This window comes from Floridaenema fluviatile BLCC-F154 (assembly GCF_041929135.1).
Classification (GTDB): Bacteria; Cyanobacteriota; Cyanobacteriia; order Cyanobacteriales; family Aerosakkonemataceae; genus Floridanema; species Floridanema fluviatile.
The window spans coordinates 115,343-173,013 of sequence record NZ_JBHFNS010000084.1 but is presented as its reverse complement, the minus strand read 5'-3'; the positions used below and the strand labels follow the sequence as shown (position 1 = coordinate 173,013).

The window sequence follows — 57,671 nt, the reverse complement described above, 5'->3', positions numbered from 1 at the left end:
TGCTGGACCACTAGGACAATTAGTAGAAACAACAGGAGTACCAACCGCCATTGCTTCCGCTACCACATTACCAAAACCTTCCCAAGCAGAAGAAAGTACAAACAGCTTTGCTTGTGCCATATAAGTATAGGGATTTTCTTTAAAACCAGGCATATTCACATCATTTTCCAACCCTAATTCTCGCACCAAAGCTTCTAATTGAGGGCGCTTTTCTCCCTCACCCAAAATCATTAACTTAGCAGGAATTTGCTCTCTAACAATAGCAAAAGCTTTAATTAAAGTAGGAAAATCTTTTTGTGGTACTAAGCGACCTACGCCTAAAATTACTGGCAGTTCTCCTGATGCAAACCAAGGATGATCGATCGGTTCTTTTGCCTTATCAAATAATTCTGGCATCACCACAGGATTGTAAATTACATCGATGTTTTTTACAGGTATTCCTGAAATTTGCGAAACATCTTCAGCGACTCCTTGTGAAGCGGCGATCGTACCATCAGCTAAAGGATACCATTGTTTGACTAACAATGGTCTAACTTTGCTCATAATTCCAGAGTCATTTTTGAATTGTTGAGAAAGATTCGTTTGCACGCACATAATTATTTTTGTCGGTGTGCCAGAAAGACGTTTTGCCCAAGTAGCGGCGCTGAGAATATCTAAAGCTGAAAGTAAAAATGTAGGTTGTTCTTGTTGTAAGTAATGCCGCAAATTTACGGTTTTCCACAAGATTACGGGACTGCGGGAATTCAAGTTAATTAATCGCACTTCAGGAGGAACTTTTTCTAAATATTCACCCTCTGCTTTAGCAAGGATTAAATCAGTTTTAATTCCCCGTTTAGCCATACCTGCGGCTAAGTGTAACATGGCTCTTTCTGCACCGCCACCATCGAGGTTGGGAAGGAAAAAACTAATAGAAACATTTTGGTTAGTCATAGGTTTAGAATGGGTAATTTTTACTGAGGAGTGAGAGCAATGAATAGTGCTTTATCTGGGACATTCAAATTGATAGTTGAAGTTGAGGATATTGGTTTAGAGGACATATTGCCATTGTTGTCTAAAGAGTAAAGAATTACATCTTTAATTGCTGTTTTCAAAGTAATAGTAACAGGGATGTCTGGGGGTGTAATCTCTCTTACGGGGGTGTTGCTAATGTCGCCGTTAGAAATTTCATGCCACAGTGCTAAGTAAAAGGTGCGGTTTTGTTTTTGGAGTAAGAGGTGATGGATGTACTGGGTGCGATCGTACTCTGGAGGCGGATTAACAGAAATGCTGTAATCTAAAGAACCAGGAGTAAAATTAGCACCTGGATCTTTGAGCAAATTAATTACATTTTTTAAGGCAATATAAGCAGGTTTTGGGCTTAAATCATTCCGCAATAAACCAAAATTTGCTTCTGTATTATCAGGGTCATTCCATTCATCAACAAACTCATAAGATAGAGTACGAATAATACCTTTACGGAAATATTCTAAAAACAATCGTGGCATATATTTGCCGTGCATTTGTTCAGAAATGCCTTTTTTAGAAGTGTTGTAACCTGTTTCCGTCGCTGCCATTGGTTTATTCCCAAATGGTGGTGATAAAACATCAAAAGCATAAGGCCATTCATCAATATTAACTGCGGGAAAATTCCCCTGCCAAAAGTACTTTTCTATAGTGTTATACCTAAAAGGTACGCTATAACCATTTCCGCCACCTGGGTAAGGATGAAAGCTTCCCCAATCAACATAATTAGTTAAGGTATCTTTTCCTAAAGGTGACTTGTTTTCATAACCGTAACTTCGTCCCAAAGCTGGCCCAATTATGATGATATTTCGGGTATCAGAATCGTTTTTGAAAGTAGTATAAAGGTCTTTTTGAAAAGCAATTACACCTTCGGGAAAACCTTGATTTTGATAAGTAATTTTGTTAATAGACCAAAAAATATCCGGTTCATTTGGCCCTTCTACAGCATCAATGGCAGCAATAGGTTTATTAGCAGCTTTGATGGCATCTTTAAGTTGTGTAGGAGTGCCTTCATTTGGCTGAACTCCCACTTGAGTTTTAATTCCAACTGCCGCTAAATCTTGAATTCGAGAAGTGAGAGTATCGCGCACATGACTGATACCCAATTCTACTAATTTTTGCTTGACTTCTTCATATTTAAAACCGTAGGGAGTATCGGGATAACCCCAATGAGTAACGACACCAATACTATCAACAAAGGCATCGGCACTTTTAGCAGTTTCAATATTGGTGTTTTGTGCAGCTTGAAGATTATTCGATTTCATTTCGTGAAACATCGAAACTACTAAAATTGACAGTAGTACAACAGTAATTATGGTTATTAATCTGCGTTTATTCATCTGTATTTATCTGCGTTTAAAAAGCGATCGCAAAAAGACCAAATCTACATCTACATTTGCGTTCATTTGCGTTCATCTGCGGTAAAAATTTCCTTCCTTAGTTTTCTCATTTCCTCACCAGAATACATTAACTGATTCAATAGTTGGGCAATTTGTTGATTAATTGTTGTTAATTCAAAGTGTTGTCTAGCAAAAATTTGGGCTTGTTGAGCAATAGTCTCAGATAACTCTGGATGCTGACGACAATAATTAATAAACTCTGCCAATGTCAGAGAATTTCCCGGTGTTATTAACCAACCAGTTTTTTGATGTTCAATTAATTCGATCGCACCTCCAGCTTTAGCAGCAATTACAGGTTTTTTACATAACATTGCTTCGGCAATTACTCGCCCAAAAGGTTCAGGTGAAATTGAGGTATGAGTAATTAAATCACAAGCTTTCATTAAGGGGGCAATATCTGCTTGAAATCCTAAAAATTTCACCCGTTTTTCTAACCCTAATTCTGCTACTTGTTTGTGTAATTGCTGGGTATAATCTTCTTCACCAAACAGGGCATCACCAACTAAAATTGCGGTTACATTCTCTGGGCAATGGGTAAGTGCTTCAATTAAAATATGTTGTCCTTTCCAAGGTGACAAACGGCTAAAGTGTCCAACCACAAATTGTTGTTTAATTCCTAAATTTTGTCTAATTTGATTAATTTTTGATTCATCTATCTCATAGTTTTCTGATTGGAAACCATTATAAACAACTTCGACAATTTCCGGTTTTCCTCCTGCTTCGATAAATGCTGTTTTGGTGGCTTGAGAAGTAGCTATTACTAATGAGGCGCAACGATTGGCTAATGTAACAGCAATTTGACGATTAGTTTTACTAAAATGGTCTAAAGAGAGGATGTCATGTAAGTGATAAATTAGAGGGCGATGGGTGAAAAAGTGAGCGATCGCACCCACAACTAAAGCCTTTTGCGTGTTAGCATAAATTAAATCATAATCTTGGCTAATTTTAATTACTTTGTTAATCAAAGGTGCAAGTTTATTCAAACTACTTAAACCTTCCATTAAACTGCTTTCTTTACTAACCTTTATTACCTGATTTGTTAAAACTTGGACGGGAATTTCTTGTTGTTCTAGCAGTTTTTTAAAACCACCATCCGCAAACAACCCAACTAAACAGTTATTTCGATAGGGTTTCGCAATATCTAACAAGAACAATTCTGCGCCCCCAGGTTTTCCGCTTTGGTCAAGAAATAGGATTTTCATCATTAATTTACCACTAGGTTAACTATAAACTTTCCAGGGTGAGTTATTAGCAAATAGCAAATTTGTTAAATGCTGGTAACTCAAATCTTCCGAACAATATTTCTCGGCAAACTGTTTGCCATTTTCACCGAGTTTCTGAAACTTATCTGGGTTATTCCACAGTTTATTAATGGCTTCTGCTAAAGCATCTGGCGCAAATGGTTGGCAAGTAATGGCATTATAATCTTCTATTACATAGTCACTAACTCCACGAGAATTAGTAATAATAAATCCTTTGCCAAGGTGCATTGCTGAAACTAAAGTGTAATGACCACAGGGTACTTCTGCACCCTTGAGTGGTAACACCATAAATCGAGAATGTTTCAGGATATTCATAGCATGAGGTTCGGAAATATTCACAAAGGCTTTGACGTTTGCTGGAATCTTCAAATTTTTTCGATTACTAGGTCTAATCACAATAATCATCTTTAAATCAGGCAATTTTTTCATAGCTGCCATTAAGGTTTGATAGTCTCGCGCATTACCACCAATAGCACAAATATAATCGCCCTTTTCCAGTGGTTCTTCCGGTGCAAACTTCGGTGGTTTCATAGTCCAAAGTTTTGTTTCAATAAGTTCTTGGGGAATTCCGAAATAGTCGCTGTAAAGCTGCTTTTCTAACTTAGAATAAACGACAAATTGATCGATCGTTTTAAAAGCCATTTTCATTAATTGCCATTTTAAACCATGAGGCAATTCATGAAAGTTAAAAGAATAGGCAATCTGCTTAGTTTTTACCCCGAAGCAGAAGGCAAAAAAAGCACACCAAAATGATAGTCTAGGATTATGTGCAATCAGTAAATCAGCTTGATGTTTCTTTGCAGAAAGAACTGCTTCTAAACAGGTACGAATTCCTGACAATCGAGTGTATCTTTCTAAGATTCCTTGGGGTTTATCATAATGGAAATGCCAGTGAAGTTCATATTCGCTTAGTTCAGGGGCAAACCATTGCCAATTTTCGCCCCAAGCAGGTGTACAGCAAACAATACAGGAAGGATTTTTCATGATTAATAATGTGGTTTACAAACGAGTAAGTTGATCAGTTCTACTGTTGTTTTCTTGAGTTCTAAATTTACGTAAACCACCCTGATGAAACCAAAAGATAAAGAATATAACTATCAGTGCAGAAATAGCACTAATAATTTGTCCTATTCGTTCTTCTAATCCAGCTTTTAGTGTTAAGCTGACCTGATGTTTTCCTTGCGGTATCCAAACAGTTAATAAACCCTCTGGTGTTGAAGGTTGTACTGGCAAAATACGCGATTCACCGTTAATTTTTGCAGTCCATCCGGGATAGTAAAACTGATGGATATTTACCCAAAGATTGGTTGTAGCATTACTATGCAAAATTATATTTCTTGGTTGCCATTTTTCGACTGATAAGTTGCCTTTTCCGGCAGCTATTTTTGCGCGATCGAAGCTATTAGCCAATTCTCTGATTTGAGGCTTTTCAAAAGTTTCTGGCGATACCCATCTAGGTCGGTATTCCGGTGCATCTAAACTAATACTTAGCTCTTGATTAACGTCTATTTGCTGTTCTATGTTAGTGTATTTAACCAAAAGTTCAGGATTAGTATAAATATGCACAACTATAGCACCAGATAATAAAAGAATAGCAACTAGTGAACCTGAAATTATTAAAATTCGCTTAGTAGCCAAATTAATTGGTTTTTGTATTGCCGAAATTCCTAATGCTATAAGCGCCGTAGTAGCCACTAACACAATAGTATTAAATCGCCAAGGATGCTGAATTCTTTGAATTATAAAAAATATTTCCCATATCGGTTTACTCAAAGGTAGTGTCATTAAAAAAGCACTCATAGCAATGACGATCCAATATGTACTTTCTCTTCTAATTATTGCTAGAGGGTGCTTTCTGGCAAGGGAATAAGCTGCATAAGCTAAGCCTGCTAAAAGTACAGTTTGGAAACCTGTATATTGGGCAAATTTAGAATTAAAAAACTGATTTCCCCAAAACAGAAAGTTATTCTGATAAAAGTATCTTCCCGTGATTATTGTTTTCATGGAAATGTATTCTTGGGTAGTCATAGCAGGTAATAAGTAAATTGCAGATAACCCTATACCAAGTAACATTGCAATTATGAGAAATACTAAAGCTGACTTTCTTTTTTTCCTTGAGGCTAATATTAGTAAGTAAAAAATAGGAATAACAGAGAAAATTAATACGGTTATTAAGTGAGTCATAATCAACAAAGCATAGCTAATAGTAAATCCTACTAAAGCAAATTTCGAGCCTTGGCTAATTTTGCGAGTGAAATACAAAAGCAAGGGAAGCCAAACAAAACTCCAGTGTTCTGCGTAAGCAAAACGAGTATAAAAATCAATTGTCAAGTGATATGGTAAAGCCATATAAAGAATTGCTGCCATAAAAGCTGGAGTTTTTTTAGTAATATCTTTTAACCAAATATAGGCAGTAATTCCAGAGGCTATAAGAGCTAAAGCAGCAGATAAACTCAACTGATGCCAACCATATTGATCGTTGGGAAAAAAAGGATGAAATAAGCTACTAAAATAATAGGGAATTGGCGCATAAAAGAAAAAAGCTGGACTTCCTAAACCTGAGTTCATATTTTGTAGCCATCTAGGGTAAATTTCCCCTGTCCAAAACTGTTCAGTAAAATTTTTCGACCATTTTAAATGAAAGGCAACCAAGTCATGTGCTTCGTAAACTTCGCCAAAAATTGCTGGAACAGAAAGAATAAATCCAATGAGGACTATTCCCAAAATATGTATTCCGATAATTTGTTTTTTCTGATTCAATAACATGGCGACAATTTGTGGTAATTTAATAAAAAATACTTAATTTTTTAGGGCAGTATTCTTTTGTTGACTGTAGTATTTATGGGCAGCTACAGCTATGCCTAAAAATCCCCAAAAAACAATACCAAATACTCCAGCAGTTGCACCATTAAAACCTATTTGAGCAAATACACCAATGCTAATAGCACGAGCAGCACTCATAAAGGAATCAAAACGAACTTCTCCATATTGTAATAAGCTGAAAATTAATAAAATTATTCCACCTAAATAGGGGAGAGTACCCAACCAACCAAATGAGTAAAAGATGTCTAAAACACCACTGTCAATATCAGGGCCTAAAGCTGTATTTCCTCCAAGTCCACCGCCAACAATTTGGGTTAAAGCCAGACCTAAATAAGTCTCGTATCGCTCAGATCTTGCGTTGTAGCTTACATCATCATCTGCATTAGAAAGAGATTCTATTCTGGGGGCAATTACTGAAGAGAAAGGCTCAATATTAGCTAAGGGAACTACGACAATTAGTATTACCAAAAGTGTCATAATTAAACGCATTTGCAACTTAGCTTTTAGTGATGAAGTTAAAATAAAAACTGCCACTAACCAACCTAACCAAACTGCCCTTGCTGATGATAAAAGTAAGGATAAATATCCAACTGCGGCAGCTATAAAACGTAAGGTTCCTTTGCCATTAAATAATAGTAATAAACCTGCCATCATTACCACTGCAAACGGTTGAGGTGAATTCATGGTACTAAATACCCGAATTCCTAAAGGTTCAGGTGTTCCAAATGCAACTGCTCCGGTGTTGACAATCCAAAATTTATCCCATTCAGGTGCTACTAAATATTGCCATACTCCATAGCTTCCGGTGACTAATGCTCCCCAAAGAAAAGTTCGTTGAATAGTTTGCTTAAGTTGGGGATAAGTTCGCCAATTTATAAATAAATGAAACCCGAAAACGATCGGAGTTAACCAATTAAGGCAGGCAACTATAGCAGCTGTAGGTGAGGCTTTAATTAAACCGATTAAAAAAGCGTAACTAACTCCTAAAAAAGATAGGATAAAAGGTAAGCCGCCTTGGTAATAAGTTTGGGGAAGATAGCGTAAAAAAGATGCTAATGTAACTAGTGTAACTAAGGGTGGTGCTAACAAAATGGGACTGGGATCTACCCAGCCACTTTGAATGTCTACTAAGCGACGAATCCAAGGTGTAATAAACCAGATCCACCAAGTAAAACTTATGTAAATAATCGGATATTTTTGATATAAAAATGCTCCAACTATAAAAGATGCTGCGGGAAATGCAAAACGTAAAATCGCGCCTGCGTGACCCAGTATACATACTGCTGTGAACAATGCTAAGCCTAAAATTGCTGTCCAAGCTTGGGCAGGTTGTAAACTAATATGAAAGCTTTTTTTTGAAAGTTGATTAGCCATTAGCGATCGCCCTTTCCTAAACAAGCTTGTTCGTACAATGAAAGATTTCTCTGAGCAATTTTTGCCCAACTATAAGATTGTGCAGTTGTATAAGCATTGCGCCGCAATTGTACTAAGAAAGAACGATTTGTAATCAATAATTCTAATGCTTCTTCAATAGCTTGACTGTTTCTTGGCGGAATAACGATCGCATCATAGCCATCTCGAACTATTTCTAAAGGCCCAGGTGTAGCTGTAGTTATTGGTGCTAAACCGCAAGCCATTGCTTCAATTAATGCTACGCCAAACCCTTCAGAAATTGTGGAAAAAAGTTTAATGTGATGACCTTTTAAAAGTTCTGGAAGAGTTTCGTTATTGTAATAGGGAATTACTTTAACGCGATCGCGCACTCTTGGATCGAAATCTGCATAAACTTGCGCTGGATCGGGACATTCAAAACATTTTGTTCCGAAAAAACTTACCTCAACTTGGGGATAACGAGCAAGAATTTTATTTAATGCTGGAACACTATAATAAATACCTTTGCGGGGAATGTAAGTGCCAATTTGAGCAATCCGAATTACCGAGTTATCTGTTGTTGCTATCGACTCAAAAGGCAAGTTTAAAAATCTATCTGCAATTCCATTAGGAACGATCGCTACTCGTTCGCGTTTTACTTTTAATTTTTCGATTACATACTTAGCATCGCAGCTATTAAGCAACAAAACTAAGTCAGAATTACGCATAGAAGTTGTCACTTCCCAAAGCCTGATGCTACCCCGATAAAGACCATATTTCCAACTTAATTTTAAATTTCCTTGTTCTGCTTCTTGTAAATATTCTTCATGTTCAATATGTTCTAAACCGTGACAACGAGCGACTAAAAGCGGGCGATTTTTTTTCTTGTTTTGTGAGAATCCCCATAGCCAAGCATCACCAGTGGAAGCATCTACTATATCGATTCCTTGCTCTTTAGAAAGATTTTCAATTTTGTAAGTTACAAATTCAGGAAAAGCGGCAAATTTTGCTAGGCGATGTAACTTATTTGGCAGGTCATCAATGGAATAAAAATAAACTTGATGCCCTAGTTTTTCATATTCTTGACCCAGCCGCCAAGTTACTCCGGCAGCACCTGCATTGGTGTCAAAATTGTAGTGACAAGTGAGGAGAATTTTCATGGGTTTGTTTGGCAATAGATATCTCTCGGAAAATTGATTCTAGGGTTTGAAAGTTAGTGTGAGCGTTAAATTTTTGTTCGACAATTTGGCGACCTTTTGCACCCATTTCTCTGCCTAAGTTACGATTTTCTATTAGTTGTTGAATCCGGTTCGCTAGGTCTGCGCGATCGCCTGGTTGAATTAAGAAACCTGTTTCTCCATGACTAACAATTTCTGGAATTGCATTAACTCGACTGGCAATAATTGGTAAACCTACCGCCATTGCTTCAATAAAAACCCAGCCAAAAGGTTCAGAATAAGTCGGCAAAACAAACAGATCTGCTTGATGGTAAAGCTCTAACCATTTAGGTGTATAAGCTTTAATATCATGGTAAATATGAACTTGAGGGCGATCGCATTTAATCGGTGTTTGGGTGACTAAATGTAACTCAGCTTTATCTGCAAATTTTTCTAAGAAAACTTCTAAAAGGTCTTGTCCTCCTTTGCGTTCAAAATGACCGCCAATAAATAAAATTTTGTAAGGTTTTTGAGCAATTTTTTGGGGATTACTTGGTAAAGTAATTTTCCGCAAATCTACACCAGGGTAGACAACTTTTACTTTTTTTTGGTCAATCTTGTAATCTTCAATTATTGATTTACGGGTAGCTTCTGAAAAAGTAATTAGCTTTTTAGCTGCCTGAAAAACCGTTTTTTCTAAGAAATAATTGGGAGCATAAGTCCATCTGAAATTAGGGTCGGTTTTTTCTGTAGATGCTTGAACCGCGGTAAAGTCAACAGTAATTGCAGTCGGCAATTTTTGCATCAAATCTAAGGCTAGAAAAGCCAAAGGTTGAGTATGAAAATGTAGAACTGAGTACTTTGCTTGACGAAATTTTCGATAGGTTAGCCGTTTACTCATGTAAGCAAAACCTAATTGCACCCGCAAGCGAGTAAAGTCTAGATTTTGTTTTTGAATCCAGCGATTTGGAAAGTTGTAACTTAGCAATCTGTTAATGATTCTTGTAGTTAACTCTTTCTCATCGTTGTACCAATGAAAATCTACCTTACAATCACTATTCTCGCTAAAATAGTCTCGCATTAATTCTCCATAAGTGCGATGTCCTAAGTAGCTCTCAATAATGGAAAGAACTTGAAAATGATTGTTCATAAACCTCCCATTATTTCACAACATTTAAAAGTACTTTTTCTACACCATCAATCATGCTCTTTAAACTAAATTTGTTTAAAGTGTATTCCCTAAGTTTTGCACCCAATTGAGGATTTATCTCTCTCCAATCAATCATTTTATTGAGAGTATCTGCTAAATCTTGTTTATTTCCTGGTTCAAATAATCCGGCTTCAAATTCACCAGTGAGAATTTCTGGAATTCCGCCAATTCTGCTACCAATAACAGGTGTTCCGCAAGCCATTGATTCAATCACTACTCTGCCAAAAGGTTCTGACCATAAACTAGGTACAACTGTAAGATCGCTAACTTGATAAACTGAGGTAGGGTTACTTAAATGACCGAGAAATTCTACTGAGTTTTCTATGCCTGAGTCGATCGCAATTTGCCTTAAAGATTGCTTATACTCTTCGCCAGCTAAAGCACATTCTTTACCATCTGCTGAGAAGTGAAGTAGAGGTTTTCCAGCAATAAATAGTTTAGCTTTCTTGCCAGTTTTGAGGAATAAGGCGAAAGCTTCTATTAACAGTTCTAAACCCTTATCTTTGTCTAATCTTCCCACATAAGAAACGACTTTAGTATCTTCGGAAATGTTCCATGAATTTCTTAATTGAGCGAGATTTTCGGCGGGTTTAAATTTCTCTAAATTAGTCCCGTTATATACCAAATCGATTCGATCTTCTGTTAAACCTAATTCTTGCAACCATTCATTTTTGGTTTTCTGAGAAACAGCTATAAACTTGTTGACTCCCTTCATGCCAATTCGTCTCTGAAGATTGAATTCTTCCCGGTTCACAGGTGGTGGAATTTGTAGATAACAAACAAAGGGAATTTTCTTCAATAAGGATACAAGATAACCGTAAAAAGCATCAGGGTATTGATTAATAAAGACTATGCTATTCTCATTATCTGCAACTTTCCATATATCTGTAAAACTTGGTAAAAAATTAATAATGTCGCTCAGTTTTCGGCGATCGAACCCATAACTATTTACCTTAATTACCTGTTCGCAGAATTCTTGGTATTTCTCAACTAAATCCCCAGGTTTTACATAAAACAAGCTGATTTTGTGACCTTTTTCTGCTAAAGTACGGCAAATTTCAAAGAGGTTTAATTCTTGTCCTCCACGTAAAGTTGATGGTTGCTGCTCTAAGACAATAACGTGCATTAGTTTGCGCTTATTGGTGATTTCGTCTGAAAGTTCCGATGATTTTAATTTAGTTTCTGTCATTTTAATTAACCTCCTTGATTGATTTGATTACAGTAAATCTGAAATTAACTCTTTTGCTTGATTTCCCACAACTGACCAATTAAACCGATTTTCATATTCGTTAAATGATGAATGAACTAAGTTTTTGTACTCACTATAATTGTTCATCAAATTTTCTATGTAATCACAATATTCAAAAATACTAGCTGTAACTGAAAAAGTTTTGCCATTTAAACCATCAGAAATCATGCTAGGAATCCCACCAACATTAGTTGTTAAACAAGGTAAACCGAAGGAATTTGCTTCACATAAAACCATAGGAGAACAATCGGCTTTTGAAGGCATAATGAAAAAATGAGACTCACTAAATAAATTATTTACCTGTTTTTTGCCTTCCTTTGTTGACTTATCAATAAATCCTAAACTTTTCACAAAACTAGGTAAAGGTTCATCAGTAATAGGTTGACATCCTAATAAAAATAATTCTGTTTTTAATCCTCGGTGATTTAATTGTTTAGCTACTTCAAGAGCTATATCTCCGCCTTTCCTGAACCAATCAACGCCGATAAATAATAATTTGCAGGGAGCTCTATTTTTTGATTCGACTAGGTTATTAATAGTTTCGGTGTTGCGATCGCACTCTATATTAGCCCCCCAAGGAATTACTCTGACTTTCCCCGGATCAATTCCATATATTTTAATAGCAGATTCAGCAGCCCAATCAGATAAGAATATAACTAATTTACTCCGATCGAATGCCGCTTTTTCCATTTCATAAATATGTCTTTTAGTTTCACCGCAGAGATTACTAAAAGCTGGATACCAATCAATTAAAGCTGTTTGTGGTGCATCTGTCCAAACTACAATTGGTTGTTTACATTCTAGATAAGCAACTGGTTGAGCATTTTCGGGACATATTAATACTTGCGCCTGAGAATTAGACAATTTTTGGGAAACTTGTAAGGCGTAATCTTTAGTAATAGATGGCACTGCCCAACAATGATAAAACTTGTTAAAAATCTTCTTATATAACTTTCTTTTGGCTCTATTTACTAAGTTATGATTTTGCTGCAAAGGGCTAATATAATCAATAGGAATTGATTGATTTTCTAGGTACCTTGCTAAGAAAGCTCCGGCTCCTCGAATGCCAAATAAATCCTTTTGCCAACTGGAAGTATCGAAAACTTCATAGCTAGTGACATAACCCAAGCGCATAATTTTATTCCCTCCTTTTGCCCACTTTAAACTTATCCAACTTGACCTAATTCATGTTGCATTTGGTGATATTTCCAAAGTTTGCCACGTTGCTCTAATAAATCTTTATATGCTCCTTGTTCGACAATTCTTCCTGCTTCTAAAACCACTACTTTGTCGGCTCTAACAATTGTGGAAAGTCGGTGAGCGATCGCAATTACTGTTCTGCCTTGGGAAAGCTTTTCTATAGATTCTTGAATCAACCTTTCCGAAACAGAATCTAAGGCACTTGTTGCTTCATCTAAAATTAAAATTTCTGGGTCACGAAGCAAGGCACGAGCGATCGCAATTCGTTGACGTTGACCACCTGATAACCTCACTCCTCTATCTCCCAATTGTGTATCAAAACCTTCTGGTAATTCCCGAATAAATTCCCAAGCATTAGCTAATTTAGCCGCCTGTAAAATTGCCTTTTCATCAGCATTTTCTGTACCGTAAGCAATATTATTTCGCACCGAAGTATTGAAAATAAATGTATCTTGACTCACCACGGCTAACTGGCGACGCAGAGAATTAATCTTCAAATCTCGCAGATCAATTCCATCAACCAAAATTTGTCCTGCTGTCGGATCGTAAAATCGGGGAATCAAATCAGCTAAAGTAGACTTTCCTGCACCTGATGCTCCTACTAATGCCGTTGTCGTTCCCTTTTTGATTGTCAAAGTAATGTTTTGCAACACCAAATTATTTGCATCGTAACCAAAATCTACTGACACAAATTCGATCGCTCTTTTTAATCCCATAAACTGTAATTGACCATCTATTAAATATGGCTTATTATCAGTTCTCAACAGTTCCTTAATACTGCTTAAAGGCCCCTGAAAGCTGCTAATTTGTGCCCGCGACCCATTCATTTGTCGGACAATGGGCATTAAGCGAAATAAGACAAACAAAAATGTTAGTAATACAGCCGGGTTAAGTTGTCCTTGGGGAATTAAAGTAGCAAATGCTAAGAGCAAAATTCCTACCAAAATTGCCGTTGCTCCCCCTTCCGCTAAAGGCTCAACAGATGAACTAGCAGCTAAACCTTTAATTGCTGCTTTTTTAAAGCGTGAACTAGCAGCATAAAATCTCTCACGCTCAAAATCTTGAGTAGCAAAAGCCTGAACTGTGCGAATACCATTAATAAATTCCAGGGCTATTGAAGCATAAGAACCAGCTGCTTTAGTCCACTCAAAACTAGCTTCTCTTACTCTTCCTAATAAGGTGGTTATTGCTGCTGATAATAAAGCAAACAACATTACTGAAATTAAGGTCAGTTGCCAAGAAAGCAACAGCATTGAAATCAGGTATGCAATTAAAGTAGAGCCTCTGATAATTAAAAAAGCAGTAATTCCGAAGGCGAGGGAAACTTGGTTGATTTCCGAAGTTAAGCTATTAACTAACTCACCGGAACGAGTTTTAGCAAAGTATTGCAAACTTACTGCTTGGAATTGTTCAAAAAGCCTTTTACGTAAGCGATCTGCCAAGCTATGATTAGTAATTTCGCTGTAAACTTGACCTAAATAAGTAAAGCCAGTTCGCAACAAAGTTACTAATAAAATTAATCCCGAAACTCGGTAAAGTCGATCGGTAGTTGAAGCATTTATTCCCAAAAACCAAACATCAACCCAGCGAATTCCTGTTTGGATTGGCTCAGCTTGGGGATCGGTCAAACTTTGCAAAAAAGCTAAGAGAAACCCAACTCCGAATCCTTCAAAAGCTGCTGCTGTGAAAGTGAATAACAGAGCTAAAATTGCGATGCGACGAAAGTGTTTAAATTCTCGCAATATTATGTAGTTTTCCTGCCAAAATTTTGTAGCTTTCAATAGATTACTGATGGGTTTTAGCTGTTGAAGAGTCATGCAATATTCCCAAGTTAATTGTGAACTAATAAGCGCCAAAACCTGAGATCACTTTCAGCATTGTTAGTGGTAATATTTTTAAGTCTCGCCATAAAGACCAACTACGCAAGTACTCTAAATCGCAGTGGTTTACAGCATCTAGATCTAGCAAATGCGATCGCGCTTTTACCTGCCAATCTCCAGTTATTCCTGGTAGTGCATTTAACCTTCTTTGCCCTTCTTTACTAATCCTAACAGCATCGTACAAAGCCCAAGGACGAGGCCCAACCAAACTCATTTCACCCCGCAATACATTAAATAATTGTGGCAATTCATCCAAGCTATATTTCCGCATCCAACGTCCTAAAGGTGTCACCCGAAAATCATCTTTACATTTGTGTAAACCTTTCTGATTTGCCATTACTTGATAATGATACTTTTCTGCATCGACAATCATGGTGCGGAATTTTAAGATCCGAAATAATTTGCCTCGTTCTCCTACCCGCCATTGAGTAAAGAAAATTGGCCCCGGAGAGTAAGTGCGAATTAGTATCGCGAGTGCAACCATCAGTGGAGTTAGTAATACCAAAAGTAACGCTGCCACACTCCAGTCAAATAAACGTTTGAAGCCCCAGCTAATCGGATTCCGCATCCGGGGCAGTCCGTGGGCAGAAGGCAACCGTAAAAACGCTGGTTTATTAGCTTGCTCGCAGGCATCTGCCCAAAGCCTTAATTTAGCTTCGCTGAGATCTGGATCGAGTCGAACAAGGCGTACAGGCGAGTTTTGTAAGCATTTAACGAGTAGCTCTCGGTTCTCCAAGGCAGGTAAGTCGGGTTGATTTGTGCCTGGGCGGGAACTTACTAGTAACTTTCCTAGTCTCCACCTAAGTATATACTTAGGTTCGGAGTAATCGAGGTTTTGTCGATCGCCTGGTGCTAACTCTTTTAAGGTATAAATTGGAAAGCTGGTCATTTTCTTTTCCCTTCCCCTAAATTCCCTTTTGGGGAATTTTTAGCTAACTTTGCTATTAATAAACAGTCCAGTGCTTGAAGGTAGATCCACTAGTCTGATTTTTTTAACGCAATGACGTTTGCTTTCCCAGCATAGTTATGAAGTTTTATTAAAACCTCTATCTAAAGGATGAAGGATCTCAGAGTTTCCTTATTTAGAATCGTCACCAATTGAGTTGAATTAAAGCTCATTATCCTTCGGTAGTACTTGAGTTTGTATCTACTGAGGGATAGAGATATAACTCACCAGTTATTGCTAATTTGTTTGTAACTTGTCCTTGTAGATATAACAATTTTTAGATTCAGTATGAAAGTTGCTTTAGTACATGACTATTTAACCCAGAAAGGTGGAGCAGAGCGAGTTTTTGAACTCCTTTGTAAACGCTACCCAAATGCAGATATTTTTACATCGTTGTACGATCGCGAAAGAACCATCGACTTAGGCGATCGCACTGTTCATACTACTTTCTTGCAAAAAATTCCCCAAGCATCAAAGTACTTTCGGCTCCTAGCCCCCTTCTACTTTCCGGCATTTAGAGCCTTAGATTTACAAGGCTACGACTTAATTATTAGTAGTTGTAGTAGCTTTGCCAAAGCAGTAAGAAAATCTCCCCAAGCTAAACATATATGCTTCTGTCACAATGTGACTCGATTTCTATGGGATACTCAAACCTATCTCCGAGAGTATGCAGATTATAAATTATTTGCTCCGGTAATTGAACCAATATTTGATGCCTTACGGCAGGTAGACTTAAACTATGCCCAAGAACCCGATATTTATATTGCTAATTCACACACTGTAGCCAAGCGGATTGAAAAACATTATGGTAAACCAGCGATCGTAATTAACTATCCTATTGATACCAATCAATTTATCTTTTCCGAAACCAAAGAAAAATTTTACCTCGCTTCAGCCCGTCTACTTAGTTACAAAAGAATGGATATAATAGTCGAAGCTTTTAATTGGCTAGGATGGCCTATCTATATATTAGGTGATGGTCCAGAACGGGAAAATTTAGCATCAAAAGCTCTAGAAAACGTCAGATTTTTAGGTCATGTTAGCGATGCCGAACGCAGTCATTTAATGGCAAAAGCTTCCTCCGTAATTGTTGCGGCTCTAGAAGATTATGGTTTAGTTCCTGTAGAAGCAAATGCCAGCGGTACGCCTGTAATTGCTTACGGTGCAGGGGGAGTATTAGATACTCAAGTTCCGGGAAAAACCGGAGTCTTTTTTCATAAACAAACACCCGACTCACTGCAAGCAGCATTACTCGAAGCTCAGAATATTTCCTGGGATTACGCGAAAATACGTAATCATGCTGTCAGCCAATTTTCGGAAACAGCCTTCTTTAGTAAAGTCGATCGAGCGATCGCCCAATTTGTTTAATTAATTGTTTCGAGGTTAAATATGGTAGACGTAAACGCAAATAACTGGAATACTACTGCTGAAACCGAGCCAGGTTACGGACAACTTTTAGCAATTTTAATTCGTCGCCGTTACTGGTTGTTAAGTGTTTTCTCCGTAGTTTTAGCAATTACTACTGTCATAACTTTAACCACTAAACCCACATATAAAAGTTCCATGCAGCTATTAGTGGAACCCAACTACCAAGGAAAACAAGAAGGTACTAAAAATGCTGAAAATGAATTTGCTGATTCCAACGTAGAAATAGATTATGCCACTCAACTTAACTTAATGCGAAGTTCGCAATTAATCCAAAAAGCAGTAAATTTACTCCGTCCCCAGTACCCAAAAATTAAAGTTAAAGACCTTAAAGACTCATTAGTAGTTAATCAGTTAGAAGAAGATAAAGTTAACACCAAAATATTTGAAGTAACTTATATCGATAATGACCCAATTAAAACTCAAAATGTCCTCGAAACTATTAAGCGTGTTTATCAAGATTATAACCGCGAACAACAGCAACTTCGTTTAACTAGAGGTCTAGCTTTTATTGACACTCAACTACCATCAATGCGGGAAAACACAGCCCGAACAGAAGCTGCTTTAGACAAATTTCGCAAGAATCAAAACTTTATTGAACCAGAATTACAAGCAAGAGCATTAATCGAATCATTAAAAGATGTTCAATACGAACTTCGCACTGCTCGCGCCCAGTACCAAGAAGCGCAAGCACGGTTTCAAATATTACAACAACAAGTTAAGCGATCGCCACAAGATGCCGTAGTTTCCTCCCGCCTTAGTGAATCCAATCGCTATCAAACATTACTCAACGAAATTCAAAAAATCGACCTAGAATTAGCCAAAGAACGTCAACGTTTTACAGACGATAATCCTTACATTCAAAACTTACTAGAACAACGCCGGAGACAATTAGCTTTACTCCAAAAAGAACAGCAAACAGTTCAAGGAAACAACATACTTAACTCAAATGTTCCCAACACAAACCTAATGCAACAAGGACAACTAGGCAAACTTGATGTTAACCTTTCTCAGAAACTTTTAGAAGAACAAACTAATGTTCAGGGATGGCAAGCAAAAGTTCAAACATTAACCCAAAAAGCCCAGGAAATTCAAGCACAATTGCAGCGATTTCCGGGAATGTTATCCGAATACAATCGCCTAGAACCAGAAGTAAAACTGAATCGAGAAACTCTAGAACAACTATTAAAAGCCCGACAAGAATTAAGCTTAGAAATTGCCAGAGGTGGCTTTGATTGGCAACTAGTAGAAGAACCACAATTAGGATTAAAAATTGGCCCCAGCATCAAGCGTAACTTGTTGTTAGGTGCAGTAGTGGGACTAATGCTAGGTGGTATTGTCGCCTTTATCCGGGAAATGATTGATGATGCAGTTCACACCTCTGATGAATTGAAAAAACAAGTTGATTTACCATTATTAGGAATCATTCCGCAATTAACACCTCAGATTAGAACTGAACCAATTATTCACTTACCTTTCCGCCAACAACCAATATTAGCTTCTTCAACTATTGAGTTAATCAATTGGCAACCTTTTCGCGAATCTTTAGATTTAATTTATCAAAACATTCAATTAGTAAATTCTGCTGGTTCTTTAAAATCTCTAGTGATTACATCCGCCTTAGCTGGAGAAGGTAAATCTGCCATAGCTTTAGGTTTAGCAATTAGCGCCGCCCGTTTGCATCAAAGAGTATTATTAATTGATGCCGACTTACGCCGTCCTAGCCTACATAAAGAACTAAATCTTCCTAACGATCGCGGACTGTCCACATTATTAACTAGTGATGTTTCCTTGAGAGATGAAACTAACATTCAAATATCGCGACAATATAATAATATTTCCATTTTAACTGCTGGACCAACTCCACTCGATCCAGCACAGCTTTTAAGTTCCCAAAGAATGCGAGAATTAATGGCAAATTTTGAGCAAACTTACGATTTAGTCTTGTTAGATGCGCCCCCAGTTTTAGGAATCGTAGACTCAATTTTAACAGCATCTTTTTGCAATGGTGTTGTCTTAGTTGGACGTATTGGCAGAGTTACTCGCAGCGAATTAAACCAAGCTACAAATATGTTGAATAAGTTAAATGTAATTGGTGTTGTCGCTAATGGTGCTGAGGTATTTAGTAACGGTTACGGATCGTATCCGCAGCAAAATCAGGAATTATTACAACCAAGATCCAGAGGATAAAATCAATAATCATCATCAAATTCACCAAACTCGATCGTGTCAATAAATTCATAAATTTGGTCTTTTAATTCCTCAGCCTCATCCTCAATTTTTCCGGGTTTTTCCTCATAAAGAAAACTCCGCTGACAACTGACGACATACATATAATCGTCCACATCAAAACTAACTATTCCCCGATAAGCATTTAACCTTGCCGGAGGCTGGTTATTTAGGGAAACAGTCATAGTTGAACCTTGTGGCAAATCCACAATTGCAAAATAAGCACCAAAAATTAGGTCTGCTAAATATTCTTCATAAACTACTTTAGCATTAGGGCTAATAGCAAAAATTGCCTGAGAAAGATACTCATTTAATATAGCTTGCAGATACCTTTCTTTTCCCAAATTAGCGATTTTTTCTGCCTCCGCTTCTACATCATTTGCTTGCCAGTAATCAATCCTTAAGAAAGTACCAAAATCATCGGTAAAGGTAACATTATCAGATTGAGAAGCTATTTGCCCACCTTTTTCTAATTCTATGGGAACTGGAACCGCAAAATTACCTTTTGGTGCATCATAATACTCAAATGTAACTGCTTCTAAATCATCAATTTCCGATAAATTTTCTAATACATCATCGATGATTTCCTGGGCTTGCTCGTCTGGAATTTCCAGGGCAATTTGTAGTTCAGTTAAAAACTCTACTCCCTCGTCGCTTACCTCTCCCTTTTCTACTAGCATAATTACCGAAGCTTCAAACGCATCTAGTACTAAATCATCCGGGAGAAATGTATACGCAGTGTTAAATAATACCCCTAAATTTTCCTCATCAGCAATATCCACCACTCGATCGACCAGTACTGATATTTCCTCTTTGGAATATTCAGCATAAAGATCTGATTCCCAAAGAATGTTTTCTAACTTAGTTAATTCCGCATCATCGTAATCAGAGTTTACTGCTGCAATAGCAACTACTGCGATCGCTGCTACTGCTTCCTCCGAACTCAGTGTTTCTGTCAATAAATCTGAGTTGAAAATATAGTCATATTTGCCCATGAATTTAAATCTCAATCTGCACAGTTGAGCTATTTATACCAAATTCTCGATTCAAATCAAGAGTACATCATTACATCAGGTTAAATATTTTACCGATTGCCAGAAAATCACAGCTTTACCGTTAATTCCACTCATTTAGTTACAAAAACTACCAAAAAAGTTTTGCTTATAGTTCACAAAAACTTTAACCAATGATTGATTCTTTTTATCTATTTCTTCATTCAAAAACTACTTTTCTCGTTATATTAGTAATAGACATAGGTAAGCAGTTAAACTAAAAGGAAAACTTATGAATGGCTTATTGATTGACAATCGCAGCACCGCAGCACAACCAAAAACAACCAAAATTAGCCAATTCCGCCAACGCCAATTTGATTTACTTCAACCCTTGCGCCAATGGCTCGATCGACTAGAAATTGCCAACCCCAAATTAGCTAAATTCCTCTACAAAGCGATTCCTGCTCAATGTCCCTTTGAGCGTGATATTGTAATTTTCGATCGCAAAATCGCCCACATTCCCCCAATGTGCAAACTCAATCCCCTTTACGATCAACTAGTAGGCTTGCGTTTTCGCGCCCTTTGTTATTTAGTTGATCAATGTGGAATGGACATCAGCTAAATTTATGCAAAGCACAACAGAAATCAAAATCATTCATCAACCAAGTCAAGAACAACTCAACCAATTAGGCATAGCTAAATGGCCTATTTGGACAAAAGAAATCTCCGAGTTTCCTTGGACCTACGAAGAATCAGAAACTTGTTACTTGTTAGAAGGCGATGTAATTGTTACCCCTGTAAACGGTCAACCAGTGCAAATAAGGAAAGGCGATTTAGTTACCTTTCCTGCTGGTATGTCCTGCACTTGGAACATCAAAAGCGATGTCAGAAAGCATTACAAATTTGGTTAAAATATACTAACTCATCATAATAAAAATAACTGTGCCTCATCACTTTTGAGGACACAGTTTTTAATTTTTGAGAACTACCAACTACAAAACCTGCGTCATTGATGCCGCAAACTTGACTGCGATCGCCACCAAGAGTGCCTAAGATTGATTTTAATATGTTATCTCACTTAAGCTTTATCAAAACTAATCAAAGCGGAGAATTAAGTTTCTTAGAGATTAAGAAAGTTTTGCAACAGAAATCCTAAGATTTGCAATGTTAGGAAGTGATGTTAGGTATACTAACTATTAGGAGTTCTTTTAGTAACCTAATCTCAATAATTTTTAAGTTTTCGTTCTGTGGGCTCATCTTTTTCTGAATAACATTCTATTTTTACCCGAAGCGATCGGACTCTCCTTGATAAATTGGAGGAGTTTAATTATGAAACGCTTAATTTTAGGAAGCTTGTCATTTTTATTCTGGTTTCAAATCACCACACCTGTAGCCCAAGCCGAAATTCAAGCAACAGGAGCGACAATCCCAGACTACACTTCAAACCTGTTACAACAGCTGACTCCTTTCGAGTTAGTAACTATGGCTTACCAAGGGTATTTTCAAGAACAAGGTATTCCCAGTTATATGCTGTTGGTCTCGGCTCGTTGCACAGGACAATTGCGTGCAGAAACATTAGTTGAAGCTGCCATTAAAGCTAAGAAATTGCCACCACAAGCATTAACAAACCAAGGGTACTTAAACGCAGTAGAACTGCAACTTCGGGAACTCATTGTTCGTTAATAAATTTGCCTTAAAAGCTTACAATCCTGGGGACTTGACGATCGCTAGGTTAACCACCATCAAGCCTCCAGGATTGTGAGAAAAAATGTAATATTTCCTAACAAACCCGAAAATTAACGCCAAACTGCTCTCATTTATTCAGCAGTTGCCAATTCAGTTTCGGTGCTGCCACGAGTGCGTTTGCGGGTTAAGCTGTTGAACAGCATCATTCCGATCGCCTTAATCAAATTACCTTCTAATTCCTTGAACATATTCATGTTCATGCCAAAAGCAGCATTAGCTTCGTCAACAATGCGATCGGCAGTAGCTTCATCGATCGGCAAATCATTCAAAACTTGACGATATTGATTTTTAAAAGCCTTCTCATCAGGGATATCGTTGAATTCGTAGAAAGCAGTACCACCATCAGTTAAATTCATTGCTCGAACAGCAATATTTTTCAGAATTTGACCACCGGAAAGGTCGCCCAAATATCGGGTATAAGACTGAGCAATTAGCAATTCTGGCTCATTTTCCGAAACTTCGCGAATCCTTTGTACATAGGCTTGAGCAGCAGAAGAAGGAGCCACTTGATCGCGCCAGTTTGGGCCAAAATAATAGCTGAGGTCTTGTTCTAAGCTTTTTTTGCGATTCAGTTCCTTAAAGTAGATTTGAGACAGGATCGGGTGATCCTTGTGCTTTTCCATCTCTTCTTCGATTTGAGAATACACGAAGTAGAGATTAGCCACCAATTTCCGATAGGATTCCTTTTCTACTACACCTTTTAAAAAGCACTTGACAAAACCAACATTTTCTGCCATTGAGTGAGATTTTTTGGTGCCTTCACGCAATTTGGTTGCTAAGTTACTGCTCATACTAAATTACTGTCCCTTAAGTCTTTTGAGGAGCGTGTGATTTTTGCCAAAGGTTAAAAAACCCGCCTAAAAGTTAACATTAGACTGATTTGATGAGAAATTTCATTAAGTTTTTTTACAAAAGCGGGGACTGGAGAAAAGACATAATTTTGGAGATTGTATAAATTTTTCTAAGTAATGTAATGACGAATACCCTCTTTCGTTTTTTCGTACCAACAAAAGAGGGTTATCCAGGGAATTCAAATAGTGAGATTCGGTTTTCCAAGATTACAAAATGCTGTAAACTAAATTGCTAACTAAAGAGAGTGCCAAGGCTCCAATAACTGCACTCCAAATACCTGCTCGTAAGCGAAAACCTTGGACTAACGAGGCGGCGATCGCAAAAGTCACAGCCGCCATAATAAAGGTGAAAATTCCCGAAAACAAGTTAAATGTCAGCAAATTAGGCACAAAGAAAAATAGCCCTAAAATTGGTCTGACGATCGCCGCTACTACACCAATAACTGCTGCCGAAATGTAAGCTTTCGCTGGACTATCAATTTCTACACCAACTGGCAATCGAGTAATAACTAGCAAACTAGAAGCACTAACTATCCAAGCAATTAACAGATCGATAAAATCCATATTTAGTTTCCCTCCCATCTCATCTGTGGCTAATAAAAATTCACCACAACAATCACGTTAAATGTCTAAGTTCTAAAATTCCTCTATAAAAAGGCAGAAGCCAGTAAATCTGGCACTGAAGTGCCACAACGTACCTAATAAAATTCCCCCTAAACCAAGATTGTAAAAACACTTTAGGCAAAGGGGGTGAGGGAAAAAGTCTTTAGTTTTGCTTGCCAACATCAAACCTTCAAACCTTCAGCTGCTTGGGGACGGGCAAAAATCATCCTTCCGGCAGTAGTTTGCAAAGCAGAAGTTACTATCACTCGCAACTCACTACCTACGTATTTACTACCCTCCTCAACTACAACCAATGTCCCATCATCTAAATAACCAATACCTTGACTAGGTTCCTTGCCTTCCTTAAGAATTTTCAAATCCAAACTGTCACCTGGTAAGTAACTCGGACGAATGGCATGGGCTAAATCGTTAATATTCAACACAGGTACTTTTTGCAAAGTGGCAACTTTACTTAAGTTGTAATCATTTGTTAATAAAGTGCCATTAATTTCTTGTGCTAAACGCACTAACTTAGCATCTACCGTGGCAATATCTTCATAGTCAGCCGAGTGAATTACAATTCTTTCCTGATAATCTTCCTTCATGCGGTTTAGAATTTCTAAACCCCGCCGACCTCTAACTCTTTTTTGATCGTTAGAAGCATCCGCTACTTGTTGTAATTCTCGCAGCACAAATTGTGGAATTAAAATTTGCCCTTCTATAAAACCAGTAGCCAGTAATTCTTCAATCCGACCGTCGATAATGCAACTAGTATCTAACACTTTGGTTGCCACAGGTCTCAGCGTACCTTCCGCGACTAACAAAGTTTCGGCTGTATGGGGATTGATTAGTCGCAAGAAGTTGCGCCCATGAGTGTCTGCTAAACTAATCCCAGTCACAGCAAACATCACACTGCCCAAAACCGCAACTACTGGCTTGATAAAACCAAAGTCTGCGGGAATAGGTAGCAGAAAAATTGGTGCTAGCATCAAGTTGGCTACCAGTAGCCCCAAGACTAAGCCAATGGCGCGAGTTAAAAGAACGTCCACAGGCATTTCCCGGACTTTTTTTTCCACGCGACGATAGGTAGTCTGGAAACTCAAACCAATGGCAGCGCCGATAATTGCACCAAATCCGGCTAGTACTATTCGTAAACCGTCGATGTTGGTCACAGGTTTGAGCATAGTGCTGGGTAAGAGGTCAATGCTGTCGTACCCTATACCAGCTGCCGCGAGGATAAATAAAATAATAATGATTGCGTCAAGCATTGTTTTCAGCTGATTGTGTTTTTGTTTTCATTCTGGAAGAATGAAGAAATCATTAAAAAATCTCAGGGCTTGAGATTTATATCGTTCCATTATACTCCTTGCTATGTTTTTGGTTTGTTAGGACATTCTAGGGGAATACCGTACACCTATCTATAGTTCAGCGTTATTTTTAGCAAGTTAATTTATTTATTTTACAAGTGTTTACATCATCATTTTAGGTTTTTCTGCAAATTGGCGATTACTATTTTCTGAATAGCTATTATCAGGAATTGCCGGAATGACATCAGTCTCAAGTTTCAGATTTATCTGTTAATTCAATCTAAAAATTTTAATCGAATGATGACAAATTTAACCATCAAAAGTAGCAATTCTAACCTAAATTTAGATATTCCAACTGCGGCTTATATTCATATTCCTTTTTGTCGGCGACGGTGTTTCTATTGTGATTTTCCAATTTCGGTGGTAGGCGATCGCACTAAAGCCGAAAACTCTGGCACGATTGTCCAATATATCGATATCCTCTGCCAAGAAATTGCCGCAACTCCCTCACAGGGAAAACCTTTAACAACCGTCTTCTTCGGTGGCGGAACTCCTTCCCTATTATCTCCCCAACAAATCGCTAGGATTTTAACAACTTTAGTCGATAAATATGGGATTGTCAGCGATGCAGAAATTTCTTTAGAAATCGATCCGGGAACTTTTGATTTACCACAAATTCAAGGATATAAAGATGCGGGAATTACCCGGTTTAGTTTAGGCGTGCAAGCTTTTCAAGATGAGTTGTTACAAGTTTGTGGTCGATCGCATACTACCGCTGATATTTTAGCCGCAATTGATTTAATTCGCCAAATTAATCCTCCCGAATTTAGTATTGATTTAATTTCCGGTTTACCAAAGCAAACGATCGAACAATGGCAAGAAACTTTAGAAAAGGCAGTAGCGATCGCCCCAACTCACATTTCCGTTTATGATTTAATCATCGAAGATGGTACAGCTTTCGGACGCTATTATCAACCAGGTTCTCAACCTTTACCCACCGATGAAACTACCGCCCAAATGTACCGTCTTACCCAAAAAATCTTAACTAATTCCGGTTACGAACATTACGAAATTTCCAACTACGCCCAACCCGGACATCAATGCCGTCATAATCGAGTCTACTGGGAAAATCGCCCTTATTATGCCTTTGGCATGGGTGCAGCAAGTTATCTCAACCGTCAGCGTTTTACTCGTCCCAGAAAACGGCGAGAATACTACGCTTGGGTAGAACAATTAATTACTAACCGTGGCATTTTAGATGCTCCCCAAGTTGACGAACATGATATTTTATTAGAAACTTTAATGTTAGGATTGCGGTTAGCCGAAGGTTTAGAATTAGCAGTTTTAGCCGAAAAATTTAGCAAGGAAATCTTAAACAAAATTTGGCATTGTCTGCAACCATATTATCAAAAAGGTTGGGTAGCAATATCCGCAAATAATTGCTCAAATCTTTCCCTTTCTCCTACGGAAATATTACCCATAACTGGCAGATTAAAATTAACCGATCCCGAAGGCTTTTTATTTTCTAATACAGTACTCGCTGCTTTGTTTAGCCAGCTAGAAAAAATAGAAGCCGGAAACTAAAAAGCTAGGTTTTCAGGTGGCACTAAAGCCCAACAACTTACCTTTTTTGTTAATTTTTGCAAAGTTTGAGTTATTTCGTGCTGTTTGTGATATGGAATAGGGGCGATCGGGCAAAAAGTAAAAAATTGCTAAAGACAATTTGCCACAAGGCAAATTAAAGATCCCAATCTTTGCCAAGATTAATAATAGACCTTTGGCATTTGCCAGAAGTTTATTGAATTGCCATGAGGTTGAATTGGCAAAAAAAGGACATGGCTGACAGAGACATCGACAACAACGCCACAGGCGTTCTAATTCTAATTATCCCGATAGCGTTCGCGATCATACTCCTATTTAAGGCTTGGCCTATACTACTGTTCTTCGCTTTGCTCAGTAGTGCTTGGAGTTTTTGGCAACGCTACCAATTGCAAAAGTTGAGCCGACAACTCAACCCTATGTTCCATCAGTTAATCTTAGAAAACCAAGGATGTATAACTGCACTAGATTTGGCAATGAAAGCAAATCTTTCAGGAAGATCGGCAGAACGGTTTTTAAATGCGAAAGCTGAGGAATTTGCTGCCCAAAAACAGATTTATGAAGACAGAGGTACAGTGTATTACTTCATTACCGCAAACACTCTGGGCAAAATATTTGACGCGAGTGATACGGATGATGATACCGACAATATGCAATACCTAAGTCAGGCAAAAGAGTTGTTTTTAAAACCAATTCCTGAACCAGAAACTACCGCTGAAATTTCTGATGATTTGGACGAAGAATCTGAAGAGGATTATATTTCCGAATCAGATGATACAAAAGAAGCAATTCCGAGAAAACATCCGATTTTTCAATCTTTGATTCAATCGGAATTAGCCAGAAGGTTGCGCGTACATTCCAGTACGGTGATGAAGAGAAGAGACGATCCCAGTTTTACCGAATGGAGTCGCAGAAGAGATCCAGAAGGAATTGCTTGGGAATATTCGCCAGATACTAGGGAATTTTTCCCTATAGAATCTAAGTCACCATTACCGCAGAAGCGGAAAAGGTGATTGATGTTAGGTACGTTGTGTACTTCAATGCTCTGATTCCTACTGAGATGAGGGCGCTAAAGCGCAACAACGTACCTTTTGAGAATCTTCCTTTTCACCGATCGCAATCAGCAAACCAAATCATTAAACTGATGAGAGTGTAATTTTTCGCTTAGGTAGACTTTGATTAGCCCTCTCTCCCTCGCTCCTGATGATTGGCTGGGTTTAGTTTTTCGGTTATTTTTCTCCTTACTTCTAGGAGGAATAGTTGGCTGGGAACGGGAACTCAGAAATAAACCTGCTGGCTTCCGAACCCATATGTTAGTTAGTTTTGGTGCTGCTTTGTTTGTCATAGTTCCCATTGTGTTGGGAATAACCAAAGATGGTGACAGCATTGCACGGGTAATTCAGGGAGTAGCTTCTGGTGTGGGTTTTCTCGGTGCTGGAGAAATAGTCAGATCCTCTGGATCTGAATCTGATGGAATTCGCGTCCGCGGGCTGACTTCCGCTGCTGCGATTTGGGCTTCAGCTGCTTTAGGCGTTACCGCTGGTTGTGGCTTATGGCAATTAGGCTTAATCGGCGCTCTCTTCTGTTTTGTAATCTTAAGAGTGTTGAAAAAATTCGAGTTTAATTGATCTTGTCGCTTAAGCGATGCTTTCCCACGCTTGGGCGACAATTTCTTTCAGCCAACGCCGTTGCTGCAAGTCTAGTAAGCTGTCGTCAGCTAGCACTTCCGCAGTTAGTTGCTCTAAGGATTTGCCTTCGGAACGGGAGATTTGAATCACTCCGGCGATCGCAGCTGCCACTATTTCTTCATCTACACTTTTTTGTTGTAAAGCCATTACCTCTTCTGGGTTGGCTGGAATGGGATAATTCATAGCTAGTTAATTAACTTATCTCCGTAAAGATTTACAAAAATGAGAGAATTGTAAAGATTTTTAAATCGACATTAAGTATCGGCTATTATATCGCACTTTTAGTGCTTGTCAACACCATCTCGTTACTTAGCTTTACCGACCTTACTAAGCATGAAAGAAATCCTTTATTTAGAAGTCCCCACCCCGAATACAGATCTAGTTCGCACTTGGTTACAAGAGGAGTTTGAGCCAGGTTGGGGCGAAAAAGTAATTACTCCCGATGGCTTTTGCCTAAGTTGTTCTCAAACTACAAGTAGTACGACAAACTTTCCTGAAACAGATGTTCAGCTTTCAGCTTTTGTTTGGTCGGTACAGCGATCGACATATTTAAAGATATTCCGTTGGAACGCTCAACCTGTACCCCAAGAACCGCAAATTTTGCAACGGTTAACCGCCCAAATTAGAAGTCAGTTTCCCAATCAATATCCTGAATTACCTGCGATCGATCTTTCCCAACAATCCATTTTTGAAGCACTCGCCCCTCACTACCCCTTAACCGTCCGTTACTTCCAAAAAATGCCCAACGGTGAAAATGACTTAAAACGTGCTTACTGGTGGGAAATGCGTTGGCGTGAAGGTGTGCGAAATCCGCAGCAACCTAAACAAGTAATTTTTCAGTCAACAACCGCATTACAAAACAGCGAAATAACCGAAAAATACGACCTAATTTATATTGGTGGCGCTTTGGGAGTAATTCACGCCGCAGTCATGGCACAATTAGGTTATCGTGTGTTATTGGTAGAACGTTTACCTTTTGGCAGAATGAATCGGGAATGGAACATTTCCCGGATGGAATTTCAAAGTTTAATTGATTTAGGTTTATTTACTCCTGCGGAATTTGAAAGCGTCATTGCCAGAGAATATATTGACGGATTTAGTAAATTTTTTGATGGCAATAATCCGCCGCATTTAAAAGCGCCAATTTTACACACCCCTACGGTTTTAAATATCGCTTTAAATTCCGAAAAATTGCTGCGTTTGTGTGGGGAAAAACTTAAAGCATTAGGAGGGGAAATTTGGGACGAAACTGAATTTATCCGGGCTGATGTTAGCGAAGAACAGGTAACTGTACAGTTAAAACATTTGCCTAGCCAAACTGATAAACAAGCAACTGGACGATTGTTAGTTGATGCAATGGGAACCGCTTCTCCGATCGCTTGGCAATTAAATAAAGGTCGGGCTTTTGATAGTGTTTGTCCTACAGTTGGCGCAGTTTTAACTGGGATATCTCCAGAGGTTTGGGATTCAGAATATGGCGATGTTTTGTTGAGTCACGGGGATATTTCTAGAGGTCGTCAGTTAATTTGGGAATTGTTTCCTGGTGCAGATGATGAATTGACAATTTATTTGTTTCATTATCATCAAGTCCACCCGGAAAATCCCGGTTCTTTGTTAGAAATGTACGAGGACTTTTTTACGATTTTGCCGGAATATCGTCGTTGCGACCTGGATAAATTGGTTTGGAAAAAGCCGACTTTTGGTTATATTCCGGGACATTTTAGTGTGGGAAGTAGCGATCGCACTGTGGCGTTCGATCGACTAATTGCGATCGGTGATGCTGCATCCTTACAATCACCTTTAGTTTTTACCGGATTTGGTTCATTAGTGCGTAACCTTTCCCGCTTAACAGAACTTTTGAATACCGCCTTAAAACACGACCTTCTCAAAGCCAAACATTTAAACCAAATTCGTGCTTATCAAAGTAACATCGCCGTCACTTGGCTATTTTCCAAAGGCATGATGGTTCCCACAGGCAAATACTTACCACCCCAAAGAATTAACTCCATGTTAAATACTTTCTTTGGAATTTTAGCCGCCGAACCGCAAAATGTTGCCGAAACTTTCATCAAAGATAGATTTGACTGGTTAACCTTCAATCGACTAGCATTAATAGCAGCGAAAATTAACCCAGCTTTATTACTTTGGATTTGGGATCTCGCTGGCCCAAAAGATATTTTCCGCTGGTTGGGTAGTTACCTCACATTTACTTTTAATGCCTTAATTAGTTGGCTTTTATCCGGTTGGTTTCCCAACTGGTTACGCAGCCAACAACCTTGGTTAGAAAGGCGTTATCCCGCACTTTGGTTATGGTTACTCAGCCAAAGTTACGCTTTCACAACTGGCATGGGAAAACCGAAATTTCAGAGTTTTCAGCTGTCAGAATACCCCAATAAAAATCTCAAAGTGCAACATTAATTAAAGGCAGAAAGTAATGGGGAAATGGCAACTAATTTTTCAGCTAAGCTGTTACGCATTTAAAAGTCATATTGTAGGGTGCGTCAGATTTAGATATTTTCCTTTCTACATAGGCTTTACCGTCTGACGCACCCTACTCGTTAATAAGTGATTTAGTTAATAAGTGATTTAAATGCGTAACAGCTTATCAACTTTGGCAAAAAGGTGAAGTTGAAAAATCTGCCAATTTCCCATCCCGATCGCTTATTTAGCTTGGCTGGGTCGAGGAAAAGTAGGTAAATCCACAGCCGCTAATGAGGCAATTTTCTTTGGTGTACGCTGTGGATAAACTATGGGTGATGGCGATCGCAAATCAGGTTTAGAATCAGCCGATGGATCGTTTTTAGCAGCTACTAACTCAGGATCGGCGATCGGTGTTGCTGATACTAATTCAGCTTCAAGATTTGTTGGCAATACATTAGATGGTTGCGGAATTACAGAACTTTCTTGAGGAGTAATATTTACCGTTGTACCTTGAGTCAGTCTTTCTAATTCTTGCCATATAGCCTCTTCCTCAACACCAAAATTTGCTGGAGGGCGATCTGTTGCGTCTACGGGTAAATTTGCTGCTAAATTAGGATCGGATTTGGCAATTTCTAAAAATGGATTATTCAAAGATTCATTGCTTGGTTCCAACTGAGGTCTTGGTTTACTAAAATCAGGTAATATCAAATTTCTGCCAGTTTCTTCTTGAGAAGCATTTGCTTGTTCGCTAGTGATTTCTGATGCTGATGACCAAGGTTTGATTGGTTGAGGTTTGAGTAACAATTGCACTGCTTCGGAAATATTCTGGGGATTAGTTTGATTTTCGGAAGAGTTAAGTAGATTACTAATTTCGGCGTTAATTTCTTTGATGGTTGGCATATCGACACATTTGTCTAATGCCGCTTTAAATTGCAGAGTATAACGCTGTTGTCGCTGTAAACGGTCTTGTAGTTCTTGACGGGTAGTTTCAGTTTGCAAAAGTAGTTGGGATTGTTCGTTGTAACGTTGTTGAATAAAGGCACATTGCCTTTCTAATTCCGCAACTCTTTCTTGGCTATTTTGCAATTGACTATTTAAAGTTTCAATCAAAATCTGCTGACGTTGGGCGACTTGGTGAGAAGCTTCTAATTCTCGGAATAAACGAGCTAATTGTTCTTGGGTAGTATTTAGTTCTTTGGATTGTTCAGCAAATTTTGTTTCAGCGATTTGCGATCGCTTAATCTGGGAATCCAAAGCTCGGTTACACTCATCTAATAGTCTTTCTAAATCCTGAACATGAGAAAGTAAATCGTTGTTTTGTTGTTGCAGTGCTTCACTTAAATTGACCAATTCTAAAACATCAAAATTACCTGCTTCGGTTTCCGATACTTCAGAATTTACATTACCGATCTCTATTGTTTCACTGCTTTCGCTAACACTCGGATAATTCTCCGAAGTAGTATTTACTGGCTCAAATCCAAGTAATTCCTCTAAATTAATATCAAACAGATTTGACTCTTCTTCCTCTACTGTTTCTGATTCGGCTTTTCTAGAGGTATCAAACCGCAATCCCCCAGCATCTCCAATAAATGAGATCTTTTGCGGTTCTTCTGGTGTTTCCCCAGTTACAGGTGATGTTTCCTCGGAAGTCACTGGTTTTGGGGTGTTTGATGGTGTTGTAATCTGTTGCTGAATTACAAAAGATATTTCAGTTTGATTTGCTTCGGGTTGTGCGCCTAAATCTGCGACCGACTTAATATCATTGGATTCAGTTTCATTAGGGGGATTAGTCGGTTCGGGAATGGGATTATCGAAGGGGTTTTGGGCTTCACTCATGGCTCTAGTTAAAAAGAGTTAAGAATCCTGAATGCGTACTGGTCGTCGCTTGCTTTGTGAATAGACTATCTCAGATCGGCAGGATTTATTCTAGGTTATTAGGAATGTTTTTACCTTTCAACCACCTGCTAAAGCTTGATTTAACAATTCCCGATGAATCAATGCTCTGTCTACCAAGGACTGAATCTGTGCTGATGATAGGCTATCACCGTTAGCATAGCAGTCTAACCAAGTTTGGGTAATTAATTTGGGATCGTCAGGGATTTCTGTTAATTCCCATCCCGGAATCGACAATTCTTGCATCAGCTGGCTAACTTTTGGGTCATAACTGAGGGCGAAACAACGGCATTCCTGGGCTGCTGCCATAATCAGGCTATGGTAACGCATTCCGATCGCCATTTCCACACCTTGAAATAATCCTTTTAATTCTCTTGGATCGTCAAGTGTCAAAATTTTACTCGCACCTGGTAACTGTGATTGAATTGATTTGGCGATCGCTAAATCTTTAGATTTCTGAAATGGTACCAGTAGAATAAAAGTGTCCGTAGCTTTTTGAAAGTTGATTAAAGCTTTAGTTAAATTAGCAATTCTTTCTGGGGTTAATTGCGGATGTTGGCGCAAAGTTACAGCAACTCTTGGGGCTGGTAAATCCCAAAGTCCTTTCACTGGTAAACTTTCTAATGCCCATACAGGATCGGGTGCTAAACCACAAGGAATTTGCCAGTTTAATAGTAGATTAGCCGAAGCTCGATCGCGCACGCTCACCAATTCACATTTGGCAAAAACTTGTTTGGCAATTTCCCGAATTATCGGACGTTCTAAAGGGCCAATTCCTTGCGCCCAAGCAATTGTTCTTAGCCCAAATTGTTTGGCTAATCCCATTAATCCCGCATAATAAAGAGGACTAGCAAAACTTGTCACATCTTGCATCAAACTGCCACCGCCCCACATAAAAACATCAGCATTGCGGAGCACTTTGAAGACTTGCCAAGCTGACATTCGATCGAAACTTTCCACCTGATAACGTTTCTTCGTTTCCCGCGGATTTCCTGAAAGCACCAACGGCTTAACATTTGGGGGCAACATTTGTAACAACGAAGCCAATAAAGCCTCATCCCCTGCATTCCCTTTGCCGTAATAGCCACACAATACTGCTTTAATTTGCCCCATTTTTCATTATATTGATGTTTTCTTCATCTCAGTTTAGGGCATTCTGGAATAATTTTACATTTTAGTGGAGTATCAACGGTTGCCTTTTCACCACTTAACCTTTAATTAGCATCATTAGTCTTTAGTTGCTTGTTCCGGTTTCAACTAAGTATAAATAGCTAAAACAATTTTAACAGGATCGTATATTTTTCTGGCTTAGTAATAAATAACGACAACTTACAACAATTAAATAATTAAATATTATATACATTTGTAAATTCTATTCAAATTAACTGGTAAATTCAGCTAGCTAGTGAGTATTGTAAAACCATACTAAATCCAACAAAGTAGCCGAACAACCAATCACAAACATTCAGAAAAAATCAATTAATATCTATTCAATGATTTAGTTTTAGAGGTTGATTATGTCTAGTAGCCACGCTCTTGAATCGGATTTAATGTTTCATGCACAACATTTAAATCACCCAGATCACTTACATGATAAACCCGCAAACTTAACAGAGGGTGAACAAATAGATTTCCAAATAGTGAGAAAACAAGGTGATGCTTACTATCCAACAGAACCAAAATTTTATGTTGGTGGGGATATTTACACAGTTTGGGCAGATGCAGTAGAGACAAATCAAGCTTTTGTAGGTTTAGATTTTTACTTACCACCAAGAAGTTTAGATGTGGGAGTTCCTCAACATACTCACGCTTATGAAGCTGAAGGAAAATATGTTGCCGAAGGTCAAGTAAACTTTTATTTTGGAGATGGCACTTTCACTGCACCTGAAGGCAGTTTTGTTTATTATCCTGAAGGCAGACCGATGGGTTTTCAAACCACAGAAGAATCTGCCAGATTAGCAGTAATTTTAACCCCAGGAGCACCTTATTACGAATTAGCAGGAACACCCGTTACTGTTCCCCCACCACAAGCAGATATTGCCGCTTTACAACAACAAGTTGACTTGGGAAAAGTTGCCGAAGTTAATATGACTTATGGTGGCTCTTTTTACATCCCCGGAACTACACCCACCCCCCCAGGACTCAGCGATACAATTTTGGTAGTTCCTGACGCTTCCTTAATCAATGATTTTATTAGACAAGTTGAGGGAGTTAAGGTATTTTCTCTCGATCAGCGCCCGAAATCTACTGGGCCTTTTGGTGGAGAATATACTTCTTTAGCCACCTTGGAAGAAACCAATGGCAAAATGTCTTATTCCCTAGTAAATTTGCCACCAACTACAGCACTTCCCTCTCCAATTGTCAGTAATACAAATGAAGTTTTTTACATTGAAGAAGGAGAGTTGACAGTTCAAGTAGGCGATCGCACCGAGGTACTAACACCTGATACTTTTGCCACAATTCTACCAGGACAAACTTACTCATTTGCTAACTTAGGTACAACACCAGTTAAAGCCTTATTTTCCAGTGTTGTTAACACCTACACACCCAAAATTCCACAATACGTTCCAGGGCAAGTAGTTACTTCCGATCCGAAACCAATAGGTGATGGTTGGATTTACACTTGGGGCGCTTTTGATCCAGCCGGAAATCCCTCTTCAATAGGAGTAACTTTTACCGAAAATGCCCTCGACGATATGTTTGAGGTCACAGATCCTAACAATCAATTTCCCCGATTAGTACCTCATTTAAATATGCCGGATATGTTTGCTCCGGCGCGAGTTTATGACATTGAATACCCGCAAATAGTCAAAGACAAAACACCTTTTGACCACATGGGTTGGTATGCTAATTCTGAAGGACACGCACCACCAAGTATTTACGACGACCCCCATGTTGACGTTCACTTTTTCTTAGACACAATTCAAGAAAGGGAAAGAATTACTGGCGCACCAGAATTAAATGCACAACTTTATAAATATCCGCCAGATGGGTTTTTAAATCGAGATTATATTCTCGCCAATGACCCAACCACAGGAAGACCAGCAACAGGGGATGCTTTACAAGGATCGCATTGGGTAGATAGAGAAGCACCAGAATTTAACGGACAACCATTTACTGAAACCTTCATCTTTGGCACTTATGATGGTGAAGTTAACTTCTGGGAACCAATGATTACCAAAGAGTTTTTTGCACAAAAAACTAACTTGACTAAGCCAATTAAATTCCCTGACATTGTGGCAGAAGATGGTTTTTACCCAACTGAATACAGCATTACTTACAACCCAAATTTTGGAGAATATACCGTGTCATTGGATAACTTTGTCTATCGCGAAGTAACAGCAGAAAACTTCTTTAATGAAGGCTATTACTTGAGAAGAAATACCGATGTTGCCGCTGCCGTATCCCAAGGAATTTTTTCCAGTGCTTATCAGCATTTCTTAGCAGTTGGAGAGGTAGAAGGAAGAAATCCTAGTTGGCGATTTGACAATCAGTTTTATCTGCGAGAAAATCCTGATGTGGCAGCGGCAATTAGTCGCGAAGAACTGCGAAGTGCTTTAGAACATTACCTTCTATATGGTCGAAGTGAAAACCGCGAATCTGGAGGCATTTTTCATCGCAATTATTATTTGCAAAGAAACCCTGATGTAGCACAGGCGATCGCACAAGGTTTTTTCGCCAACGCTTGGACACATTTCGAGTTAGTCGGACAATTTGAAGGACGAAATCCGGGGCCAGAATTTAATAGCCAATACTATTTGTTGAAAAATAATGATGTTCAAGTAGCGATCGCACAAGGCTTTTTTACCAGTGCCTTTCAACATTATGTAGAATTCGGTCAATTTGAAAATCGCTCAGGAGTACCCGCTGCTTTTGGTACTACTTCTGAACCAATTTTAGGCAGTAACGAAACAGATGATGTACTCTATGCTGGCGCAGGAGGAAATTATTTAATCGCCGGAAATGGTGATGATGTATTAGTTGCTGGTGCTGGAAGCGATACTTTAGAAGGAGGAGCAGGAACCGACCAATTTGTATTCCAAGCAGCATTTGAAGGTAAAGGCGGATATGGTGGAGAAGACGTAATTAACGACTTTGAAATAGCCGCCGGAACTGGAGATACTATTAAACTGAGAAACGCCGATAACGGCATCCAAATTAACATCTTTGATGTCCAAGGAAACGCCGTAATTCAAATCGTCAACTCCCTAAACATTGACTTCACAAAAGGCGGAGATCCCGCCACACCATCCGGCACCGGAAACTTCTCACCATTACCCATTCAAACCATTACTTTACCCGGAATCACCGCTGCTCAATTAATGTCTCAAGGCATTTTAGAAATCAACGAACAGCGGATAAACGAAACCACATTAGGCGTATTCAAGAGTTTTGGCACTTACAGTTACACTGTGGGAAATGTCGCCGGAAGTAGCATCTTTGGCGACCAAAATAACAACATTATTGCCGGAGACTTCGTTAGCCAAGAACAAATAAACACCTTAAGAGCCAAACTAGAAGCCATTACCGAAATCATCATTCCTGGAGCCGCAGAAAGCACAGATCCCAGCGTGAATTTAGGTGGGACAGGTAAAATCCCAGACTCATTATTACCGAGAGAAGCATTTCAAAATTTAGTGCCAACTTTTGACAGTACAAGTGTTAACAATGAACTAGTTATTGGGGGGCCAGGAAATGATTTAATCTTTGGGGGACCAGGAAGTGATACCTTAGTTGGTGGTACTGGTGTCGATGTAATTGTAGCTGGGCCAGGTCAAGATTTTGTGATTGGTCGGGAGAGTGTGGATTATATTGTTTTTGATTCGATTTTGGATTTCCGCGATCGCGATAACAACCCCGAAGATCCGATTAGTAATGCCTTACCAGATGCGCGAATTGGCTATATTCGTTTAGAAGAACCTTACGGAACAATTTTAACTGACCCGAATACTACTCGCACTGGCCCAGATATTTTCTTAGTCAATTCTCAAGCATTCAATCGGGGAATCGATCCGACAACAAATCCTGAATTAGCATCACAAATTGGTTACTTAGTACCAGGAACAATGATTTCAGGAGATGGTACGGGAACTGCGGCAACTAAGAATGGTCAATTGAAAGTTGGAGAAGTCACAGTACCGACTTCTGATGGCCCTGCTGCTGATGATATGCAGCCGTTATTTTACTATTCGGAAACCGCCGGAAGATTGTTCTTCGATCGCGATGGAACAGGCACACAATTCGGTGATTTTTGGATGGCAGATATGGCTCAAGGAACAGTCCTTCCCCCTGGTACTCCTTCCGCTGTTCCTACTATTTTGATTTACGTTTATTAGAGTTGGGGACTGGGTATTGGGGACTGGGTATTGGGGAGATAGCGAGATGCGGAGATGGGGAAAGTTTTGAATTTTCCTCTCCTCTGCCCCCCTGCCCCTCTGCCCCTCTGCCCCCCTGCCCCCCTGCCCCTCTGCCCCTCTGCCCCCCTGCCCCCCTGCCCCTCTGCCCCTCTAAGAGTCGCTTTGTAAAATTGTCTTGGAAACAATGCGGGTTTTTTTGCGATCGGCTTCCGAAAGATCTTGTCCTTCTTGTAAGCGAGTGGCACTAGTTTGTAATACCGTTGCGGCGCTTTGATCTCCCATTTGTAAGGCAGTTTTTGCCGCAGTTTGTAACATTGTAGCTGCACCTGTGCGATCGCCTTGTTGTAATTTCGTTTCTGCTATTTGAGTTTGACGATACTTCGCTAAAGCTAAAATTGACTTTTGTACTTGCGGATTTAAATTAGGTTGATAATTCTGAACAAAATTACCCATTACTGGAAAAACTTCTGAAAGTAAACCTTCCTTACCTTGAACGGGATCGTCATAACGAATTTGTAAATTAGCCAAAGTTTGCTGACCTTCCGGCATTTGAGCAATATAAAGGTTAGCTAAAACTATCCGTTGTTGCGCTGTCATTAAATCTCCCAAACGCACCGAGAATTTATCACCCTCTGGTTGCACTGGTAATTCGATCGTATCAGGATAAACTTGAGCAATTGGTTTTAATTCCGCCAACCTAACTTTTGGCATTAAAGAAAATAGCAAATAAGCATTAGTTAAACCAACTGACTGCATCCGATTAAACAACCGACTAAAAGCATCAGACGCTTGTTCTGGTTGTTCAATATAAGACAAAGTACCGCCAGCAGCATCAGCAATTTTCTCTAAAACATCTTGGTTCCAATGCACCCCAAAACCCAAAGAATTCAGCGTTAATTTATAACTCGCTGCTAATTGCGCTAACTTTAAACATTTTTCATTACTACCATGCTCATTTTCCCCATCAGTTAATACAAAAGCTTGAGAAATAGCATCTTTTTTCCCCTTAGCCATTTCTTCAATTCCCAAGCGTAAGCCTTCATCGATCGCAGTGCCACCATCAGCTTTTAAGTGATTAATTTGCCGTTTAATTTTCTGGTGATCTTCAATTACTTGATTAGCAATTAATACTTTGGCACGGTGATCGAAAATGACAACAGAAAGACGATCGCCCGACTTTAACTTATCCACCAATTGTCCAGCCGCCTGTTTCACCGTTTCCAAAGGTCTACCACTCATTGAACCAGAATGATCCAAAATCAGACACAAATTCAGCGGCACATTCTCCACAAATTCCCCTGGAATCGCCGAAACAGAAATCTCCAATTGACGCTGACTCGTAGATTGAGTCGCATCCAGGTTACTATCATTTAACAAAGGTTGCAAACCAACTTTCATAATTTGTGCTCCCAAGGCAGAAAATCAGGATTATTTATTTACCTCACGGCAAACTCACGGGGTTACGCACCTAGAATTTTAGGATAATTCACCAAAGGTGTAGGGATCACTACACCAGTTATATTTCAGAGGTATCCCAGACCGCGTTACTATGAAAAATACACAATGCCATAAAATTAATTGGGCGGAACGCGCTTATGGAATCACCTATAAAGGCAGTACAAGCTCCATATTACGGAGATGCCTCTTTCCGAACACCACCTCCAGATTTGCCTTCCTTATTGTTGAAGGAAAGAATTGTTTATCTGGGAACTCCCCTCGTTTCCCCTGATGAATACAAGCGTCAAATTGGAATTGATGTCACTAAGCTAATTATTGCCCAGTTGCTCTATCTGAAATTTGATAATCCAGAGAAGCCGATTTTCTTCTACATCAACTCTACAGGTACATCTTGGTATACTGGGGACGCGATCGGCTACGAAACAGAAGCTTTCGCCATCTGCGACACCCTTAGCTACATCAATATCCCTGTCCACACCATTTGTATCGGTCAAGCAATGGGCACAGCTGCCATGATCCTATCCGCAGGAACTAAAGGCTGTCGAGCTAGTTTACCTCACGCCACAATTGTCCTCAATCAACCTCGCAGCGGGACAAGGGGACAAGCAACAGATATCCAAATCTACGCTCAAGAAGTCTTGGCAAACAAGGCAGCGATCCTAGATATTATGTCTAGAAATACCGGACAGTCACCGGAAAAAATTGCCAAAGACACCGAACGGATGTTGTACATGACACCCGCAGAAGCTAAAGAATATGGCTTGATCGATCGCGTCCTAGAAAGCAGGAAAGACCTCCCAGCGCAAATCCCCGCCCTAGTCTAAGGAACTGGAAATATTAATATGCCTGTTAATTCCGCACTTCGAGTTCCCTACAACATTCCTGGTAGTAGCTACTGGCAATGGGTTAATATTTACACTCGCTTGAGTCAAGAACGGATTCTATTTTTGAATCAGCCGCTAACAACTGATGTGGCTAATTCATTAATTACCGCCTTGTTATATCTGGACTCAGAAGAGCAGAACAAACCGATATATATTTATATCAATTCGCTCGGCGATCCAGTATTGGCAGGAATGACAAATGAAACTCTTGGGATGATGGCAATTACCGCTGGCTTGGCAGTTTATGATTCCATGCAGCACGTTAAATCAGAAATTGTCACCATTTGTCTAGGTCAAGCAGTGAGCATGGCGGCTTTGATTTTATCATCAGGAAGCAAAGGAAAACGCATTAGTTTGCCTCATGCTTCGATCGCTCTCACTCAGTTTCGCAGCCTAGCCCAAGGTCAAGCAACCGATCTGCAAATCAACGCTAAGCAAGTCTTGGACAAGAAAAACTTGATTTTGGAGATTTTTGCCCAAAATACCGGACAGTCAGTGGAGAAAATCGCTAAAGATAGCGAACGCATTCTTTACATGACACCCGAAGAAGCGAAAGAGTACGGACTGATCGATAAAGTCCTCACTACCAGCAAAGCCATACCCGCGAACGTTGCAGCCTTAACTTAAATTAAGTCTGTAGAACTCTTGCAATCTCATCAACATTCAACCCAAGCCCCCTGAATCACTATGCCTATCGGTATTCCCAAAGTCCCCTATCGTCTTCCCGGTGGTACCTACGAACAATGGATCGATCTCGAAGATCGTCTATTTCGGGAACGAATCATTTTCCTGACTCAAGAAGTAGATGACGGTATTGCCAATTCGATCGTCGCTTATATGCTCTACTTAGACTCCGAAGATCAGGGAAAACCTATTTATCTTTACATCAACTCTCCCGGCGGCTCGGTCACTGCTGGCATGGCAATTTACGACACCATGCAATACATTAAATCAGAAGTAGTCACCATTTGCGTTGGTTTAGCCGCCTCAATGGGCTCCTTCCTCTTAGGTGCAGGTACCAAAGGTAAACGCCTCGCCTTACCTCACTCCCGGATCATGATCCACCAACCTTCCGGCGGTACCAGAGGACAAGCAACTGACATTGACATCGAAGCCAGAGAAATTCTCCGCATTCGTCGTCAACTCAATGATATCTATGTCCAAATGACTGGTCAGCCTCTAGAAAAAATCGAAAAAGACATGGATCGCGACTTTTTCATGTCTGCTCAACAAGCAAAAGAATACGGTTTAATTGACAAAGTGATTGAACAACCTGCTGGTACTGAAGCCAAAATAGAAGCAGTTCGGTAACGATTAGTTAGGTGCGTTAACACAGCGTAACGCACCCTACTCACTAAGAAAGTTTATCAATCATCGCGATTAAATTGGAAAGATCGTAAGGTTTATTTAAATAATAGCGAATACCCAAAGAATCGGCTAATTCTTTGATGTCTGTGTAAGCTGTGAGCAGTATAACCGGAAATTTCATTCCCTGTTCACAGAGTTTTTCGTAAACCTTAGTTCCACTTAACTTAGGCATCCGATTATCTAATAAAATAATGTTTGGTTGTTCTTTTATGGCTTTTTCCAAAGCCTCTTGACCATCCTGTGCTTCTACAACTTCCCAGCCTTCGCTTTGGATGAAAAAAGCCAGTAGCATTCGATTATCATCATCATCATCAGCAATTAAGATTTTACCTTTTACTGGATTACTGATATTCATAATTTTTCCTTACTATTGGTATTCTTAGGACAAAAGAATGAGGCTGCGATCGAACCATTTTCAGTGCCGGAATTGGTACTATTGTAATTTCTCCTAATCTTAAACTTTTGATTTCCGAGATTTTTACTAATACCGATCCACCTGAACCTACGATTTCAAAAGCCCGTAAAAAATAGTGAAAAAGATTTTTGAAAAATTTTTGGTAATCTGCTTCTACCCAAATTTCCTCTTCAGTTTGAATGATTATTTCCAGTTCCCGAATTTTGGTTTCTGTCGCCAATAAATCAACTAGTTCCTGAACAGCATCACTTAAACAAATAGGTTGTATTTGTTCTGTTTCTGCAAATGTTGCTAAGTTACGCCAAAGTGTAGCTCGATGGCGAAATAACTGAATTAATTCTTCAGCTTGTAGAAGTAATTGTTTAGCATAATCAATTTTGTTTCCCGCTACGAAACGAGAGGTCATTTCTAACCGCAGACGTGCCGCAGAATGTGCTTGAATGATATCTTGATACAAGTTGTCTAATGGCTGAGCATCTTCTGGATTAGTTGTTACTACAGAGCGAATATCTGCTTCTAATCTTTTGAAAAGCATTTCCGCTTCAATACCGTGAGAGGCACAAATTAAAATATCTTTAAGTCTTTGTCCAACTTCCCGTTGTCGCACGGAAATACTTAATGCGCCAATTACTTGCTGTTTGTCATTTCGTAACGGAATTCCTTGACAAGTAAAAGGATGAAAGCCAACAATAAAATGTTCTGCACCAACAATTTCTACATAGCTATTTTCTGCTAAGGGAGTACCTAAACCATTTGTACCTCCTACTGCTTCTGAAAGCAAAGATCCAGGATCGGGAACTCTTTCCGGGCCGCTAACACTTTGTTCGTCTCCCAAAACATTTAGTACTATAGCATTTGACTCGCTCAGCATTACGGCATGGCGATCGGATTTTGCCGCTTGAGATAGTATTTTCATGTATGGATGAGCCGCACAAATCAGAGAATTGTGTTGTTCTAGTAAACGCTGCGTGTCTAATGGCGACAGTTTTTCTGCTTGCAAAGCTTGGGGATTTGCTCCTTGAATATGAGATCTTTCCCAAGCGCGATAAATTACATCGCGCAAACTATCAGCAGGAATTGCACCCTTAGCTAAATACTTCCTTCCGGCTTCTAATGCTTCCCTGGATTGAAAAAGTGTCATTGCCTGAAAACTAAAAAAATAATAGCTTACCAATCCTCAAAAAACTGTCTGTATTTATATTGTCAATCTCTCTCAAGCAAAAAAGCTCTTTTCTTCACGAATTTTTATAACCAGCCATAGTTATTTATGGTTATTATAGTAGCTTACCCAAACACCAGCCGATCTTTAGCCTCAGCATTTGCTATTATCGGCTTAAGTTCTATTCTAACTTCCATGAATCTGACAGATTGCTATAAGTTATTAGGATTAAATACGGGAGCTTCTAGAGAGGAAGTAAAAGCCTCCTATCGCCGCTTGGTAAGAAAGTATCATCCTGATGTCAATCCTAACGATCGACAAGCGAAGGAAAAGTTTATTGCAATTCAGGAAGCTTACGAATTCCTGATGGAAAATGTCAAGGAAGCGCCAGTTCCTCCAGAGCCAAAAACGCAGCAACAAAGTCAACAAAAAGTAGCGACACCCCCGAAAGTTAAAGTAAATAAAACGACTCATAAAGTAAAGACTATTGAAATTCAACCGCCACTTTCACCAGAAGAACAAAAGTTAAAGTGGCAATCTTATAATCAACTACAAGTTTTGTTGCGAGATCAGCGGTATCCTAGAGCGATCGCACTAGTAGAAGGATTAGCTCAACGTCTCCCGGAAGATATAGAAGTACGTCAATGGCAAGCAATTACTTATCAGCGCACAGGTCGGCATTTTATCGATCGTAAACAACTAGAAAAAGCCCGAATTTACCTGAAAAAAGCCCTAAAAATCGACCCCCACAACCGTTCATTATGGTTAGAAGTTGAAAGAGACTTCCGCCGCATCGAACAAATATATTAAAAACCATAGAAGCAGAGGAGAAGAAGGGATAGGAAGAAAATAATTTAACTACCTCTTCTTCCCAGTCCCCAATCCCCAATCCCCAATCCCCAGTCCCCTACTTCAACTAACTACCCAAAGATTTCAAGTAAGCATTAAGTTTAGCCGACAATTCATCAATAATCGGCTTAATTTTACTAGCTTGCTCCTGCGTAATTAACTTCCGATTCCAAGCCAATCGCAAAGCATGAATAGTCTCATATAAACAACCCCTAGCTTGTCGTACCAAATGTTGATTATCTTGCCGTTCTTGCACAGTTCCCGCCGCAATATTAGCCCCAATACAATCAGCAGAAATAATAACTTGTTTGCCTAAAGAATCCTGATTAAACTCATCCCAATCTTGCACCAATCGCCAAATTTCATTAGCCAACTTTTCCGATAATTGATAAACTGGCAATCTTTCAAATTCCGGTTTTTCCATATAACTTTTCTCCTTAACTACTAGAATTAATTGCTACATAAATAACATCATACTTAGCTACGATAGCTCAATTATATAATATAATATTTATTTTTCAGCTTTTCTCAGATGTAGAACATTTTCCCAGCTGTAGGACAGGTATCTTGCCTGTCAGTCAGAAATAATGGATAAGCTGTTACGCATTTAAATCACTTATTAACGAGTAGGGTGCGTCAGACGGTAAAGCCTGATATAGAAAGGAAAATATCTAAATCTGACGCACCCTACAATATAACTTTTAAATGCGTAACAGCTTAGTCAAGAATAATGGCAGACAAGATGCCTACCCTACGAGAGTCCTACGAGAGGATAATTTAAATGATGGAAGTTCCTAACTGTAATATGACTAACCCTAAAATTAAGGTCACAATTAAACTGTTTGCTGCCTATCAAGAAGCTTACGGCGTACCAGAATTAGTGCGGGAAATTCCCCCAGGAACTTCTGTGGGAAAAGTCTTAGAAAATATAATTACTGAACATCAAGAACTCGCTCAATGGCGGGAAATTACTCGTTTTGGTGTCAATCTTCAGTTTGTGGAACCAGATACAATTTTGCAAGACGGCGATGAAGTGGTATTCATTCCCCCTGTGAGTGGCGGATAAATTATCGGACTTACGCAGAACTGGGTTTTTTGGGCTATGGTGCATAAGTCCTACATGATTATTGATCTTTATCCTAAATGCTTTACCCAACAAAGGGCTAGAGCTATTTTTAGGAAAAACTTTGAGATTTATCTTGAGAAGTACGGAATCTGAGGATATAATAACTTTGTGAAAAAAAAATATTCAGAGTTCTAAATCGCCAGCAAAATTTTAGAACTCAAACATCTTTTCATCAAGTTATCAATAAGGAGAAAAAACAAATGCCGAGTAATACCGATGCCTTGGTATTGAATTTGCCTATTATCGTTCTACCAACTGGTGGATACTTATCAACCCCACCGTTAGATCTTCATGCAACTGACTTTACAATTGCCACAAAAGTTAATCTTAATTCTACAGCAAATCGAAATATCATTCTTGGCAACTGGAGCAACAACCAGAATGCGTGGCAATTACTTTTTGCGATTAACGGTGGTGGTGCTCCGGCAATCACTCTCCGCAAAGATTTACCAACCAACGGTTCTCAACCAAACCAGGATTTATTGGGATTAGTGGGAACATTAAAAGTGACTGCTGGGCAGTTTAATCATGTAGCAGTTACCTTTAGTTGGGGTAAGAATTATATGACACCAACAGCTACCCTTTATGTTAACGGAAAAGTAGCGGGTACCGTTTCGCCTACGATATCTCCTGATGAGCCAGGAGTGCAAAATCCCTACACGCTAAAACGTAGTTCTAATGCTTATCTGATTGGACGCAAGGAAGATAGCAATGGTGCAAGCGACGGAGTATTTGCCGGACAGTTTTCTGATTTTCGCATATACACTGCTGCGTTGACTGATGCCGAAATCGGTACTTTGCTGTAAAAAACCAGGCAATTTTGCTTAACCCAGATCCCCGACTTCTTGAAGAAGTCGGGGATCTGTCTAGGGATGCCCAAAGCATACCCGACAAAAAAGGTCGGGTATGTTTGACGTGCTCTTGCGGGCGTGATAGCATTCCAGAAAGTTGACAGTTCGACAGATTTTCAGAGCGAGAGAGAGCAAGATCATGACTCAGGCAATTACAACCCAAAACCAAGAAAAGATAACCGCTGTTAAAGGTTTGAAGTGTAAAGAGTGTGGTGCTGAATACGAAGCCAAGGCGATTCACGTTTGCGAATTCTGTTTTGGCCCGTTGGAAGTAGCTTATGATTACGATGCTCTCCGTCGCTCTGTGACTCGCGAAAGTATTCAAGCTGGCCCAAATTCGATTTGGCGTTATCGGGCACTTTTGCCAGTGGAAACTGATAACCCCATTGATGTGGGAACTGGAATGACTCCTTTGGTGCGTGCGAATCGTTTGGCTCGTCGCCTGGGTTTGAAAAAGCTTTATATTAAAAACGATGCTGTCAATATGCCTACCCTCAGCTTCAAAGATAGGGTGGTATCGGTGGCTTTGACTCGCGCTCGTGAGTTGGGTTTTACTACGGTTTCTTGTGCTAGCACTGGTAATTTGGCTAATTCTACCGCTGCGATCGCAGCCCACGCCGGACTCGACTGCTGCGTATTCATCCCCGCTGACTTGGAAGCCGGAAAAGTCCTGGGTACGCTGATTTATGGCCCTACCGTGATGGCAGTGCAAGGAAATTACGACCAAGTAAACCGTCTCTGCTGTGAAGTAGCTAATACACAAGGTTGGGGATTTGTCAATATCAATTTACGTCCCTACTACTCCGAAGGTTCCAAAACTTTGGGTTACGAAGTTGCGGAACAACTTGGCTGGGAATTACCAGATCATATAGTTGCACCTTTGGCTTCTGGTTCTTTGTTCACCAAGATTTACAAAGGTTTCCAAGAATTTATTAATCTCGGCTTAGTTGCGGATAAGAGCGTTAGATTCAGCGGCGCACAAGCAGATGGTTGTTCGCCTATCGCTCAAGCTTTCCGGGAAGAACGGGATTTTGTGCAACCAGTAAAACCGAGTACAATTGCCAAATCGATCGCAATTGGCAACCCAGCAGACGGCATTTACGCCTTAGAAGTCGCTCGGAAAACAAACGGTAACATCGAATCAGTCAACGATGCCGAAATTGTGGAAGGCATGAAGCTACTGGCAGAAACCGAAGGTATCTTCACCGAAACTGCTGGCGGAACCACAATTGCCGTCCTGAAAAAATTAGTCGAAGCTGGTAAAATTGACCCGGAAGAAACCACAGTAGTTTACATTACCGGAAACGGTTTGAAAACTCAGGAAGCAGTTCAAGGTTACATCGGCGAACCTTTAACAATTGAACCAAAATTAGACAGTTTCGAGCGAGCTTTGGAACGTTCTCGCACCTTAGAACGCCTCGACTGGCAACAAGTACTTGTATAAGTATTAACGCAAGTTGGCAGTTAGATTTTGTCAGGTGCGTCAGAAGTTTAAGATTTGTGTGCCTCGCATAAATTTGTCTTGTCTGACGCACCCTACAGATTACTCAACAAGTACTTGTATAAGTATTAGCTTTTTGCAGTTTGCGATCGTGCTAATAGATAATGGGTAATCGGTGCCAAGAAACACCAATTACCCATTAATAATCATCAATGACCAATTACCGAATTAACTATGTCCGTTAAAGTTTTAGTTCCCACTCCCCTGCAAAAGTTTACCAACGACCAAGCAACTTTAGAATGCAGTGCTAACAGTATCGCCGAATTAATTGATTCCTTAGACCAAAGTTGTCCCGGAATTAAAGCACGTTTATGCGATGAACAAGGAGAAGTTCGCCGCTTTCTAAACCTCTACGTCAACAGCGAAGACATCAGATTTTTAGAAGGAAAAGCCACACCCTTAAAAGATGGCGACGAAGTAAGCATCGTTCCCGCTGTAGCTGGCGGTTGAGTTCTTCGAGCAGGGGAGCAGGGGAGTAGGCGGGAAAAAATTCTGTAGGGGCGGGTTTAGTAGATAATCTTTGTACTGCACAAACAATCTCTGGGCAAAACCCGCCCCTACAAACTCAAAACTCTCTCCAGGGCGGGTTTTGTTGTTAATTATTCGGCTGTGTGGCAAGAATTTTCTGCTAAACCCGCCCCTACAACTTAAAACTTTCCCAGTCCCCAGTCCCCAGTCCCCAGTCCCTTTCTTGCAGATTATTCGATATTGTAAACATAAGTGTCTTGCCTCTTAGCTGGTGAGATTTCTTAGCTAAGTCTAGAATTACCAATTTAAATTAAAGGTTGAACTGAGTTATGGCAGAAGAAACCAATCATAATGAAGCGGGAGAAGTAGCACCGAGTACTGAGGAAAAGCAAGCGCCTACTGTTTCCGAAGAAAACGCTCCCAGCACTAACTCACCAGTAGCAACAGATATTCCTAGTGCTAATGCACCAGATCCTAACGCAGCTAATCCCGAAACAAATCCCAATGCAGCCACCGAGAAAAAAGCTGCCAAAAAACCCCCCGCTGGGAAAAAGGAAAAACCTCCCGCAGTTGAAGATAAACCTTTTGCCGAGTTTATTCCCCAAGATTATTTTCCGGCATTAACAGCTGGGTTAGCTAAACAAGGCGTTGCGGATTTAGAGCTAACCTTAGAAAAGCAAAAAATTCCTGTTATCGGCTATGCAGCACAGCCAGAATGCTGGCAAGTTATTGGTAGCTGGGGTAATGGTAAACGGCAATTCCGAGTCTACTTTTTGGCAGAAAATATTCAAGGACAAAAAGGTTTTTCATACTCGGAAAATGGCGGTAAACCTAGCACTCTTGAGCCTTTCTTGATTGATGAAAGAAAAGTAACTTTAGATTTGCTGGTGTTTGGCGTTGTGCAACGTTTAAATGCCCAAAAGTGGCTAGTTAGAAATTAGTTTTAAATCAGGGAAAGAGGGACTGGGGACTGGGGACTGGGGACTGGGGACTGGGGGAGTTTTGAGTTTTGAGTTAATGAAGTTCCCCTGCCCCTCTGCCCCCTTGCCCCCCTGCTCCTTCAGAGTTCTACAAAATCGTAAACTACAACACCAGTAATGGGGTCGTTGTCAATTCTTACATAACCAGCTTTGACTAATTGCATTAATGCGCCTTCTATTTCCGAAAAACTCATACCTGTATCCATAACTGCTTGAGTAACTGAGAGTTTGCCACCTCTAGCAGCTGCGGTTTTGACTAGTTTAATCATTAGTTGGTCGCGGTTTAACGGGATAGTTTGGGAAACTGCTGGTTGATTTAATGGAATGCCATTGGGTGCATAACCAAATTTGCCACGGAATTTTAAGTTATGCTCTTCTACCATTCCGGGAATCAGGAATAAATCAATAAATTGCCCAATTCCAAATAAGCCAAATGTACAAAGCCAGATGAAGCCTGTAAACATTTTACGGTTATAGATGCGGTGTAAGCCGTGTAGTTGTAGCAAGCAAGCTAACCAAAGTAGGTAGCTTGTGCCAATATTATTACCAACGTTACTGTTAACACTATTCATTGGTGAATTAGTTAATTTGCGATCGTGCATTTTTTTATGATAGTTATTCTGTTATTGAGTGTTCCATATCCCTGGGGTAGCGATTATTTGTAACAAAGCTTAATGCGATCGCTCATCTAATCCAGCCAATACCTTGGTAGACTAAAACCCATAGTTGATAAAGCGTCGCATCTGTGGCATCGATCGATCTTAGTGAGATCAAAATTACCTATGGTAGATTCCCTCAAGAAACCCAGTTTTGAAGAATTACGGCCAGGAATTAAAGTTCCGGCAAAAGAAACCATCCTCACGCCGCGGTTTTATACCACCGACTTTGACGAAATGGCGCGGATGGACATCTCACCCAACGAAGACGAACTGCAAGCGATTTTAGAAGAGTTCCGTACTGACTATAATCGCCATCACTTTGTCCGGGATGCAGAATTTGAACAATCCTGGGACCACATCGACGGGGAAACTCGCAGGTTGTTCGTTGAGTTCCTAGAACGTTCCTGTACTGCTGAATTCTCTGGATTCCTACTTTACAAGGAACTAGGAAGACGCTTAAAAGATAAAAGTCCGGTTTTGGCAGAATGCTTTAACCTAATGTCACGGGATGAGGCGCGTCACGCAGGATTCCTCAACAAAGCGTTATCTGACTTTAACCTGTCTCTAGACTTAGGATTCCTAACCAAGAGCCGGAAATACACCTTCTTTAAACCAAAATTCATTTTCTACGCTACCTACCTTTCGGAAAAGATTGGTTACTGGCGCTATATCACCATTTACCGTCACTTAGAAGCACATCCCGAAGACCGAGTTTATCCGATTTTCCGTTTCTTTGAAAACTGGTGTCAGGATGAAAATCGTCACGGCGACTTCTTTGATGCAGTAATGAGAGCACAACCGGAGACTTTGAACGACTGGAAAGCCAAACTCTGGTGTCGGTTCTTCCTGCTGTCGGTGTTTGCTACCATGTATCTCAATGATATCCAACGGGCTGATTTCTATGCGGCAATTGGTTTAAATGCACGGGATTATGATATCTACGTGATTGAAAAAACCAACGAAACTGCTGGAAGAGTCTTCCCCGTAATGTTGGATGTTAATAATCCAGAATTTTATGAGCGTTTGGATGTTTGTATCCAAAATAATGCCAAACTGACTGAAATTGTTAACTCTAAACAGCCCAAATTCCTGCAATTGTTACGGAAATTGCCTCTTTACATTTCTAACGGTTGGCAATTCTTACGGCTGTATTTGATGAAACCAATTGATGTCATGTCTTTACAAGGAACAGTTAAGTAATTGTTCATTAGTTGCTCCTTGATGATGACGGTTCTGCTACTAGCGGAACCGTTTTTTTTACCAAAATACAGTAATCTATTTATTTGGTAGCGGGTAATAGGTAGTTGGGAATGGGAATTTGGTAATCAGAGTAGATGTGGTATAATTCCTATCCAAAATCTTTATCTAATTTTTTAAATTACCCCTACCAACTAATTACTTACCTCCTAAAATTTTTACAAAATAAACGTTAGTCTACAACTTTTCTCCCCTGCTTGAAAGACAGGGGTTTCTAAACTCCCGTGAGGTTTTTGATGAAATTAAACTACTGGTTTGTATTAATTAGCGGTTGCTTAACTCTGGTAACGACACCTGCTTGGGCACAAACTCCAGAAACTCCTCAAACTGAGGAAACTCCGCCAACCCAAGAAACTCCTCAAACTGAGGAAACTCCGCCAACTCCTGAATCAGCAACGCCTAACTCGTCAGCGAGAGATTTAGATTTAAGTCCAGAAATTATCGAAAATAGTCCGGTGTTGCGGCGTTGGATGCGAAAAGTTCCTAATGTTTTGGAGAGTATTAAAAATGATCCTAGTTTTCGGACAAGGTTGCGGTTAGGATATTCTCAGTTTACTGCGGACGATCGCTCATCAGGCATTAAAGTAGGAATAGAAGATATATTTTTAGGCAAAACTGGATTAACTTTAAGTGGCGAGTATAGCACTTCCTTTGATGGTGATTACTCTCTCTATGGTGGAGATTTACGTTACTATATTTTGCCTTTGGGTGGTTACATTAATGTTGCACCCGTAATTGGTTATCGACACATAGATACTGATAAATATGATACTAGCGGTTTAAATGTTGGTGCAAGATTATTGTTTGTCTTTTCGCGCACTGGTGGAGGCGATATTTCTTTAACTCAAAGTTGGGTGTCTCCTGGTACTAGCGAAGAAGTTGGTTTGACTACTATTTCTGTAGGCTATGCTTTAACGGAAAATATTCGCTTATCTACAGATATCCAAAAACAAAATGCTAGACAAAGAAAGGATACTCGATTAGCAGTTGTTTTGGAGTGGATGCTTTAGTTAGTTTTCTGTTCCCTTTCTTGAGCAAGATGTTTTGCTTTAGATCGATCGCTAACTTACTTTGATATCATGAGTAAAAGTGTAATTATCGCCTAATTCCGGGAGAAAAATATGATAACTGCCAAACTTTCTCCTACGCTAACTATTCCGCCTTTAGAAAACGGGGATAAACTAACCCGTGTTGAATTTGAACGGCGCTATTCTGCTATGCCTAATGTGAAAAAAGCAGAACTAATTGAAGGAGTGGTTTATATGGCATCTCCCTTACGAATTACAAATCATGGCGAACCTCATGCTGACATTATAGGATGGTTAAGTTTCTACAAAGCATTTACCCCCAATCTACAATTAGGGGATAATTGTACTGTTAGGCTGGATTTGGATAACGAACCTCAACCTGATGCACTGCTGCGAATTCAAGTAGGCGGACAATCTACTGTTAGTCAGGATGGTTATGTGGAAGGTGCTCCAGAATTAATCGTCGAAATTGCTGCTAGCAGTGTTTCTCTTGATTTGCACCAAAAACTCAATGTTTATCGCCGCAATCAAGTACAGGAATATTTAGTTTGGCGTGTTGAGGATGGGGAATTTGATTGGTTTAGCTTACAACAAGAGCAATATATTAAACTTGAACCGTTAGAAAATGGGATAATTTATTCTCAGGTTTTCCCCGGATTATGGTTAGATAGAGCAGCTTTATTAACAGGGAATTTAGCCAAAGTTTTAACAGTAGTACAACAAGGTTTGGCAAGTCAAGAACATGAAGTTTTTGTCAAACGGTTGAGTCAAAGTTAAGTAAATATAAACTGAATCCCGAAATAAAATAATAAATAAAGGGCTACACTAATTAGTTTTAGTTGCAACCCTTGTTAAAACAAGTTATGAGTTTTGATGCGGATGAAAGGACTTGAACCTTCACTTCTTGCGAAACCAGAACCTAAATCTGGCGCGTCTGCCAATTCCGCCACATCCGCTTGAATCTGTATATTAACATATTCAGACAATAAATCAGTATAGCAGATTTTTTGTTTTTTTGGGAGCGATCGCCATCTCCCCAATTTCACCCAAAAGATGTAGCCAAGTACTCTCTCCAGACTGATAAGCGGCAAACCTAAATAGCCTACTGCCTTTATCTCATAAGTTCTATGTCGATTATGAGAAGTAAAGTTTACAAAAATTTAATAACCTGAAACTAGTTGACTTTTGATGCTACGAGGAACAGAACGTAATGAAGACTAACTATCTTACTCAGTTAACGAGAAAACTAGCTGTCGTTACTGGCATTGTCGGAGTTAGTGCCTTCGTCAGTGTTCCAGCAATGGCACAAGTTAATACTAACGAAATGGAGATGAACGATCGCACAAACACATCTCCAGGGATGAGTGTCGATCGAAATGCTACTCCTTATGTTCAACCTGGTGCTGCTCCTACCAATTTACTAGAAATGGCAGCCACGCGCAATTCCTTTGATACTTTGGTACAAGCTGCCAGAGAAGCGGGATTAGCGAATGATTTAGCTTATCAAGGGCCTTACACAATTTTAGCTCCTACCGATCGAGCTTTTGCCGCCCTACCGCAAGGTGCAGTAGAACTGTTATTGCAACCAGAAAATCGCGATCTTTTGCGGCAAGTTCTCAGCTACCATATTATTCGTGGCAGAGTTTCTGCTAATGAATTTAACACTGGGCCTGTAGAAACTTTAGGTGGTGGAATTGCCGTGCGAGTTACACCAAATAATCGAATTGTTGTCAATGATGGTAGTGTGATTCTACCAAACATTGAAGCCAGCAACGGTATAATTCACGGCATTAATACAGTATTGCTGCCGCAATCATTGCAAGACACTATTGCGTCTCGATTAGCAAATAGATAATTGAAGTGAGTTTTGGTGGGAAGTGCGATCGCTCCGATTAGTATTAATTGTGGTTAGTATTAGTTGGGGCGATCGTACATTAGCAAAACCCCAAACCACCGCAATTAAATTTAAGGTATAGAAATATAACTTAAAATTTTCTCGTATAGAAGAAGACTGTTTTTTGATTACACATATTATATGATAAAAATAGAAATAAATAAATTTAAAAACCCGAAAAGAAACCAACTTTAATTGGGTTCAAGATAATGAAAACCATCATCCCAACTACCCTAGTAGTTTTAGCCTCTACCAGTATTGTCCTCGCTAATTCCGTACAAGCTCAGTCTCCAACAATACCCAACCAACAAACAGAAAATGTCACCTTATCAGGAGACTCTTTAGAAGGAATTGAAAATCGCACCGTAGAAGGCGACTATCGCCAATTCTTCGGCTCAAATGCTGCCGCTAGTACAATTAATGAAAGCTATGAAATGACCAAAAAAGGCAGTCGCAACCTTTTACAAGTAGGGAGAGATGCAGAATTACAAATTAATCGCCAAACTCCCCAACCAATTAACGCCGTACCTTTCCGAGAAAATGAGCGAAATGACACTAACAGAGTCGAACTAAAACTCGACTTAGCCGAATAAAAGAGACTGGGAAAAATTTTATTTGTAGGGGCGGGTTTAGCAGAAAATTCTGTCATCACAACCAAAGAATTACAACAAAACCCGCCCTTAATCTAGGGATTCACAACCAAAGAATTACAACAAAACCCGCCATTGCTAAACCAGACCTCAACAACGGATTTTCTTGATTTCCTGTTACCCGACGAGGGGGTTTAACGCTAAAATCAGGTTCAACCCAAAGACTGCGACTTAACCCAGTTGGCGGCGATGTCGATTAGTTTTACAGCTAGCTGAAATGGTGCGTTACGTTATCATTAAGGCACCCTACAGGTTTTCTGATTTTTGTTCCCAGGTTGGGGGGCGGGTTTTGTTTGAAATTCTTTGGTTGGGATGAGAGAATTTTTGGCTAAACCCGCCCCTACGATTCAAATTTTGGGTTTGGTTTTGTTTTTTTAAGGTTAGGCTTGGACTTTTACGCCTTTCCAAAATCCTATGTATCCTTGAATTTTTTTGGCGGCATCTTTTGTTTGGGGGTAGTACCAAGCGGCATCTTTGTTTTGTTGTCCGTCTACTTCAATGGTGTAGTAACTGGCGACTCCTTTCCAAGAACAGGTAGTGTGTGTGCTACTTTCTTTAAAGTATTCTTTGTTGATGGTGTCGGGGGGGAAGTAGTGGTTTCCTTCTACTACCTCGGTGCGATCGCTCTCTGCTAAAATAGCACCATTCCAAACTGCTTTCGCCATCTGTGATTTTCCCTTGCTAATTTGCCAGTACAATTATTTAGGATAAACTAATCGCTGATAAAATTTCATCACTGTCTGGCGATGGATCTAAAATATTCTTATCATCAGCGCACTACTCTTTAAATCATGTCCCAGTTTCCCACCCTGGAAAAGGCACTCAAACACTATTTTGGTTACGATAGCTTTCGCCCCGGACAAAAGCAAATTGTCCAACAAGCTTTACAAAATCAAGATTCCTTAATTGTCATGCCAACTGGCGGGGGGAAATCTCTTTGCTTTCAACTGCCAGCCATGTTAAAAAAGGGTGTAACAGTGGTGGTATCGCCGCTGATTTCTCTGATGCAAGACCAAGTGGAGGCATTACGAAATAACGGAATTTCCGCGACTTTCCTTAATAGTAGTTTGAATGGTTGGCAAGTGCGTCATCGAGAGGAAAGTATTCGCAATGGGCATACTAAATTACTTTATGTTGCCCCAGAAAGGTTATTAAGTGAAAAGTTTTTACCATTTTTAGATTTAGTCCACCATCAAGTAGGAATTGCAGGTTTTGCTATTGATGAAGCGCACTGTGTTTCTGAGTGGGGACATGATTTTCGTCCTGAATATCGGCAGTTAAAGTTATTGCGTAAACGTTATCCAGATTTGCCAGTTATGGCATTAACTGCTACTGCTACCGAAAGAGTTCGTCAAGATATTATTCAACAGTTACATTTACAAGATCCTTTTATTCATATTGCTAGTTTTAATCGGCATAATCTTTATTACGAAGTTCGTCCGAAAGCTAAAAGCAGTTACACAGAATTACTATTACAAATTCGTCAAGCTAAAGGGGCAGTAATTGTTTATTGCCTTAGTCGGAAAAGTGTTGATGATTTAACTCTTAGATTGCAAAGAGATGGCATTAATGTGTTGCCTTATCATGCGGGTTTAAGTGATGAAGAACGCAGCACTAATCAAACTCGGTTTATTCGAGATGATGTGCAAGTAATCGTTGCTACCATTGCTTTTGGCATGGGTATTAATAAACCGGATGTGCGGTTAGTAGTTCATTATGATTTGCCGAGAAACATCGAGAGTTACTATCAAGAAGCAGGTAGGGCGGGAAGAGATGGGGAACCTGCTCATTGTACCATTTATTTTAGTTATGGTGATATCAAAAAAATTGAATGGGCGATCGACCAAAAAAGCGACGAACAAGAACAAATGATCGCCCGTCAGCAGTTACGGCGAATGATTGATTATGCGGAAGGAACGGACTGTCGGCGGACAATTCAGTTAAGTTATTTTGGGGAATATTTTGCGGGGAATTGTGGGAAATGCGATAATTGCGCTAATCCTAAACCTGTGGAAGATTGGTCTATTGAAGCGATGAAGTTTCTTTCTTGTGTCGCTAGATGTAAAGAAAGGTTTGGGATGAATCATATTATTGATGTATTGCGAGGTTCTAAGGGTCAGAAAGTTTTACAAAATAAGCATAATGAACTTTCTACTTATGGTATTGGTAAGGATAAAACGGCTGATGATTGGAAGTTTTTGGGTCGATCGCTAATTCACCAAGGTATATTAGAACAAAGCACCGATGGTTATGCTATTCTGAAACTTAATCCCTTAAGTTGGGAAGTTATGCGGCGACAACGGCAAGTTTTTCTAGCAATTCCTACCCAAAAGAAAGAAACTCAAGAAGAGAAGAATCTGAAAAAAGCTGGGATGGAAGTATTGTATGAAAGATTGCGTTCTCTGCGGAAAAAACTTGCTGACGATCAAGGTGTTCCCCCTTACGTAATTTTTCATGATTCTACTTTGAAATTAATGGCGCAAGTGCAACCCCAAACTTTATTAGCATTCGGAGAACTGTCGGGAGTTGGTAGCAGTAAACTCTCTCAATATGGATCGATATTTCTGAAGGAAATTCGCGCTTATCGCCAAGAACAAGGTTTACCGATAATCACTGATGACGGGAGAATTGAAAAACCTGCACCTTCCACAACTCAGATGGTTAGTTTACAGTTATTTCAACAAGGTTTGACGGTGGAAGAAATTGCCCAACAACGTAATCTTAAATCTTCGACTATTTTCGGGCATTTAGCAGAATTGTGGGAAATGGGGGAAGAGGTAGATATTGATAAATTAGTTCCTCCAGAACGGCAAAAAACTATTTTGCAAGCAATGGAAGAAATTGGTGTTGTGGAAATGTTAAAACCAATTTATGAATATCTTGACGCAGAATTTAGCTATGGAGAAATTCGTATAGTTCGATCGGTGTGGAAAAAACATCATAATAGTAAATAAAGAGGGCGCAACTTCTGAAAATTGCATCTCACCCTCTTCAAGTAGGAGAACAAGCTTTATGGTAAAGCTTTAGCTTTGGCAAACTTAATTTACGTTTATTGTGCTTTTAGCTTGATTCAATTTAACAAATGACACTACTCTGGGCAAAGTAACGCAGATGACAGTGTTTACTAAAGTCAGTAACAGACAATCTGTTAATGTCATATTGATTGCCCCCTTGATAAAATTATCTACAGTATTATTTTTAACTTGAAAATCTGGAGAATGGTTAAAAACCGAATTTTAAATTACTTGTGAATGATATAAGCTAAGCTAAACAGTAGCTTGATTGTGCATGAATTATCAGTAATTCCGATAGACAAAAGTGATTCTGTCTACAGATTATCGCTAAAATAACCTAGCTAGGGGTTATGTTGAAAGCGGAAGTGGTTAAAGAAATGGCTATGAAAAACCCTGTTAGTTCTTACAGAATGTCCGATCGGGAACGAGAAAAGCTGAAACTCGTTGTAGATTACTCTTTTGCTCAATCTTTGCCGGAAATTTGGTCGATCGCATCCCA

The 57,671-nt window shown here is 39.5% G+C and carries 51 protein-coding genes and 1 tRNA gene (2 of these 52 running past the window's edge); 26 read left to right on the top strand and 26 right to left on the bottom strand.

The annotated features are described in order from the left end of the window. The 12 genes from ACE1B6_RS23380 to hepC form a co-directional block, all read right to left on the bottom strand. A protein-coding gene (locus ACE1B6_RS23380; protein ID WP_413259676.1) for a glycosyltransferase crosses the window boundary here: on the bottom strand, positions 1-930 show its 5' portion. The gene continues 219 nt to the left of window position 1, outside the view; the window shows 930 of its 1,149 coding nt (coding positions 1-930); its start codon is at positions 928-930; the stop codon falls past the left edge of the window. A 20-nt stretch (positions 931-950) separates the two neighbouring features. Further along, positions 951-2,342: a hypothetical protein gene (locus ACE1B6_RS23375; protein WP_413259675.1), complete on the bottom strand. Its 1,392-nt coding sequence runs from the start codon at positions 2,340-2,342 to the stop codon at positions 951-953. Between the two features lie 62 nt (positions 2,343-2,404). Further along, positions 2,405-3,604 carry a glycosyltransferase gene (locus tag ACE1B6_RS23370; protein WP_459563088.1) on the bottom strand — a complete coding sequence of 400 codons (1,200 nt, stop codon included), beginning with the start codon at positions 3,602-3,604 and terminating at the stop codon, positions 2,405-2,407. A gap of 18 nt (positions 3,605-3,622) precedes the next feature. Then, positions 3,623-4,648 (bottom strand): glycosyltransferase family 4 protein, encoded by a 1,026-nt coding sequence (locus ACE1B6_RS23365; protein WP_413259673.1) that lies wholly within the window; start codon positions 4,646-4,648, stop codon positions 3,623-3,625. 15 nt (positions 4,649-4,663) lie between these two features. Then, positions 4,664-6,430, bottom strand: coding sequence for a 6-pyruvoyl-tetrahydropterin synthase-related protein (locus ACE1B6_RS23360; RefSeq protein WP_413259672.1), 1,767 nt, complete (start codon positions 6,428-6,430; stop codon positions 4,664-4,666). A 33-nt stretch (positions 6,431-6,463) separates the two neighbouring features. Continuing rightward, the gene (locus tag ACE1B6_RS23355) at positions 6,464-7,861 is read right to left on the bottom strand and encodes an O-antigen ligase family protein (RefSeq protein WP_413259671.1); all 1,398 of its coding nucleotides are present in this window, start codon (positions 7,859-7,861) and stop codon (positions 6,464-6,466) included. Further along, entirely contained in the window at positions 7,861-9,018 is a 1,158-nt protein-coding gene (locus ACE1B6_RS23350) for a glycosyltransferase family 4 protein (protein WP_413259670.1), read from the bottom strand. Before ACE1B6_RS23350 ends, ACE1B6_RS23355 begins: the two co-directional genes overlap by 1 nt. Continuing rightward, a complete protein-coding gene (locus ACE1B6_RS23345; protein ID WP_413259669.1) occupies positions 8,984-10,165 on the bottom strand; it encodes a glycosyltransferase family 4 protein in 1,182 nt (393 codons plus the stop codon). Before ACE1B6_RS23345 ends, ACE1B6_RS23350 begins: the two co-directional genes overlap by 35 nt. Before the next feature lie 10 nt (positions 10,166-10,175). Then, positions 10,176-11,351 carry a glycosyltransferase family 4 protein gene (locus ACE1B6_RS23340; RefSeq protein ID WP_459563087.1) on the bottom strand — a complete coding sequence of 392 codons (1,176 nt, stop codon included), beginning with the start codon at positions 11,349-11,351 and terminating at the stop codon, positions 10,176-10,178. 90 nt (positions 11,352-11,441) lie between these two features. Further along, entirely contained in the window at positions 11,442-12,608 is a 1,167-nt protein-coding gene (locus ACE1B6_RS23335) for a glycosyltransferase family 4 protein (protein WP_413259667.1), read from the bottom strand. Between the two features lie 32 nt (positions 12,609-12,640). Beyond that, a complete protein-coding gene (hepA, locus tag ACE1B6_RS23330) occupies positions 12,641-14,491 on the bottom strand; it encodes a heterocyst formation ABC transporter subunit HepA (protein WP_413259666.1) in 1,851 nt (616 codons plus the stop codon). Positions 14,492-14,516: 25 nt separating this feature from the next. Further along, positions 14,517-15,443 (bottom strand): heterocyst development glycosyltransferase HepC, encoded by a 927-nt coding sequence (gene hepC, locus ACE1B6_RS23325; RefSeq protein WP_413259665.1) that lies wholly within the window; start codon positions 15,441-15,443, stop codon positions 14,517-14,519. 345 nt (positions 15,444-15,788) lie between these two features. Here hepC and ACE1B6_RS23320 point away from each other — a divergent pair, with 345 nt between their 5' ends. Then, positions 15,789-16,868 carry a glycosyltransferase gene (locus tag ACE1B6_RS23320; protein WP_413259664.1) on the top strand — a complete coding sequence of 360 codons (1,080 nt, stop codon included), beginning with the start codon at positions 15,789-15,791 and terminating at the stop codon, positions 16,866-16,868. A 21-nt stretch (positions 16,869-16,889) separates the two neighbouring features. Beyond that, positions 16,890-19,115 carry a GumC family protein gene (locus ACE1B6_RS23315; RefSeq protein ID WP_413259663.1) on the top strand — a complete coding sequence of 742 codons (2,226 nt, stop codon included), beginning with the start codon at positions 16,890-16,892 and terminating at the stop codon, positions 19,113-19,115. A 2-nt stretch (positions 19,116-19,117) separates the two neighbouring features. Here ACE1B6_RS23315 and ACE1B6_RS23310 read toward each other — a convergent pair whose 3' ends face one another. Next, positions 19,118-20,149 carry a tellurite resistance TerB family protein gene (locus tag ACE1B6_RS23310; RefSeq protein WP_413259662.1) on the bottom strand — a complete coding sequence of 344 codons (1,032 nt, stop codon included), beginning with the start codon at positions 20,147-20,149 and terminating at the stop codon, positions 19,118-19,120. A gap of 289 nt (positions 20,150-20,438) precedes the next feature. On the opposite strand from ACE1B6_RS23310, the gene ACE1B6_RS23305 reads away from it, so the two are divergent. From ACE1B6_RS23305 to ACE1B6_RS23295, 3 genes are all read left to right on the top strand, one after another. Beyond that, on the top strand, positions 20,439-20,768 hold the full coding sequence (locus tag ACE1B6_RS23305) for a Mo-dependent nitrogenase C-terminal domain-containing protein (protein ID WP_413259661.1): 330 nt from the start codon (positions 20,439-20,441) through the stop codon (positions 20,766-20,768). A 4-nt stretch (positions 20,769-20,772) separates the two neighbouring features. Then, entirely contained in the window at positions 20,773-21,057 is a 285-nt protein-coding gene (locus ACE1B6_RS23300; protein ID WP_413259660.1) for a cupin domain-containing protein, read from the top strand. Between the two features lie 418 nt (positions 21,058-21,475). Next, the gene (locus ACE1B6_RS23295) at positions 21,476-21,829 is read left to right on the top strand and encodes a hypothetical protein (protein WP_413259659.1); all 354 of its coding nucleotides are present in this window, start codon (positions 21,476-21,478) and stop codon (positions 21,827-21,829) included. Between the two features lie 134 nt (positions 21,830-21,963). Here the strand turns inward: ACE1B6_RS23295 and ACE1B6_RS23290 are convergent, their stop codons facing one another. From ACE1B6_RS23290 to ACE1B6_RS23280, 3 genes are all read right to left on the bottom strand, one after another. Next, complete coding sequence (locus tag ACE1B6_RS23290) at positions 21,964-22,683, bottom strand: biliverdin-producing heme oxygenase (RefSeq protein ID WP_413259658.1); 720 nt, start codon at positions 22,681-22,683, stop codon at positions 21,964-21,966. 267 nt (positions 22,684-22,950) lie between these two features. After that, positions 22,951-23,307: a phage holin family protein gene (locus ACE1B6_RS23285; protein ID WP_413259657.1), complete on the bottom strand. Its 357-nt coding sequence runs from the start codon at positions 23,305-23,307 to the stop codon at positions 22,951-22,953. Between the two features lie 221 nt (positions 23,308-23,528). Beyond that, positions 23,529-24,614, bottom strand: coding sequence for a PIN/TRAM domain-containing protein (locus ACE1B6_RS23280; RefSeq protein WP_413259656.1), 1,086 nt, complete (start codon positions 24,612-24,614; stop codon positions 23,529-23,531). Positions 24,615-24,950: 336 nt separating this feature from the next. Here ACE1B6_RS23280 and hemW point away from each other — a divergent pair, with 336 nt between their 5' ends. The 3 genes from hemW to ACE1B6_RS23265 all read left to right on the top strand — a co-directional run bounded on the left by hemW (position 24,951) and on the right by ACE1B6_RS23265 (position 27,880). Next, positions 24,951-26,237, top strand: coding sequence for a radical SAM family heme chaperone HemW (gene hemW, locus ACE1B6_RS23275; RefSeq protein ID WP_413259655.1), 1,287 nt, complete (start codon positions 24,951-24,953; stop codon positions 26,235-26,237). Positions 26,238-26,488: 251 nt separating this feature from the next. Then, a complete protein-coding gene (locus tag ACE1B6_RS23270) occupies positions 26,489-27,265 on the top strand; it encodes a hypothetical protein (RefSeq protein ID WP_413259654.1) in 777 nt (258 codons plus the stop codon). 162 nt (positions 27,266-27,427) lie between these two features. Then, on the top strand, positions 27,428-27,880 hold the full coding sequence (locus ACE1B6_RS23265) for an MgtC/SapB family protein (RefSeq protein ID WP_413259653.1): 453 nt from the start codon (positions 27,428-27,430) through the stop codon (positions 27,878-27,880). Between the two features lie 9 nt (positions 27,881-27,889). Here the strand turns inward: ACE1B6_RS23265 and ACE1B6_RS23260 are convergent, their stop codons facing one another. Continuing rightward, positions 27,890-28,123 (bottom strand): hypothetical protein, encoded by a 234-nt coding sequence (locus ACE1B6_RS23260; RefSeq protein WP_413259652.1) that lies wholly within the window; start codon positions 28,121-28,123, stop codon positions 27,890-27,892. Between the two features lie 150 nt (positions 28,124-28,273). Between ACE1B6_RS23260 and ACE1B6_RS23255 the strand changes: the two genes are divergently transcribed. After that, positions 28,274-30,358 carry an NAD(P)/FAD-dependent oxidoreductase gene (locus tag ACE1B6_RS23255; RefSeq protein ID WP_413259699.1) on the top strand — a complete coding sequence of 695 codons (2,085 nt, stop codon included), beginning with the start codon at positions 28,274-28,276 and terminating at the stop codon, positions 30,356-30,358. 243 nt (positions 30,359-30,601) lie between these two features. On the opposite strand, the gene ACE1B6_RS23250 is transcribed toward ACE1B6_RS23255, so the two are convergent. Further along, a complete protein-coding gene (locus ACE1B6_RS23250) occupies positions 30,602-32,197 on the bottom strand; it encodes a mitotic spindle assembly checkpoint protein MAD1 (protein ID WP_413259651.1) in 1,596 nt (531 codons plus the stop codon). Between the two features lie 117 nt (positions 32,198-32,314). Continuing rightward, positions 32,315-33,367, bottom strand: a complete 1,053-nt coding sequence (gene csaB / locus ACE1B6_RS23245) for a polysaccharide pyruvyl transferase CsaB (RefSeq protein ID WP_413259650.1) — start codon at positions 33,365-33,367, stop codon at positions 32,315-32,317. Positions 33,368-33,771: 404 nt separating this feature from the next. Between csaB and ACE1B6_RS23240 the strand changes: the two genes are divergently transcribed. Then, complete coding sequence (locus tag ACE1B6_RS23240) at positions 33,772-37,590, top strand: cupin domain-containing protein (protein WP_413259649.1); 3,819 nt, start codon at positions 33,772-33,774, stop codon at positions 37,588-37,590. A 171-nt stretch (positions 37,591-37,761) separates the two neighbouring features. Here ACE1B6_RS23240 and ACE1B6_RS23235 read toward each other — a convergent pair whose 3' ends face one another. Continuing rightward, on the bottom strand, positions 37,762-39,009 hold the full coding sequence (locus ACE1B6_RS23235) for a vWA domain-containing protein (protein WP_413259648.1): 1,248 nt from the start codon (positions 39,007-39,009) through the stop codon (positions 37,762-37,764). A 197-nt stretch (positions 39,010-39,206) separates the two neighbouring features. On the opposite strand from ACE1B6_RS23235, the gene ACE1B6_RS23230 reads away from it, so the two are divergent. Genes ACE1B6_RS23230 through ACE1B6_RS23220 form a run of 3 tightly spaced genes read left to right on the top strand, consistent with a single transcriptional unit; the run spans position 39,207 to position 41,264 of the window. Next, positions 39,207-39,893, top strand: a complete 687-nt coding sequence (locus ACE1B6_RS23230; RefSeq protein ID WP_413259647.1) for an ATP-dependent Clp protease proteolytic subunit — start codon at positions 39,207-39,209, stop codon at positions 39,891-39,893. A gap of 18 nt (positions 39,894-39,911) precedes the next feature. Next, complete coding sequence (locus tag ACE1B6_RS23225; RefSeq protein ID WP_413259646.1) at positions 39,912-40,580, top strand: ATP-dependent Clp protease proteolytic subunit; 669 nt, start codon at positions 39,912-39,914, stop codon at positions 40,578-40,580. Between the two features lie 60 nt (positions 40,581-40,640). Further along, positions 40,641-41,264, top strand: coding sequence for an ATP-dependent Clp protease proteolytic subunit (locus ACE1B6_RS23220; RefSeq protein ID WP_413259645.1), 624 nt, complete (start codon positions 40,641-40,643; stop codon positions 41,262-41,264). Between the two features lie 43 nt (positions 41,265-41,307). Here ACE1B6_RS23220 and ACE1B6_RS23215 read toward each other — a convergent pair whose 3' ends face one another. After that, positions 41,308-41,676 carry a response regulator gene (locus tag ACE1B6_RS23215; protein ID WP_413259644.1) on the bottom strand — a complete coding sequence of 123 codons (369 nt, stop codon included), beginning with the start codon at positions 41,674-41,676 and terminating at the stop codon, positions 41,308-41,310. Beyond that, positions 41,663-42,877, bottom strand: coding sequence for a sigma-54-dependent transcriptional regulator family protein (locus ACE1B6_RS23210; RefSeq protein ID WP_413259643.1), 1,215 nt, complete (start codon positions 42,875-42,877; stop codon positions 41,663-41,665). The genes ACE1B6_RS23215 and ACE1B6_RS23210 overlap by 14 nt, the downstream gene beginning before the upstream one ends. Positions 42,878-43,090: 213 nt before the next feature. Between ACE1B6_RS23210 and ACE1B6_RS23205 the strand changes: the two genes are divergently transcribed. Continuing rightward, positions 43,091-43,705 carry a J domain-containing protein gene (locus tag ACE1B6_RS23205; RefSeq protein WP_413259698.1) on the top strand — a complete coding sequence of 205 codons (615 nt, stop codon included), beginning with the start codon at positions 43,091-43,093 and terminating at the stop codon, positions 43,703-43,705. Between the two features lie 106 nt (positions 43,706-43,811). Here ACE1B6_RS23205 and ACE1B6_RS23200 read toward each other — a convergent pair whose 3' ends face one another. Continuing rightward, positions 43,812-44,168: a four helix bundle protein gene (locus tag ACE1B6_RS23200; protein WP_413259642.1), complete on the bottom strand. Its 357-nt coding sequence runs from the start codon at positions 44,166-44,168 to the stop codon at positions 43,812-43,814. A 381-nt stretch (positions 44,169-44,549) separates the two neighbouring features. On the opposite strand from ACE1B6_RS23200, the gene ACE1B6_RS23195 reads away from it, so the two are divergent. The 5 genes from ACE1B6_RS23195 to ACE1B6_RS23175 all read left to right on the top strand — a co-directional run bounded on the left by ACE1B6_RS23195 (position 44,550) and on the right by ACE1B6_RS23175 (position 48,631). After that, a complete protein-coding gene (locus tag ACE1B6_RS23195; protein WP_413259641.1) occupies positions 44,550-44,810 on the top strand; it encodes a MoaD/ThiS family protein in 261 nt (86 codons plus the stop codon). 260 nt (positions 44,811-45,070) lie between these two features. Further along, positions 45,071-45,676, top strand: a complete 606-nt coding sequence (locus tag ACE1B6_RS23190; RefSeq protein ID WP_413259640.1) for a LamG domain-containing protein — start codon at positions 45,071-45,073, stop codon at positions 45,674-45,676. Between the two features lie 184 nt (positions 45,677-45,860). Beyond that, a complete protein-coding gene (thrC, locus tag ACE1B6_RS23185; protein WP_413259639.1) occupies positions 45,861-47,165 on the top strand; it encodes a threonine synthase in 1,305 nt (434 codons plus the stop codon). A gap of 231 nt (positions 47,166-47,396) precedes the next feature. Next, positions 47,397-47,672: a MoaD/ThiS family protein gene (locus ACE1B6_RS23180; protein WP_413259638.1), complete on the top strand. Its 276-nt coding sequence runs from the start codon at positions 47,397-47,399 to the stop codon at positions 47,670-47,672. Between the two features lie 347 nt (positions 47,673-48,019). Beyond that, positions 48,020-48,631, top strand: coding sequence for a DUF2996 domain-containing protein (locus ACE1B6_RS23175; protein WP_413259637.1), 612 nt, complete (start codon positions 48,020-48,022; stop codon positions 48,629-48,631). Positions 48,632-48,750: 119 nt separating this feature from the next. On the opposite strand, the gene ACE1B6_RS23170 is transcribed toward ACE1B6_RS23175, so the two are convergent. After that, positions 48,751-49,242 carry an NINE protein gene (locus ACE1B6_RS23170; RefSeq protein ID WP_413259636.1) on the bottom strand — a complete coding sequence of 164 codons (492 nt, stop codon included), beginning with the start codon at positions 49,240-49,242 and terminating at the stop codon, positions 48,751-48,753. 210 nt (positions 49,243-49,452) lie between these two features. Here ACE1B6_RS23170 and acsF point away from each other — a divergent pair, with 210 nt between their 5' ends. The 3 genes from acsF (at position 49,453) to ACE1B6_RS23155 (ending at position 52,391) form a co-directional block, all read left to right on the top strand. Then, complete coding sequence (gene acsF, locus ACE1B6_RS23165) at positions 49,453-50,529, top strand: magnesium-protoporphyrin IX monomethyl ester (oxidative) cyclase (protein WP_413259635.1); 1,077 nt, start codon at positions 49,453-49,455, stop codon at positions 50,527-50,529. A gap of 293 nt (positions 50,530-50,822) precedes the next feature. After that, complete coding sequence (locus tag ACE1B6_RS23160) at positions 50,823-51,596, top strand: SPOR domain-containing protein (protein ID WP_413259634.1); 774 nt, start codon at positions 50,823-50,825, stop codon at positions 51,594-51,596. 111 nt (positions 51,597-51,707) lie between these two features. Continuing rightward, positions 51,708-52,391 carry a Uma2 family endonuclease gene (locus ACE1B6_RS23155; protein ID WP_413259633.1) on the top strand — a complete coding sequence of 228 codons (684 nt, stop codon included), beginning with the start codon at positions 51,708-51,710 and terminating at the stop codon, positions 52,389-52,391. 97 nt (positions 52,392-52,488) lie between these two features. Here the strand turns inward: ACE1B6_RS23155 and ACE1B6_RS23150 are convergent. Then, positions 52,489-52,570 (bottom strand) — tRNA-Leu (locus ACE1B6_RS23150). 254 nt (positions 52,571-52,824) lie between these two features. Between ACE1B6_RS23150 and ACE1B6_RS23145 the strand changes: the two genes are divergently transcribed. Then, positions 52,825-53,469: a fasciclin domain-containing protein gene (locus tag ACE1B6_RS23145; RefSeq protein WP_413259632.1), complete on the top strand. Its 645-nt coding sequence runs from the start codon at positions 52,825-52,827 to the stop codon at positions 53,467-53,469. A gap of 248 nt (positions 53,470-53,717) precedes the next feature. Next, complete coding sequence (locus ACE1B6_RS23140) at positions 53,718-54,101, top strand: hypothetical protein (RefSeq protein WP_413259631.1); 384 nt, start codon at positions 53,718-53,720, stop codon at positions 54,099-54,101. A gap of 437 nt (positions 54,102-54,538) precedes the next feature. On the opposite strand, the gene ACE1B6_RS23135 is transcribed toward ACE1B6_RS23140, so the two are convergent. Continuing rightward, on the bottom strand, positions 54,539-54,823 hold the full coding sequence (locus ACE1B6_RS23135) for a DUF427 domain-containing protein (RefSeq protein WP_413259630.1): 285 nt from the start codon (positions 54,821-54,823) through the stop codon (positions 54,539-54,541). A gap of 126 nt (positions 54,824-54,949) precedes the next feature. Here ACE1B6_RS23135 and recQ point away from each other — a divergent pair, with 126 nt between their 5' ends. Together recQ and ACE1B6_RS23125 are read left to right on the top strand one after the other, a co-directional pair. Beyond that, a complete protein-coding gene (gene recQ, locus ACE1B6_RS23130; RefSeq protein ID WP_413259629.1) occupies positions 54,950-57,112 on the top strand; it encodes a DNA helicase RecQ in 2,163 nt (720 codons plus the stop codon). Positions 57,113-57,522: 410 nt separating this feature from the next. After that, positions 57,523-57,671, top strand: partial view of an AMP-dependent synthetase/ligase gene (locus ACE1B6_RS23125; protein ID WP_459563085.1) — the start only. The gene runs 1,870 nt beyond the window's last position; the window shows 149 of its 2,019 coding nt (coding positions 1-149); it begins with the start codon at positions 57,523-57,525; its stop codon lies off the right edge, out of view.

Coding starts and splice junctions, on each gene's coding strand:
- ACE1B6_RS23365 (WP_413259673.1), bottom strand. CDS start 4,648: ATGAAAAATCCTTCCTGTATTGTTTGCTGTACACCTGCTTGGGGCGAA.
- thrC (WP_413259639.1), top strand. CDS start 45,861: ATGACTCAGGCAATTACAACCCAAAACCAAGAAAAGATAACCGCTGTT.
- ACE1B6_RS23140 (WP_413259631.1), top strand. CDS start 53,718: ATGAAAACCATCATCCCAACTACCCTAGTAGTTTTAGCCTCTACCAGT.
- ACE1B6_RS23375 (WP_413259675.1), bottom strand. CDS start 2,342: ATGAATAAACGCAGATTAATAACCATAATTACTGTTGTACTACTGTCA.
- ACE1B6_RS23295 (WP_413259659.1), top strand. CDS start 21,476: ATGAAACGCTTAATTTTAGGAAGCTTGTCATTTTTATTCTGGTTTCAA.
- ACE1B6_RS23280 (WP_413259656.1), bottom strand. CDS start 24,614: ATGCTTGACGCAATCATTATTATTTTATTTATCCTCGCGGCAGCTGGT.
- hepA (WP_413259666.1), bottom strand. CDS start 14,491: ATGACTCTTCAACAGCTAAAACCCATCAGTAATCTATTGAAAGCTACA.
- ACE1B6_RS23270 (WP_413259654.1), top strand. CDS start 26,489: ATGGCTGACAGAGACATCGACAACAACGCCACAGGCGTTCTAATTCTA.
- ACE1B6_RS23345 (WP_413259669.1), bottom strand. CDS start 10,165: ATGAACAATCATTTTCAAGTTCTTTCCATTATTGAGAGCTACTTAGGA.
- ACE1B6_RS23285 (WP_413259657.1), bottom strand. CDS start 23,307: ATGGATTTTATCGATCTGTTAATTGCTTGGATAGTTAGTGCTTCTAGT.
- ACE1B6_RS23305 (WP_413259661.1), top strand. CDS start 20,439: ATGAATGGCTTATTGATTGACAATCGCAGCACCGCAGCACAACCAAAA.
- ACE1B6_RS23360 (WP_413259672.1), bottom strand. CDS start 6,430: ATGTTATTGAATCAGAAAAAACAAATTATCGGAATACATATTTTGGGA.
- ACE1B6_RS23235 (WP_413259648.1), bottom strand. CDS start 39,009: ATGAAAGTTGGTTTGCAACCTTTGTTAAATGATAGTAACCTGGATGCG.
- ACE1B6_RS23210 (WP_413259643.1), bottom strand. CDS start 42,877: ATGACACTTTTTCAATCCAGGGAAGCATTAGAAGCCGGAAGGAAGTAT.
- ACE1B6_RS23175 (WP_413259637.1), top strand. CDS start 48,020: ATGGCAGAAGAAACCAATCATAATGAAGCGGGAGAAGTAGCACCGAGT.
- ACE1B6_RS23300 (WP_413259660.1), top strand. CDS start 20,773: ATGCAAAGCACAACAGAAATCAAAATCATTCATCAACCAAGTCAAGAA.
- ACE1B6_RS23205 (WP_413259698.1), top strand. CDS start 43,091: ATGAATCTGACAGATTGCTATAAGTTATTAGGATTAAATACGGGAGCT.
- ACE1B6_RS23350 (WP_413259670.1), bottom strand. CDS start 9,018: ATGAAAATTCTCCTCACTTGTCACTACAATTTTGACACCAATGCAGGT.
- ACE1B6_RS23355 (WP_413259671.1), bottom strand. CDS start 7,861: ATGGCTAATCAACTTTCAAAAAAAAGCTTTCATATTAGTTTACAACCT.
- ACE1B6_RS23370 (WP_459563088.1), bottom strand. CDS start 3,604: ATGAAAATCCTATTTCTTGACCAAAGCGGAAAACCTGGGGGCGCAGAA.
- ACE1B6_RS23340 (WP_459563087.1), bottom strand. CDS start 11,351: ATGCACGTTATTGTCTTAGAGCAGCAACCATCAACTTTACGTGGAGGA.
- recQ (WP_413259629.1), top strand. CDS start 54,950: ATGTCCCAGTTTCCCACCCTGGAAAAGGCACTCAAACACTATTTTGGT.
- ACE1B6_RS23160 (WP_413259634.1), top strand. CDS start 50,823: ATGAAATTAAACTACTGGTTTGTATTAATTAGCGGTTGCTTAACTCTG.
- hemW (WP_413259655.1), top strand. CDS start 24,951: ATGATGACAAATTTAACCATCAAAAGTAGCAATTCTAACCTAAATTTA.
- ACE1B6_RS23310 (WP_413259662.1), bottom strand. CDS start 20,149: ATGGGCAAATATGACTATATTTTCAACTCAGATTTATTGACAGAAACA.
- ACE1B6_RS23180 (WP_413259638.1), top strand. CDS start 47,397: ATGTCCGTTAAAGTTTTAGTTCCCACTCCCCTGCAAAAGTTTACCAAC.
- ACE1B6_RS23315 (WP_413259663.1), top strand. CDS start 16,890: ATGGTAGACGTAAACGCAAATAACTGGAATACTACTGCTGAAACCGAG.
- ACE1B6_RS23145 (WP_413259632.1), top strand. CDS start 52,825: ATGAAGACTAACTATCTTACTCAGTTAACGAGAAAACTAGCTGTCGTT.
- ACE1B6_RS23135 (WP_413259630.1), bottom strand. CDS start 54,823: ATGGCGAAAGCAGTTTGGAATGGTGCTATTTTAGCAGAGAGCGATCGC.
- ACE1B6_RS23155 (WP_413259633.1), top strand. CDS start 51,708: ATGATAACTGCCAAACTTTCTCCTACGCTAACTATTCCGCCTTTAGAA.
- ACE1B6_RS23190 (WP_413259640.1), top strand. CDS start 45,071: ATGCCGAGTAATACCGATGCCTTGGTATTGAATTTGCCTATTATCGTT.
- ACE1B6_RS23215 (WP_413259644.1), bottom strand. CDS start 41,676: ATGAATATCAGTAATCCAGTAAAAGGTAAAATCTTAATTGCTGATGAT.
- ACE1B6_RS23290 (WP_413259658.1), bottom strand. CDS start 22,683: ATGAGCAGTAACTTAGCAACCAAATTGCGTGAAGGCACCAAAAAATCT.
- ACE1B6_RS23220 (WP_413259645.1), top strand. CDS start 40,641: ATGCCTATCGGTATTCCCAAAGTCCCCTATCGTCTTCCCGGTGGTACC.
- ACE1B6_RS23225 (WP_413259646.1), top strand. CDS start 39,912: ATGCCTGTTAATTCCGCACTTCGAGTTCCCTACAACATTCCTGGTAGT.
- ACE1B6_RS23320 (WP_413259664.1), top strand. CDS start 15,789: ATGAAAGTTGCTTTAGTACATGACTATTTAACCCAGAAAGGTGGAGCA.
- ACE1B6_RS23335 (WP_413259667.1), bottom strand. CDS start 12,608: ATGCGCTTGGGTTATGTCACTAGCTATGAAGTTTTCGATACTTCCAGT.
- ACE1B6_RS23250 (WP_413259651.1), bottom strand. CDS start 32,197: ATGAGTGAAGCCCAAAACCCCTTCGATAATCCCATTCCCGAACCGACT.
- ACE1B6_RS23260 (WP_413259652.1), bottom strand. CDS start 28,123: ATGAATTATCCCATTCCAGCCAACCCAGAAGAGGTAATGGCTTTACAA.
- ACE1B6_RS23230 (WP_413259647.1), top strand. CDS start 39,207: ATGGAATCACCTATAAAGGCAGTACAAGCTCCATATTACGGAGATGCC.
- ACE1B6_RS23255 (WP_413259699.1), top strand. CDS start 28,274: ATGAAAGAAATCCTTTATTTAGAAGTCCCCACCCCGAATACAGATCTA.
- hepC (WP_413259665.1), bottom strand. CDS start 15,443: ATGACCAGCTTTCCAATTTATACCTTAAAAGAGTTAGCACCAGGCGAT.
- ACE1B6_RS23170 (WP_413259636.1), bottom strand. CDS start 49,242: ATGAATAGTGTTAACAGTAACGTTGGTAATAATATTGGCACAAGCTAC.
- ACE1B6_RS23240 (WP_413259649.1), top strand. CDS start 33,772: ATGTCTAGTAGCCACGCTCTTGAATCGGATTTAATGTTTCATGCACAA.
- csaB (WP_413259650.1), bottom strand. CDS start 33,367: ATGGGGCAAATTAAAGCAGTATTGTGTGGCTATTACGGCAAAGGGAAT.
- acsF (WP_413259635.1), top strand. CDS start 49,453: ATGGTAGATTCCCTCAAGAAACCCAGTTTTGAAGAATTACGGCCAGGA.
- ACE1B6_RS23195 (WP_413259641.1), top strand. CDS start 44,550: ATGACTAACCCTAAAATTAAGGTCACAATTAAACTGTTTGCTGCCTAT.
- ACE1B6_RS23200 (WP_413259642.1), bottom strand. CDS start 44,168: ATGGAAAAACCGGAATTTGAAAGATTGCCAGTTTATCAATTATCGGAA.